At 54.1% G+C, this 57,671-nt stretch carries 53 protein-coding genes, 1 tRNA gene and 3 pseudogenes (1 of these 57 running past the window's edge); 26 read left to right on the top strand and 31 right to left on the bottom strand.

Annotated elements, in window-relative coordinates; genetic code table 11:
* From rbsK to PSH78_RS17170, 3 genes and pseudogenes are all read left to right on the top strand, one after another.
* Positions 1-192 carry the final stretch of a ribokinase gene (rbsK, locus tag PSH78_RS17180; RefSeq protein ID WP_305495670.1) on the top strand. It extends 723 nt beyond the left edge of the window, so the window shows 192 of its 915 coding nt (coding positions 724-915); its start codon lies beyond the left edge, outside the window; its stop codon occupies positions 190-192.
* Positions 189-597: pseudogene (gene rbsD / locus PSH78_RS17175) on the top strand (D-ribose pyranase). The gene rbsK and the pseudogene rbsD overlap by 4 nt, the downstream one beginning before the upstream one ends.
* Positions 598-625: 28 nt before the next feature.
* The gene (locus PSH78_RS17170; protein WP_305495668.1) at positions 626-1,654 is read left to right on the top strand and encodes a nucleoside hydrolase; all 1,029 of its coding nucleotides are present in this window, start codon (positions 626-628) and stop codon (positions 1,652-1,654) included.
* A 41-nt stretch (positions 1,655-1,695) separates the two neighbouring features.
* On the opposite strand, the gene PSH78_RS17165 is transcribed toward PSH78_RS17170, so the two are convergent.
* Positions 1,696-1,893 carry a hypothetical protein gene (locus PSH78_RS17165; protein ID WP_305495666.1) on the bottom strand — a complete coding sequence of 66 codons (198 nt, stop codon included), beginning with the start codon at positions 1,891-1,893 and terminating at the stop codon, positions 1,696-1,698.
* Between the two features lie 130 nt (positions 1,894-2,023).
* Between PSH78_RS17165 and PSH78_RS17160 the strand changes: the two genes are divergently transcribed.
* Positions 2,024-2,329 carry a hypothetical protein gene (locus PSH78_RS17160; protein WP_305495664.1) on the top strand — a complete coding sequence of 102 codons (306 nt, stop codon included), beginning with the start codon at positions 2,024-2,026 and terminating at the stop codon, positions 2,327-2,329.
* A 162-nt stretch (positions 2,330-2,491) separates the two neighbouring features.
* On the top strand, positions 2,492-2,806 hold the full coding sequence (locus PSH78_RS17155) for an I78 family peptidase inhibitor (protein WP_305495663.1): 315 nt from the start codon (positions 2,492-2,494) through the stop codon (positions 2,804-2,806).
* A gap of 68 nt (positions 2,807-2,874) precedes the next feature.
* Here the strand turns inward: PSH78_RS17155 and PSH78_RS17150 are convergent, their stop codons facing one another.
* Both PSH78_RS17150 and PSH78_RS17145 read right to left on the bottom strand, forming a co-directional pair.
* Positions 2,875-3,087, bottom strand: coding sequence for a cold-shock protein (locus PSH78_RS17150; protein WP_003179963.1), 213 nt, complete (start codon positions 3,085-3,087; stop codon positions 2,875-2,877).
* A 289-nt stretch (positions 3,088-3,376) separates the two neighbouring features.
* Entirely contained in the window at positions 3,377-3,679 is a 303-nt protein-coding gene (locus PSH78_RS17145) for a hypothetical protein (RefSeq protein ID WP_305495662.1), read from the bottom strand.
* 374 nt (positions 3,680-4,053) lie between these two features.
* Here PSH78_RS17145 and thrS point away from each other — a divergent pair, with 374 nt between their 5' ends.
* From thrS to PSH78_RS17100, 9 genes are all read left to right on the top strand, one after another.
* Positions 4,054-5,976 (top strand): threonine--tRNA ligase, encoded by a 1,923-nt coding sequence (gene thrS / locus PSH78_RS17140; RefSeq protein ID WP_305495660.1) that lies wholly within the window; start codon positions 4,054-4,056, stop codon positions 5,974-5,976.
* Positions 5,976-6,527 (top strand): translation initiation factor IF-3, encoded by a 552-nt coding sequence (infC, locus tag PSH78_RS17135; protein ID WP_169432615.1) that lies wholly within the window; start codon positions 5,976-5,978, stop codon positions 6,525-6,527. The genes thrS and infC overlap by 1 nt, the downstream gene beginning before the upstream one ends.
* A 60-nt stretch (positions 6,528-6,587) precedes the next feature.
* Positions 6,588-6,782: a 50S ribosomal protein L35 gene (gene rpmI, locus PSH78_RS17130; protein WP_002553160.1), complete on the top strand. Its 195-nt coding sequence runs from the start codon at positions 6,588-6,590 to the stop codon at positions 6,780-6,782.
* 30 nt (positions 6,783-6,812) lie between these two features.
* Entirely contained in the window at positions 6,813-7,169 is a 357-nt protein-coding gene (rplT, locus tag PSH78_RS17125) for a 50S ribosomal protein L20 (protein WP_002553161.1), read from the top strand.
* Between the two features lie 109 nt (positions 7,170-7,278).
* On the top strand, positions 7,279-8,295 hold the full coding sequence (gene pheS / locus PSH78_RS17120; protein WP_058546392.1) for a phenylalanine--tRNA ligase subunit alpha: 1,017 nt from the start codon (positions 7,279-7,281) through the stop codon (positions 8,293-8,295).
* A 36-nt stretch (positions 8,296-8,331) separates the two neighbouring features.
* The gene (gene pheT, locus PSH78_RS17115; protein ID WP_305495657.1) at positions 8,332-10,710 is read left to right on the top strand and encodes a phenylalanine--tRNA ligase subunit beta; all 2,379 of its coding nucleotides are present in this window, start codon (positions 8,332-8,334) and stop codon (positions 10,708-10,710) included.
* Positions 10,711-10,713: 3 nt separating this feature from the next.
* On the top strand, positions 10,714-11,016 hold the full coding sequence (gene ihfA / locus PSH78_RS17110) for an integration host factor subunit alpha (protein ID WP_002553164.1): 303 nt from the start codon (positions 10,714-10,716) through the stop codon (positions 11,014-11,016).
* The gene (locus PSH78_RS17105; RefSeq protein WP_003179985.1) at positions 10,997-11,353 is read left to right on the top strand and encodes a MerR family transcriptional regulator; all 357 of its coding nucleotides are present in this window, start codon (positions 10,997-10,999) and stop codon (positions 11,351-11,353) included. The genes ihfA and PSH78_RS17105 overlap by 20 nt, the downstream gene beginning before the upstream one ends.
* A 90-nt stretch (positions 11,354-11,443) precedes the next feature.
* Positions 11,444-11,520 (top strand) — tRNA-Pro (locus tag PSH78_RS17100).
* Positions 11,521-12,027: 507 nt separating this feature from the next.
* Here PSH78_RS17100 and PSH78_RS17095 read toward each other — a convergent pair.
* Positions 12,028-12,196, bottom strand: a pseudogene (locus PSH78_RS17095) (DDE-type integrase/transposase/recombinase); the annotation flags it as partial.
* A 250-nt stretch (positions 12,197-12,446) separates the two neighbouring features.
* Here PSH78_RS17095 and PSH78_RS17090 point away from each other — a divergent pair.
* The 9 genes from PSH78_RS17090 (at position 12,447) to PSH78_RS17050 (ending at position 26,703) form a co-directional block, all read left to right on the top strand.
* Positions 12,447-17,852, top strand: a complete 5,406-nt coding sequence (locus tag PSH78_RS17090) for an ATP-binding protein (RefSeq protein WP_305495656.1) — start codon at positions 12,447-12,449, stop codon at positions 17,850-17,852.
* Between the two features lie 203 nt (positions 17,853-18,055).
* Complete coding sequence (locus PSH78_RS17085; RefSeq protein WP_305495654.1) at positions 18,056-19,174, top strand: HNH endonuclease; 1,119 nt, start codon at positions 18,056-18,058, stop codon at positions 19,172-19,174.
* A gap of 227 nt (positions 19,175-19,401) precedes the next feature.
* A complete protein-coding gene (locus tag PSH78_RS17080) occupies positions 19,402-20,472 on the top strand; it encodes a hypothetical protein (protein ID WP_305495652.1) in 1,071 nt (356 codons plus the stop codon).
* The gene (locus tag PSH78_RS17075; protein ID WP_305495650.1) at positions 20,469-21,005 is read left to right on the top strand and encodes a hypothetical protein; all 537 of its coding nucleotides are present in this window, start codon (positions 20,469-20,471) and stop codon (positions 21,003-21,005) included. The genes PSH78_RS17080 and PSH78_RS17075 overlap by 4 nt, the downstream gene beginning before the upstream one ends.
* Positions 21,002-21,439 (top strand): hypothetical protein, encoded by a 438-nt coding sequence (locus tag PSH78_RS17070; protein ID WP_305495648.1) that lies wholly within the window; start codon positions 21,002-21,004, stop codon positions 21,437-21,439. The genes PSH78_RS17075 and PSH78_RS17070 overlap by 4 nt, the downstream gene beginning before the upstream one ends.
* Positions 21,440-21,443: 4 nt before the next feature.
* On the top strand, positions 21,444-23,234 hold the full coding sequence (locus PSH78_RS17065) for a hypothetical protein (RefSeq protein ID WP_305495646.1): 1,791 nt from the start codon (positions 21,444-21,446) through the stop codon (positions 23,232-23,234).
* Positions 23,174-24,772: a DEAD/DEAH box helicase gene (locus PSH78_RS17060; protein WP_305495644.1), complete on the top strand. Its 1,599-nt coding sequence runs from the start codon at positions 23,174-23,176 to the stop codon at positions 24,770-24,772. The genes PSH78_RS17065 and PSH78_RS17060 overlap by 61 nt, the downstream gene beginning before the upstream one ends.
* Before the next feature lie 231 nt (positions 24,773-25,003).
* Complete coding sequence (locus PSH78_RS17055; protein ID WP_305495642.1) at positions 25,004-25,375, top strand: hypothetical protein; 372 nt, start codon at positions 25,004-25,006, stop codon at positions 25,373-25,375.
* A gap of 362 nt (positions 25,376-25,737) precedes the next feature.
* Positions 25,738-26,703, top strand: a complete 966-nt coding sequence (locus tag PSH78_RS17050) for a DGQHR domain-containing protein (RefSeq protein WP_305495639.1) — start codon at positions 25,738-25,740, stop codon at positions 26,701-26,703.
* Between the two features lie 382 nt (positions 26,704-27,085).
* Here PSH78_RS17050 and PSH78_RS17045 read toward each other — a convergent pair whose 3' ends face one another.
* The 14 genes and pseudogenes from PSH78_RS17045 to PSH78_RS16980 all read right to left on the bottom strand — a co-directional run.
* Positions 27,086-27,832 (bottom strand): hypothetical protein, encoded by a 747-nt coding sequence (locus tag PSH78_RS17045; RefSeq protein WP_305495637.1) that lies wholly within the window; start codon positions 27,830-27,832, stop codon positions 27,086-27,088.
* Positions 27,833-28,019: 187 nt separating this feature from the next.
* The gene (locus PSH78_RS17040) at positions 28,020-28,616 is read right to left on the bottom strand and encodes a class I SAM-dependent methyltransferase (RefSeq protein WP_240961756.1); all 597 of its coding nucleotides are present in this window, start codon (positions 28,614-28,616) and stop codon (positions 28,020-28,022) included.
* An 11-nt stretch (positions 28,617-28,627) separates the two neighbouring features.
* Positions 28,628-29,683 (bottom strand): hypothetical protein, encoded by a 1,056-nt coding sequence (locus PSH78_RS17035; RefSeq protein ID WP_305495634.1) that lies wholly within the window; start codon positions 29,681-29,683, stop codon positions 28,628-28,630.
* A gap of 315 nt (positions 29,684-29,998) precedes the next feature.
* Positions 29,999-30,364, bottom strand: coding sequence for a DndE family protein (locus tag PSH78_RS17030; RefSeq protein WP_168224081.1), 366 nt, complete (start codon positions 30,362-30,364; stop codon positions 29,999-30,001).
* Positions 30,361-31,914, bottom strand: a complete 1,554-nt coding sequence (gene dndD / locus PSH78_RS17025) for a DNA sulfur modification protein DndD (RefSeq protein ID WP_305501309.1) — start codon at positions 31,912-31,914, stop codon at positions 30,361-30,363. The genes PSH78_RS17030 and dndD overlap by 4 nt, the downstream gene beginning before the upstream one ends.
* A 5-nt stretch (positions 31,915-31,919) precedes the next feature.
* A complete protein-coding gene (locus PSH78_RS17020) occupies positions 31,920-32,375 on the bottom strand; it encodes an AAA family ATPase (protein ID WP_305495632.1) in 456 nt (151 codons plus the stop codon).
* A complete protein-coding gene (gene dndC / locus PSH78_RS17015; protein WP_168224083.1) occupies positions 32,372-33,898 on the bottom strand; it encodes a DNA phosphorothioation system sulfurtransferase DndC in 1,527 nt (508 codons plus the stop codon). The genes PSH78_RS17020 and dndC overlap by 4 nt, the downstream gene beginning before the upstream one ends.
* On the bottom strand, positions 33,895-34,977 hold the full coding sequence (gene dndB, locus PSH78_RS17010; RefSeq protein WP_168224084.1) for a DNA sulfur modification protein DndB: 1,083 nt from the start codon (positions 34,975-34,977) through the stop codon (positions 33,895-33,897). The genes dndC and dndB overlap by 4 nt, the downstream gene beginning before the upstream one ends.
* 224 nt (positions 34,978-35,201) lie before the next feature.
* The gene (locus PSH78_RS17005; RefSeq protein WP_168224085.1) at positions 35,202-36,809 is read right to left on the bottom strand and encodes an ATP-dependent endonuclease; all 1,608 of its coding nucleotides are present in this window, start codon (positions 36,807-36,809) and stop codon (positions 35,202-35,204) included.
* Complete coding sequence (locus PSH78_RS17000; protein ID WP_219431539.1) at positions 36,809-38,002, bottom strand: DUF262 domain-containing protein; 1,194 nt, start codon at positions 38,000-38,002, stop codon at positions 36,809-36,811. Before PSH78_RS17000 ends, PSH78_RS17005 begins: the two co-directional genes overlap by 1 nt.
* Positions 38,003-38,608: 606 nt before the next feature.
* Complete coding sequence (locus PSH78_RS16995; RefSeq protein ID WP_057005999.1) at positions 38,609-38,818, bottom strand: hypothetical protein; 210 nt, start codon at positions 38,816-38,818, stop codon at positions 38,609-38,611.
* A 118-nt stretch (positions 38,819-38,936) separates the two neighbouring features.
* Entirely contained in the window at positions 38,937-40,127 is a 1,191-nt protein-coding gene (locus tag PSH78_RS16990) for a hypothetical protein (RefSeq protein ID WP_305495629.1), read from the bottom strand.
* A 109-nt stretch (positions 40,128-40,236) separates the two neighbouring features.
* A complete protein-coding gene (locus tag PSH78_RS16985) occupies positions 40,237-41,673 on the bottom strand; it encodes a site-specific integrase (protein ID WP_219431541.1) in 1,437 nt (478 codons plus the stop codon).
* A 283-nt stretch (positions 41,674-41,956) separates the two neighbouring features.
* Positions 41,957-42,453: pseudogene (locus tag PSH78_RS16980) on the bottom strand (site-specific integrase); the annotation flags it as partial.
* An 83-nt stretch (positions 42,454-42,536) separates the two neighbouring features.
* Here PSH78_RS16980 and PSH78_RS16975 point away from each other — a divergent pair.
* A complete protein-coding gene (locus PSH78_RS16975; RefSeq protein ID WP_305495627.1) occupies positions 42,537-42,815 on the top strand; it encodes a hypothetical protein in 279 nt (92 codons plus the stop codon).
* Positions 42,816-42,833: 18 nt separating this feature from the next.
* On the opposite strand, the gene PSH78_RS16970 is transcribed toward PSH78_RS16975, so the two are convergent.
* The 6 genes from PSH78_RS16970 to PSH78_RS16945 form a co-directional block, all read right to left on the bottom strand.
* Positions 42,834-42,986 (bottom strand): hypothetical protein, encoded by a 153-nt coding sequence (locus PSH78_RS16970; RefSeq protein ID WP_305495626.1) that lies wholly within the window; start codon positions 42,984-42,986, stop codon positions 42,834-42,836.
* A 467-nt stretch (positions 42,987-43,453) separates the two neighbouring features.
* Entirely contained in the window at positions 43,454-44,215 is a 762-nt protein-coding gene (locus tag PSH78_RS16965; protein WP_305495624.1) for an SDR family oxidoreductase, read from the bottom strand.
* Positions 44,216-44,246: 31 nt separating this feature from the next.
* Complete coding sequence (locus PSH78_RS16960; RefSeq protein ID WP_305495622.1) at positions 44,247-45,074, bottom strand: EamA family transporter; 828 nt, start codon at positions 45,072-45,074, stop codon at positions 44,247-44,249.
* Between the two features lie 67 nt (positions 45,075-45,141).
* Positions 45,142-46,053, bottom strand: a complete 912-nt coding sequence (gene gcvA, locus PSH78_RS16955; RefSeq protein ID WP_305495621.1) for a transcriptional regulator GcvA — start codon at positions 46,051-46,053, stop codon at positions 45,142-45,144.
* A gap of 69 nt (positions 46,054-46,122) precedes the next feature.
* Entirely contained in the window at positions 46,123-48,141 is a 2,019-nt protein-coding gene (locus PSH78_RS16950) for a DKNYY domain-containing protein (protein ID WP_305495620.1), read from the bottom strand.
* Positions 48,142-48,208: 67 nt separating this feature from the next.
* Complete coding sequence (locus PSH78_RS16945; protein WP_305501307.1) at positions 48,209-48,817, bottom strand: LysE family translocator; 609 nt, start codon at positions 48,815-48,817, stop codon at positions 48,209-48,211.
* 110 nt (positions 48,818-48,927) lie between these two features.
* On the opposite strand from PSH78_RS16945, the gene PSH78_RS16940 reads away from it, so the two are divergent.
* Positions 48,928-49,791, top strand: a complete 864-nt coding sequence (locus PSH78_RS16940) for a LysR family transcriptional regulator (protein WP_305495619.1) — start codon at positions 48,928-48,930, stop codon at positions 49,789-49,791.
* Positions 49,792-49,866: 75 nt separating this feature from the next.
* Here PSH78_RS16940 and PSH78_RS16935 read toward each other — a convergent pair whose 3' ends face one another.
* On the bottom strand, positions 49,867-50,649 hold the full coding sequence (locus PSH78_RS16935; RefSeq protein ID WP_305495617.1) for an SDR family oxidoreductase: 783 nt from the start codon (positions 50,647-50,649) through the stop codon (positions 49,867-49,869).
* 196 nt (positions 50,650-50,845) lie between these two features.
* On the opposite strand from PSH78_RS16935, the gene PSH78_RS16930 reads away from it, so the two are divergent.
* Positions 50,846-51,412, top strand: coding sequence for a TetR/AcrR family transcriptional regulator (locus PSH78_RS16930; protein WP_305501305.1), 567 nt, complete (start codon positions 50,846-50,848; stop codon positions 51,410-51,412).
* Positions 51,413-51,629: 217 nt separating this feature from the next.
* Here the strand turns inward: PSH78_RS16930 and PSH78_RS16925 are convergent, their stop codons facing one another.
* From PSH78_RS16925 to choW, 6 genes are all read right to left on the bottom strand, one after another.
* The gene (locus PSH78_RS16925) at positions 51,630-51,893 is read right to left on the bottom strand and encodes a hypothetical protein (protein WP_305495615.1); all 264 of its coding nucleotides are present in this window, start codon (positions 51,891-51,893) and stop codon (positions 51,630-51,632) included.
* 117 nt (positions 51,894-52,010) lie between these two features.
* Entirely contained in the window at positions 52,011-52,925 is a 915-nt protein-coding gene (locus PSH78_RS16920; protein ID WP_305495613.1) for a LysR substrate-binding domain-containing protein, read from the bottom strand.
* Positions 52,926-53,013: 88 nt separating this feature from the next.
* Positions 53,014-54,132: a hybrid-cluster NAD(P)-dependent oxidoreductase gene (locus PSH78_RS16915; protein ID WP_305495611.1), complete on the bottom strand. Its 1,119-nt coding sequence runs from the start codon at positions 54,130-54,132 to the stop codon at positions 53,014-53,016.
* 9 nt (positions 54,133-54,141) lie between these two features.
* On the bottom strand, positions 54,142-55,395 hold the full coding sequence (locus PSH78_RS16910; RefSeq protein ID WP_305495609.1) for an aromatic ring-hydroxylating dioxygenase subunit alpha: 1,254 nt from the start codon (positions 55,393-55,395) through the stop codon (positions 54,142-54,144).
* A gap of 75 nt (positions 55,396-55,470) precedes the next feature.
* Positions 55,471-56,694 carry a choline ABC transporter ATP-binding protein gene (gene choV / locus PSH78_RS16905; RefSeq protein WP_305495607.1) on the bottom strand — a complete coding sequence of 408 codons (1,224 nt, stop codon included), beginning with the start codon at positions 56,692-56,694 and terminating at the stop codon, positions 55,471-55,473.
* A complete protein-coding gene (gene choW / locus PSH78_RS16900) occupies positions 56,691-57,539 on the bottom strand; it encodes a choline ABC transporter permease subunit (protein ID WP_305495605.1) in 849 nt (282 codons plus the stop codon). Before choW ends, choV begins: the two co-directional genes overlap by 4 nt.
* Between the last annotated feature and the right edge of the window lie 132 nt (positions 57,540-57,671).

The following is a 57,671-nucleotide window of genomic DNA, read 5'->3' as shown; positions in this document are numbered from 1 at the left end:
CGGGTCAAGGCGGTGGACACCACGGCGGCGGGTGACACGTTTGTCGGCGGGTTTGCCGCAGCCCTGGCCAGCGGCAAGAATGAGGTCGAGGCTATTCGTTTCGGCCAGGTCGCCGCTGCACTGTCGGTCACCCGCGCGGGCGCTCAGCCTTCCATTCCAACCCTGCAGGAAGTACAGGCGTTCGAAGCATGAAAAAAACTCCTCTGTTGAACATCGCCCTGTCGCGATTGATCGCCTCCCTCGGTCATGGCGACAAGGTGGTCATCGGTGACGCCGGCCTGCCGGTGCCGCCCCACGTCGAGTTGATCGACCTGGCGCTGACCCATGGGGTTCCGGATTTCGTCAGTACCTTGAAAGTGGTGCTCAGCGAAATGCAGGTCGAGCGCCATGTGCTGGCTCAGGAAAATCCTCGATAAACAACCGTCGGCCCTGGCCACGTTGCAAGCGCTGCATGCCGAAGGCGCGCTGGGCACGCGAGAGCTGGTCAGCCACGAGCAATTCAAGACGCTCAGCCGCGAGGCGAGGGCGATCATTCGCACAGGAGAATGTTCTCCATACTGCAACGTGGTGCTGATCGCCGCCGGCGTCACGTTCTAGGTTTTCCCACCAGCACAAGGAGTGCGCCATGCACCGCTATGCTCAGAAAATGCATCAACTGTTGCGGAGTCTGCTGCTTTTGTCATTGCTCACGGCTACAAGCGCCCAGGCGGCGGAAAAAATCGATCTGATCATCGACACCGATCCGGGCGCCGATGACGTGGTTGCGTTGTTGTTCGCCCTGGCATCCCCCGAAGAGCTGCATATTCGGGCGTTGACCACCGTCGCCGGCAACGTGCGCCTGGACAAGACATCCCGCAACGCGCGCCTGGCTCGCGAGTGGGCTGGGCGTGAAGAGGTTCCGGTGTACGCCGGTGCCCCGAAGCCATTGATGCGCACGCCGATCTACGCCGAAAACATCCATGGCAAGGAAGGTTTGTCCGGTGTCGAGGTGCATGAGCCGAAGAAAGGACTGGCCGAGGGCAATGCCGTCAACTACCTGATCGACACGCTCAAGGCCGCCAAGCCACACAGCATCACCATTGCGATGCTGGGCCCGCAGACGAACCTGGCCCTGGCGCTCGTCCAGGAGCCCGACATCGTCCAGGGCATCAAGGAAGTGGTGATCATGGGCGGCGCGCATTTCAACGGCGGCAATATCACGCCGGTGGCGGAGTTCAACCTTTACGCCGATCCCCAGGCGGCAGAGATAGTCGCCAAAAGCGGGCTGAAGCTGACGTATCTGCCACTGGACGTGACCCACAAGATCCTCACCAGCGAGGCACGCCTCAAGCAGATCGCCGCGCTGAACAACAACGCCAGCAAGCTGGTCGGCAATATTCTCAATGAGTACGTCAAGGGCGATATGGAGCACTACGGCATGACCGGCGGGCCGGTGCATGATGCGACCGTGATCGCCTATCTGCTCAAGCCGCGGTTGTTTACCGGGCGTTCGGTCAATCTGGTGGTGGACAGTCGTGAAGGCCCGACGTTCGGGCAGACGGTCGTCGATTGGTACGACGGCCTCAAGGCGCCCAAGAATGCCTTCTGGGTGAAGGACGGCGATGCCCAGGGGTTCTTCGACCTGTTGACCGAGCGGCTGGCCCGCCTCAAGTAGGCTCTCTCGCAACGACCCCGCAGGCGCCGGCCTGCGGTGGTCTAGTCAACCGTCTCGATAATGCTCGGGTAGCGTTCGAACGCCTGCTGGATGAAGTTCTGAGCGCCTTGCGTCCCGAGCTCTTTCACCAACAACTCGATGCCGATGATTGCCAGTTCCTCAGGGCTGCCCGGGCTGTATGAGCTGTGGCCCTGGGCCCATTTGGCATTGATGGTGGCTTCGATGCTGACGGTGCTCATGGTCGGGCTCGCAGGTTGGGAGATCAGTAGGCTGAGTTAAGCATTTTTGCTTCGGGTTTGGCAGTGCGACTTAGGCATCAGAAGTGCGGTATGCGACACTTGGCTTTTGATTTTTTCGAGGAGCCCTGGCATGCAGATCGACCTGAAGAAACCAGATGGACTTACCCTCGACTCGGTTCGCCAATTGCTGGCTTCTGCCAGTGATGACGAGCATACCCAACTGCGAGTGACCAAGGACGGCATCGCCTATCTGTCCTCGGGCATTGTGGGTGGTGCTGAAATCGATGGCCTGCGGTTCCGGCTCGAGACATGGGCGAAAGGGTCAGGCTACGTTGGCCGGGTCGCGGCCAGTGACGAGGTCTGGGTCATGCAGATCTATAACGCGCTGAAGGACAACTGGCCGAACCCAGCCTTCGATTACATCGATATCTATTGAGCACCGTTCATATTCAGTCACGATTCAGCTCTGGACTGGCGGTCGTGCTCGGGCAAACTGCCGGTTTTTCCAGTGAGGGCGCAATGATAGCGCCGGTGTTGAAACCAAGCGTCATCCCGGCTGTCGCACGCTCACTACTATCCATCGAAAAAAGGAGGCTTCATGCCTTGGAAGCTCGTGTCATTGAATATTCTGTTGGCCGCCACGTTCTTGAGCGGATGCAGTAGCACGTCGGAGTCGACGCCTGATCCTGTGGCAGCCGAGGCCGGCCATACCCGCTGCGATGCCAAGGCCGCCGAGTTTGCCGTCGGCAAGCAGGCTTCGCCGCAATTGCTGGAGCAAGCGCGCACTCGATCCGGCGCGCAGAATGCCCGGATTCTCAAACCCAACGACATGATCACGCTTGAGTACCGCTCCGATCGCCTCAACCTCAACACCGATGCCAAGCTGGTGGTCAATCGGGTGAACTGCGGCTGACGGGCGGTTTCCAGCAGCCCATAAAAAACCCCGTCACATGGACGGGGTTTTTTTAGCGCGCCGGGAAATTACTCTGGGCGAACTTGTGCAGCTTGCATACCCTTTTGGCCTTTCTCAGCCACGAAGGAAACGGTCTGGCCTTCTTTCAGGCTTTTGAAACCGTCGCTTTCGATAGCTTTGAAGTGTACGAACAGGTCGTCACCGCCACCTTGAGGAGTGATGAAGCCGAAGCCTTTTTCATCGTTGAACCATTTAACGGTGCCGGTTTGGCGATTAGACATGGTGTATCTCCAAGAAACATATATTTTCAGTGTACTGTGCTGCTCAGGCCAACTGGGCACACCCGGGTATCATAGTCGAAATGTTCGATTTGGGAGCCCCCCGGACGAGCTGTTTGCCAATCAGTCGTGTTTCCTTTACCCCCTGAACCGGCTGGAAGGCCCGGTTTCAAAGGCTTTCAGCCGAACGTAAAGACGATAAAAAAAGCTGTAAAACCTGAATAAATCCTGAAAAAAGCCGCTTATCCAAGCCTTTTCAGCTGTTCCGAGCCGTCTCTGGGGGCTCGATCACTCATTTTTTCGCGGGTGGATTGGCCTTGCATTTGGCGATCTGACCGAGCGCTTTCTGCTGCAGTTCAGGGGTGGCCTTATTGTCCATCAGCGCCTGGATATCGCTCGCCGGGTAGGATTTGATCGCGTCCGCGCCACAGGCGCAGTGGGCCTTGGCCGCCGCTGCGCCAATCTGCGGGGTCGCCGCTTGAGTGCACTGCGCCATGTATTTCTCACGCTCGCCCTTGGGCCATTCGGCGTGGGCACTCAGCGGAAGCAGCAGGGCGAGGGGGGCGACTACTGCCAATAGGGTGTTCAGACGCATGCGGGGATGCTCCTTTTCTGGGTCGATGTCTTGTTATCTGAGGCGTAGCAGACGCTTCGGTTCAGCACTCTGGCATAAAAATCGTCAGTTTACGCCGGCTTCGATCCAGGCGCGGCGATGACCATTCATCTGTGCTAGGATGCCGGGCTCGGGTATTTCTCAGGCTCCGGAGGCAACAGGCCCCGGCGGCGGTAAATGTTCGATCAACCCTGATTTGAATCCCAGTCACTCTGGTTCGGTTTCCCGGTTGGCCGCAAGGCTCCTGCCGCTGTAAGGCAGGCGTTCTTCATTGAACGGCCTGGACTGGATCTTGTACTGGCTCATCCCAACCCACGTGACCTTTGGTAGGGGTCACCACTAGGAGAGGAGGCGCCATGCCAACTATTACTCTTCCCGACGGCAGTCAACGTTCATTCGACCACCCGGTTTCCGTAGCCGAGGTCGCCGCATCCATCGGCGCGGGCCTGGCCAAGGCCACCCTGGCCGGCAAGGTCAACGGCAAGCTGGTCGACGCCAGCGATGTCATCGACAGCGATGCCACGCTGCAAATCATCACGCCCAAGGACGAAGAGGGGCTGGAGATCATTCGCCACTCTTGCGCGCACCTGGTTGGCCATGCGGTCAAGCAGCTGTATCCGAGCGCGAAAATGGTCATCGGTCCGGTCATCGACGAAGGCTTTTATTACGACATCGCCTTCGAGCGTCCTTTTACCCCGGACGACATGGCCGCCATCGAACAGCGCATGCAGCAGCTGATCGAGAAAGACTACGACGTCATCAAGAAGGTCACCCCGCGCGCCGAAGTCATTGAGGTCTTCAAGGCCCGTGGCGAGGACTACAAGCTGCGTCTGGTGGAAGACATGCCGGACGAACAGGCCATGGGCCTGTACTACCACGAAGAATACGTCGACATGTGCCGCGGCCCGCACGTGCCGAACACCCGTTTCCTGAAGTCCTTCAAGCTGACCAAGCTGTCCGGCGCCTACTGGCGTGGCGATGCGAAGAACGAACAGTTGCAGCGCGTCTACGGCACCGCCTGGGCCGACAAGAAGCAACTGGCGGCCTACATCCAGCGTATCGAAGAGGCTGAAAAGCGCGACCACCGCAAGATCGGCAAGCGCCTCGGCCTGTTCCATACCCAGGAAGAATCCCCGGGCATGGTGTTCTGGCACCCGAATGGCTGGACGCTGTATCAGGTGCTCGAGCAATACATGCGCCAGGTCCAGCGCGAAAACGGCTACCTGGAGATCAAGACGCCGCAAGTGGTTGACCGCAGCCTGTGGGAGAAATCCGGGCACTGGGCCAACTACGCCGACAACATGTTCACCACCCAGTCGGAAAACCGCGACTACGCCATCAAGCCGATGAACTGCCCGTGCCACGTGCAGGTGTTCAACCAGGGCCTGAAAAGCTACCGTGAGTTGCCGATGCGCCTGGCCGAGTTCGGTGCCTGCCACCGCAACGAGCCATCGGGTGCGCTGCACGGCATCATGCGCGTGCGGGCCTTTACCCAGGACGACGCCCACATTTTCTGCACCGAAGAGCAGATGCAGGCCGAATCCGCCGCGTTCATCAAGCTGACCATGGACGTCTACCGGGACTTCGGCTTCACCGAAGTCGAGATGAAGCTGTCCACTCGTCCGGAAAAACGCGTCGGCTCCGACGAACTGTGGGATCGCGCCGAAGCAGCCCTGGCCGCTGCGCTCGACAGCGCGGGCCTTGCGTACGATCTGCAGCCGGGCGAGGGCGCTTTCTACGGTCCGAAGATCGAATTCTCGCTGAAAGATTGCCTTGGTCGCGTCTGGCAGTGTGGTACCCTGCAGCTCGATTTTAACCTGCCGATCCGTCTGGGCGCTGAATATGTGTCCGAAGACAACAGCCGCAAGCACCCGGTCATGCTTCACCGCGCGATCCTCGGTTCCTTCGAGCGTTTCGTCGGTATCCTGATCGAACACTACGAGGGTGCGTTCCCCGCGTGGCTGGCGCCGACCCAGGCAGTGATCATGAATATCACTGATAAACAGGCAGATTTTGCCGCTGAAGTCGAAAAAACTCTCAACCAAAGCGGATTTCGTGCCAAGTCCGACTTGAGAAATGAAAAGATCGGCTTTAAAATCCGCGAGCATACTTTGCTCAAGGTTCCCTTTCTCTTGGTTATTGGAGATCGGGAGGTCGAGATGCAGACTGTCGCTGTGCGTACTCGTGAAGGTGCTGACCTGGGCTCGATGCCCGTCGCCGAATTCGCTGAGTTTCTCGCGCAAGCGGTTTCCCGGCGTGGTCGCCCAGATTCGGAGTAATTATTATTAAGCGTGAAATGAGACAAGATAAACGAGCTGCACCGAAAGCCCCGATCAACGAGAATATCTCGGCACGCGAGGTTCGGTTAATTGGCGCTGATGGCGAGCAGATTGGCATCGTCTCGATTGATGAAGCGCTTCGTATTGCTGAAGAAGCCAAGCTTGATCTGGTGGAAATTTCCGCGGACGCAGTCCCACCCGTTTGCCGGGTGATGGACTACGGCAAGTCGATCTTCGAAAAGAAGAAGCAGATTGCCGCGGCGAAGAAAAACCAGAAGCAGATTCAGGTAAAAGAAATCAAGTTTCGTCCAGGGACGGAGGAAGGGGATTACCAGGTAAAACTGCGCAACCTGGTACGTTTCCTGAGTGACGGGGACAGGGCCAAGGTATCCTTGCGATTCCGCGGCCGTGAGATGGCCCACCAGGAGCTGGGGATGGAACTCCTCAAGCGGGTTGAACAAGACCTGCTCGAGTACGGTTCGGTCGAACAGCATCCTAAGATGGAAGGACGCCAGCTGATCATGGTCATCGCCCCGAAAAAGAAGAAGTAATCAACAGGGCACGGCAGGCCTTGCGATTATGTTTATCAACTGAATGCGGAGTATCCGAACATGCCAAAGATGAAGACTAAAAGTGGTGCTGCTAAGCGGTTTCTGAAAACTGCTAACGGTATCAAGCACAAGCACGCTTTCAAGAGCCACATCCTGACCAAAATGTCGACCAAGCGTAAGCGTCAACTGCGCGGTAGCAGCTTGCTGCATCCGTCTGACGTGGCAAAAGTCGAGCGCATGCTGCGCCTTCGTTAATTTTTGGATCAAGAATAGAGGAAGTAACTCATGGCTCGTGTAAAGCGTGGCGTCATTGCCCGTAAGCGTCACAAAAAAATTCTGAAACTTGCTAAAGGCTACTACGGCGCGCGTTCCCGCGTATTCCGTGTTGCCAAGCAAGCGGTAATCAAGGCAGGCCAATACGCCTACCGTGACCGTCGTCAGAAAAAACGTCAGTTCCGCGCTCTGTGGATCGCTCGTATCAATGCTGGTGCTCGTGTTAACGGTCTGTCCTACAGCCGTTTCATCGCTGGCCTGAAAAAAGCGTCCATCGAGATCGACCGCAAGGTTCTGGCTGATCTGGCAGTGAACGAAAAAGCGGCGTTTGCTGCGATTGTCGAGAAAGCTAAAGCCACCTTGGCTTAAGTACCCCCGGCAGTCACCGGGGCTCACCTCTGTGGGCCCTGGTGTCAAACGTCTTAAATAGGGGAAGAGCCTTAAAGCTCTTCCCCTATTTTGTATCTGGAGTCTGTACATGGAAAACCTGGACGCGCTGGTCGCTCAAGCACTAGAGGCTGTGCAAAGCGCTGAAGATATCAATGCCCTGGAGCAAATCCGGGTTCACTACCTCGGCAAGAAAGGCGAGTTGACTCAGGTGATGAAGACCCTGGGGAACCTGCCGGCTGAAGAGCGTCCGCAGGTCGGTGCGCTGATCAACGTCGCCAAGGAGCGTGTTACAGAGGTCCTCAATGCGCGCAAGGCGTTGTTCGAGGAGGCGGATCTGGCTGCCAAGCTCGCTGCCGAGTCCATCGACGTGACCCTGCCTGGCCGTGGCCAGACTTCCGGTGGCCTGCATCCGGTGACCCGCACCCTGGAGCGCATCGAGCAGTTCTTCACCCATATCGGCTACGGCATCGCCGAAGGCCCTGAGGTCGAAGACGACTACCACAACTTCGAGGCGCTCAACATCCCAGGCCATCACCCGGCCCGGTCGATGCATGACACCTTCTATTTCAATGCGAACATGTTGTTGCGCACCCATACCTCGCCGGTACAGGTCCGCACCATGGAATCGCAGCAGCCGCCGATCCGCATCGTCTGCCCAGGCCGTGTGTACCGCAGCGACTCCGATATCACCCACTCGCCGATGTTCCACCAGGTCGAAGGCCTGCTGGTGGATCGCGACATCAATTTCGCCGACCTGAAAGGCACTATCGAAGAGTTCCTGCGGGTGTTCTTCGAAAAAGAACTGGCCGTGCGTTTCCGCCCCTCGTATTTTCCGTTCACCGAGCCATCGGCGGAAGTCGACATGGAATGCGTGATGTGCAGCGGCAAAGGCTGCCGCGTCTGCAAACAGACCGGCTGGCTGGAAGTCATGGGCTGCGGCATGGTTCATCCGAACGTGCTGCGCATGTCCGGGATCGATCCGGAAGAGTTCTCCGGCTTTGCCTTCGGCATGGGCGCCGAGCGCCTGGCCATGCTGCGTTACGGTGTGAATGACTTGCGCCTGTTCTTCGACAACGACTTGCGATTCCTTGCGCAATTTCGCTAGGTCGCAGTCGGTAACGAATTTATTAAGGGGAGCAGGATGAAATTCAGTGAACAATGGCTGCGCGGCTGGGTAAGCCCGCAGGTAAGCCGGGACGAGCTGGTTGCTCGCCTGTCGATGGCCGGCCTTGAGGTCGATAGCGTGACCCCGGCCGCCGGTGAGTTCAGCGGTGTGGTCGTGGGCGAGGTGCTGAGCACCGAGCAGCACCCGGACGCTGACAAGCTGCGGGTTTGCCAGGTCAACAATGGCACGGAGACTTTCCAGGTCGTCTGCGGCGCGCCCAACGTGCGCCCGGGCCTGAAGATCCCGTTCGCCATGATCGGCGCCGAACTGCCGGGCGACTTCAAGATCAAGAAAGCCAAGCTGCGCGGCGTCGAATCCAACGGCATGTTGTGCTCCCAGGCCGAACTGCAGATCGGCGAAGGCAATGACGGCCTGATGGAACTGCCGGCCGACGCACCGGTTGGCCAGGACATTCGTGAATACCTGGGCCTGGACGATGCAAGCATCGAAGTCGACCTGACGCCGAACCGTGGCGACTGCCTGTCCCTTGCTGGTCTGGCGCGCGAAGTGGGCGCCTTGTATGACGCTCCGGTAACCCGCCCTGCGGTCGCGGTCGTTCCGGCGGTGCATGATGAAGTGCGCCCGGTTGAAGTTCTCGCGCCGGCCGCATGCCCGCGTTACCTGGGGCGTGTGATCCGCAACGTCGACCTGTCGAAGCCGACCCCGCTGTGGATGGTCGAGCGCCTGCGGCGCGCCGACGTGCGCAGCATCGACGCGGCCGTCGATATCACCAACTATGTGATGCTCGAACTGGGCCAGCCGCTGCACGCGTTCGACCTGGCTGAAATCAACGGCGGCATCCGCGTGCGCATGGCCGACGAAGGCGAGAAGCTGGTACTGCTCGACGGCCAGGAAGTGACCCTGCGCAGCGACACACTGGTGATTGCCGACCACACCCGCGCCCTGGCGATTGCCGGCGTGATGGGCGGCGAGCACAGTGGCGTCTCCAAGACGACCCGTGATGTGTTCCTCGAGAGCGCGTTCTTCGACCAGATCGCTGTCGCTGGCAAGGCTCGTTCCTACGGCCTGCACACCGACGCCTCGCACCGCTACGAGCGTGGCGTGGACTGGCAACTGGCCCGTGAAGCCATGGAGCGCGCCACTGGCCTGCTGCTGGAAATCACCGGTGGCGAAGCCGGCCCGATCATCGAGACGGTCAGCGAGCAGCATTTGCCGAAGATCGCACCGGTGACCCTGCGTGCCCAGCGCATCACCCAGATGCTGGGCATGGAAATGGACTCGGCCGAAGTCGAGCGCCTGCTTAGCGCCCTGGGCCTGGGCATCCGCGCCGATGGGCAAGGGCAGTGGCAGGTTGAAGTGCCAAGCCATCGCTTCGATATCAGCCTGGAAGTCGACCTGATCGAAGAGCTGGCCCGCCTGTACGGCTACAACCGTCTGCCGGTTCGCTACCCGCAAGCCCGCCTGGCCCCACAGGCCAAGGCTGAAGCGCGCAGCGAGCTGCCGGAGCTGCGCCGCCTGCTGGTGGCGCGTGGTTATCAGGAAGCGATCACCTACAGCTTCATCGATCCGCGTCAGTTCGAGCTGTTCAGCCCGGGTGTCGAGCCGCTGCTGCTGGCCAACCCGATCTCCAACGACATGGCGGCCATGCGTTCGTCCTTGTGGCCGGGCCTGGTCAAGTCGTTGCAGCACAACCTGAACCGCCAGCAGGACCGCGTGCGTCTGTTCGAAAGTGGCCTGCGCTTCGTGGGGCAGTTGGACGGCTTGAAGCAAGAGCCGATGCTGGCCGGTGTCGTCTGTGGCAGCCGCCTGCCGGAAGGCTGGGCGCAAGGTCGCGACGTCGTCGACTTCTTCGACGTCAAGGCTGACGTGGAAGCGGTGCTGGGCTTCGCCGGCGCGCTTGACGCGTTCACCTTCGTGCCGGGCAAGCATCCGGCGCTGCACCCGGGCCAAACCGCCCGCATCGAGCGAGACGGGCGCGAAGTCGGTTATGTCGGGGCGATTCACCCTGAATTGTCGAAGACCCTGGGCCTCGACCGTCCGGTCTTCGTTTTCGAGCTGGTGCTGGCCGAAGTCGCTCAAGGAAAAATGCCGAAATTCCAGGAGTTGTCGCGCTTTCCTGAAGTGCGTCGTGACCTTGCCCTGGTGGCCGATGTCAGCGTTGCGTCCAGCGACGTACTGGCAGTAATCCGTGAAAATGCAGGCGAATGGCTGACGGACCTCAGGCTATTTGACGTGTATCAGGGTAAAGGCATTGATCCGCATAGAAAAAGCCTTGCAGTCGGCTTGACCTGGCAGCATCCATCGCGCACTCTTAACGACGATGAGGTGAATACCGCAACGCAGAATATCCTCACCTCGCTCGAACACAGGTTGAACGCCACGTTAAGGAAGTGACGTATGGGGGCTCTGACGAAAGCTGAGATGGCGGAACGTCTGTATGAGGAGTTGGGCCTGAATAAACGGGAGGCCAAAGAATTGGTCGAACTGTTTTTCGAAGAAATCAGGCACGCTCTCGAAGACAACGAACAGGTCAAATTGTCCGGTTTCGGCAATTTCGACCTTCGGGACAAACGCCAGCGGCCTGGCCGCAATCCGAAAACGGGAGAAGAAATCCCGATCACGGCTCGCCGTGTGGTCACCTTTCGTCCAGGGCAGAAGTTGAAGGCCCGAGTTGAGGCTTATGCTGGAACCAAGTCATAACGACGAGCTACCCGTCATCCCGGGCAAACGCTACTTCACCATCGGTGAAGTCAGCGAGTTGTGTGCGGTAAAACCGCACGTGCTGCGCTATTGGGAGCAGGAGTTTCCTCAACTCAACCCGGTCAAGCGCCGCGGAAACCGCCGGTATTATCAGCGCCAGGACGTGCTGATGATCCGCCAGATCCGCGCGCTGCTGTACGACCAGGGGTTCACCATCGGCGGCGCGCGCCTGCGCCTCTCCGGTGATGAGGCCAAGGACGACACAACCCAGTACAAACAGATGATCCGCCAGATGATCGCCGAGCTTGAAGATGTGCTGGTGGTGCTCAAGAAATAAATTTCTGCTTTTAAATACTTCCAGTTTTCAAAAGCTTGCGATATATTCCTGAGCGTTCCGTTGAGAAGCGGAACAAGATTCACGCCTAGTCGGGGCGTAGCGCAGTCCGGTAGCGCACTAGCATGGGGTGCTAGGGGTCGAGTGTTCGAATCACTCCGTCCCGACCATATAATTCAAAGGGTTGCGAGATTTTATCTCGCGACCCTTTTTTATTTTTTGTCGTTTTTACCCCTACAAAACGACTGGCTCTCAATGGAATTTCCCCCTTTTTCGAGCGCTTGAACATTGTGTTTTGAGCTAATCACGCTTCATATTTGCTACAGGAAAGCACTATCCGGTCGAGCGGATAGTTGAGGTGGATAATGCAGACTCGACACGTATAAACCTGACCTAGATATTGTGTCGATCTCGTATAGGGCGTTGATAGCGCACAATAAAAAACCGACACAAGGGTCGGGCTGCCTGTTTTTTCCGGGTCAGCCCCCAAATGAGAGGGAGTGGAGAGTTGCCCGGAAAAAGCAGAATGGCATCACGCCAAAGGTGGCTAATGGACCTCAAAAAAAATGGGGTGTAGTGGTCAACTAATTCCGGAGACAATGTTAAGTTTTCTCACTCTGAGCGCGCGTCAGCCTGCCGTATTGCGAGCCCTGATTTGAGTCAAACAGCAGCCCTTAAGGCCTAGAACGTTGCTCGTAAGCCATGTCCAACGCCTTGATGACTAGATCCGCATCCGGCTGTTTGACAGTGCCCTACCCACAATTCAGCGTGCGTAAAGATCCAGAACGACAGCTAGGTAATGCCATTTCCCTCGGCCCAGATGGTGATGTCGCCACAACTTGTTTGGGTGCCGACATATTAAACTCTCAATTCAAGATGTTCGGAATAGGCCAACTGACGCCGCCAGATGCGGATTGCTGAATCTCATATGCTGCCCTTTGCGTACAGGTCCAAACATCACATTAATTGAGGATTCTGTACTGGCTGAAATAAAGACCTAAAAATCTGCTAGGGCTACTAAACTGGCGAACGACTGGTACAGACGTTGGGCCCAACAAACCTGTGTGCGGTGCCATAACAAGGAGGTATACGTTGAATGTCGGGAAGTATTGAAATGCCGTTAGTAGATCAAGAACTCGGCCCTGCGGAATCAATCGCGAAGCTGATGAATCAACGTATCTCGAATTACCTCGCTGCTCGCAACGATCCCAGCCTCTATCAGAGCGTACGGAATATGTCGCAGTTCGTCTCCGATGACTACGGCAACCGTTTTCTCGTAGAACTTATCCAGAATGCTCATGATGCTCACGATCCAACGCGTACAGATGGTGAAATTGCCCTAGTTCTAGACATTACTGAGGGCCATGGTTGTCTGTATGTTGCTAATCGTGGTGCTGGTTTTACTGGTAAAAACTTGCAAGCTATCACCAACATTGCGCTGAGTAGCAAACCCGTCAATGCCGGTATCGGAAATAAGGGACTGGGATTTCGAAGTGTGCTTCAGGTGTGCAGTTGGCCCGAAATCTATTCGGTTCGTGGCGAAGGGGGAGGAGCTACCTTCGACGGATTGTGCTTCCGGTTTGCGACCATTGATGATCTGCGTGCACACAAGGACGTGCACTCGGCCGATGCCGCTCAAGAGATGGCCAGCAACCTACCTTGTTGGCATATACCAGTTCTCACTGAGCCCGATGACAAGGTCACACGATTTGCCGAGGCAGGCTTTGCCACCGTTGTCCGCTTACCTTTGAAATCGCTAGAAGCGCTTCAATCCGTAAGGGCGCAAATTGACGTACTGATGAGCTTGTCCACACCGCTTCAGTTATTTTTGGATCGGGTTGGACGTATTTCTATCGATTCTGGAATGAACGAGCCTTTCGTGCTGGAACGGTCGGTAGAGGAGACCTGGCCTGTAATACCCAAGGGCTTGAAGGTGGACTCGCCAATCACTGTGGCCAAGCTCTGCCTCGGCAATGCGAGGTTTGTCGCGGCTCATTGGGACATCGATGACCAGCTGTTCAGGCAGGCGTTGCACGCAAGCCTTGAAAGGGAAGAGATACCGGAAAGTTGGAGGGATTGGGACGGTATCGCGAGGATCAGCATCGCGGTCCCGCTGGATGCCCCCTTGGAGATGGGAAGGCTGTATTGCTTCCTACCGCTTGGTGCGGAAGGCAAAGCACCGTTCTGCGGCTACATCAATGCCAACTTCTACACGAAGATGGACCGAAGAACTGTCGACGTATCGATTGGCCTCAACGAATTCTTTATGCGCACGGCCGCCTGGTTAAGCTGCCAACTGATCGACTTTATGGTCAATAGTGGGTGGGCGCAGGCGCCGAGTGCGGTCGTCAGCCTTCTATGTTGGGACGAAGCGTATCAACCCGCGTTGAAGCTCGGCATGGGCGACGACGGCCAAGGCATCTTCAATCGGGAGTTTCTCCCTGTACGTGGAGATGATGAAACGATTTCTTGGGCATCGCCCAAGGAAACGTATTCATGGATAGCTCCCGGCAATGCCTGTCTATCCACTAAGGCAATTTGCGAGATTGGAGGCGGAAAGGTATTAGTCGATTCGCTCACGCTGTCGCAGAGAGCAGCATTGGATCGATTGTATATACGACTTAGACAGTCTGACTTTAAACCTCCCGCCAAAGTGATCGCGGGCTGGATTGAGGCAATCGCCGTAAAAATGCATGAGCAGATCGCCGCCCCGGAGCGGTGGGCTGATTTTTATGATGAAGTGTCTACCGTGATGGCGGACCATGCTTCGTATCTTTCCGGCAAAAAGTTTCTGCTGAGCGTCAGTGGCGACTTAATCAGCAGTGAGTTACCTGCGAACACTAACTCCGGCCGCAGCCGGCGGGCAGCGGATGTCTATTTCGCGCCAGTACTGTCTGTCGACGCAGACGTCGACGATGAAGCTAGCAAGCGAGCTTTACCTTTGGATCAACTCCCCGCAACGCTGCGTAAGGGATTCGCCTTGTTGAGCCGAGATATACCCTGGTTGAAGGACGATGGCGGCCATCGACCTGGCCGTTCCTTCCTCATTGCCGGTAAGCTGGCCCGCGAGTACGACACCCGAGACGTACTTCGCACCCTTGCCGGAGTGACTCGCTCATCCGTTCCTGACCGTACACGAGAACAGGCCCTCGAATGGGCCTTTAGATTATGGAGCAGTGGTCGGTCGCTTTCCGACAAGGAGACGCGCTCGGCTGATTTCTTTGTACCGACCGCCAACGACTGGGTTGATGCGAAGACAGCTATGTTTGGCGCCGGTTGGGAGGTTCCGAATGGCAGCAAGTTGCAAGCGTTGCTACGGATCACTGCCGATGACTCTGACGATATGAAGGTCTCTTTGGCACGCTTGGTGCCGGAATTCGTTGCGTGGCCAATTCGTTATGGAACCCAATCCGAATGGGTTCGCTTTCTCAATGCCAGTGGCGTGGTTGATTGCCTGCGCCCCATTGGCGGTGAAAGCATCACCGCCAATCCTATTGGCTTTCCCGCACTTTTGCCATTAATCGTCACACGCGATTTGCCAGGAATCACCGAAACGTTGCGCTCCCACTGGAAAGCACAAATTACGCAAGACTGTTCCCAAATGTATTTTACACGCAACTACCGGGCAGAAATGCGGCCTTGGCGTATTCCAGGTCAGGGTGAATGCGAGTCCTTTCCGCCAGATGTCAGGAGAGACTTTGCAGTACAGGTTGCACTGGCTATGCGATCGTTTAGTGACGAACACCGTACATTCCGCGCCGTACGGACGGAGATCGGCAATGGAGAGGTACACCGGCTATCAACTCCCCTACTCGCCTTTCTAACCGGTGCTCAGTGGTTACCGGTGATTCACCCGGGAGGTAAGTTACGGTTCGTTAAACCCTCAGATGCATGGTATTTCAACAGCGAAGAGGAGCGCCCCCCGCGCTTCGTAGAGTTCGTGGCCCACCAAGTGGCAGTAGCGATTGACTCCCAATCGCTCGAATGGCTTCAACGCGAAGCGAAGTTTGGATTGTTCAATAATGAGTTGCATGCTGGGCGTGCGTTGCTCGCACTCATCGAATCAGCTTCTGGGGGAATCTCCGATATTCGGGACGTGCGGCGGTTTCAGGAGTGGTTTAGACGCCTATGGATCCACGCACGTAAGAAAGGTACACCTGAGGCTGGCACTTCTGTGCCAGTACGTATAGGCAATGAAATTCGAGTGCTCACCAGAACGATCGAAGAAGATACCGAGCCATACTTCGATGATGAGCGTGATGGGGTAAAGAAGCAGTTGTTGGAGGAGGTCGGAGAACCTATTTTCGACTTCGTGCCGGGAGACACCGCAGCTGCGTGGGGTTGGGTGAACAACAGTGTTCCGCAAAGGTTTCGACTCATCTCTGACGAGCCAGCTGAGGTCTACGTCGACGGCATCAGATTTGATGACCGTACGCCAAGTCGTCTTCTGAGCGATGTCATAGGGTCATGGTTTGTCGAGTTCCTTGTGTGTGTTGCAGAACACAAAAGCAGTGTATTCATGCAGTCAACCCAAAGAACACTTGGGCGAATTCGACGTGCGGCATTGTCGTTGGAGGTGGTTAGCGGGCAAAAAATTCAAATCGCCCACGGCAACAAATGGGTACCCATGCCTTTGTCACTGCGTGGTTCACTTGTTCTCAATCGTGCGGCTGGTCCCGTACTGATAATCCAAGCAGAGCAGGAACCTTTGACACTAGAGCATGTTGCAGGAGCATCAGCCCAGTTGGCTGTTGCTCTGGGGGCGCGAGATTTGGCGCATGGTCTTGATGCTGCTTTGTTGCGCCTTGCCTCCACAATGCGGAATGGGGGCGAAGAAACTCCCGATGATACGATTTTGGCATCTGCTCTGGGGGTGGAACCGGAAGCAATCCGGCAAACACGGCTTCTCGTAAGTGGTGATTTGATTGGAATGCTCCATCTCGCGATACCGCTTTCAGCCTGTAAAGCGTCACCGCAAACCACGGCACGCCTCCAAGAGCTTTCGACACAGAGCGAACCTCAGGATGAAGATCTGCGTGCGGTATTTGAAGCGTTGGCATTCGAGGTTGGCATACCGCTTGCGAACCTTGAGGCTCGGATGATTCATCTGGCCGATTTGTCCGACCTCAAGGTGGAGTTCTTACTTCCGATCGCCCAACTCAATGAGGCCATTGCTGTTCTTGGCGACCAATACGAGCTCGCCAGCAATGAGCATATGCATCGAGAGGCCTGGATGCGCCATTTGCGCCTACAGCAGACAAACATAATCGAACGCTTGCGAGAGCGTAGCGTTGGTTTATTCGACAAGAAGCTGAGGTTGGATGCATACATTGCCGCTAGGGAAGGGGTACTTGCTATCGCTCCACAGCCAACTTGGTTCACAACGTATGACGAATTACCCGCAGCAGTGATGGATACCCAAATCGATAGCTGGATTGATGGAGCGATGCCTGCTAGCGCTTCGGATTCGTCAATGGACCTAACTCTGACTGAATGTCGAGCGTCCAACGGCGCAAAACTTCGTAATTTTTTGACTCATTACGCACCGATACTGTCGGCCTGGGTTCGCGCTGGCGGAATCACTGAAACCCTCTTGGTACGCCAGTCATGGAGTACCCCAGAAGCGGCGCGTGATACCTGCACCGCCCATGCGCGTGATTGTGGCTGGCTGGACTTCCGTTTATTGGATGATGGTGAAATCGTGCAGTGGTTGTCCCAAGCTGGTATCTGGCCTGTTGGAAAAGCCGCAAGCAAGGATTTGACGTATTGGGGGTTATCCGCGGAGAGCATGGTTAGCAATGAGGAGCGGGCAAAGAATATTCGGTTGGAACAGCAACGTCGGCGCATGCAGGTAGAGTTTGACGGTGTATCCATGTCCGCGATCACGGCGGGGTACATCGACATCGCCGCTGCAGTTGTTGCGGCGGCAGCCCAAGCACCCGCGTTAAATCATGTTTCATCGAAAGAGGCTACGCTACAAACGATAGACTTTTATAAGACAAGCGGGACTTCCGGCGGCGGTGGGAATGGAAGTATGCCCAAGCTTTCCGAGACGAGCATGTCTGATGAGCAGAAGCTCGCGGTAGGTTTAATGGGAGAGCTATGGGCCCGCGAATGGCTTCGCCGCCGACACAAGCTAGAGTCAGTTGACGAAAGCATATGGGTATCCCGCTATCGCGATGCAGTATTAAACACGAGCGGCGGTTCGGACAGTTTGGGATATGACTTCATTGTCGCGACCAAGAGCCGTACTTACTACTACGAGGTTAAGGCGAGTTCTGGAAATCCATTGAGATTCGAGCTGGGTCCTACCGAAATCTTTGCGGCACAACGCTATCGTGGCGATAGCGAGCATAAGTACCGAATCCTATATCTCGCCAATGTTGGAGACCCCGCTCGGATGACTCCTACACTCCTTGCCAATCCTTTCTCGAGTAAAGGTGCTGGAACGTTTCGGGCGGTTGGGAAGGGAAGCGTCGTGTACGAGTTCAATCCAAAATGAAACACGGTCGCGGAAACGGTCTGCTAGGACTTAAGGACGACGACACAGCAGTCAGGGATGCGTGAGATTACGTAGACATTTTCGTCCTTAATGCTGAAGTTCGTGAGGTGTGTTCCCGGTACGCCCTGAGGATGTGCTGCAAAACGCCTTAAGATAAACCTAAACGATCCATTGATACCAATTGAACAAGGACGAGCAAGAAGATGGCGCTGTTCATTCAGAAACCTATCTTTTGGAACACAAACCAGTACCTTGCGCCCTCCGGGGTCCTTGGAACAAGTGGCTTCCCTGCAGCAAACGGATACGGCCATGAGGAGTGGAATAACTCTTCAAAAATGGTCCTTTCGCGTGGAAAGAATCGTTTTCGAGTGTTTCATACAGAGGGGGTGGGCGCGGCACCAATTGACCAAAACGCGGGGCAGACATTCGTGTTTTTGACGACGTCGCATGACAGCATTCAACAGCTAGTGGGCATCGCAGGGAATGCAGTCGGTCTGTTCGATGACCACCATCTTGCTCAGCGCGAAGAAATTGTTCGCGAGTTATCGCTGGGCGACTTTTGGGAGGACGCCTGGAATGTTGAAAATGTCCGAAAGCGGTTCGCTGGTAACCAAAAGAAATTCCTGAAGGCTTGGGAGAAGGACCTGCACTGGATTCCAAACTGGATCTGCCCAGAGGATTATTTCTGGTGGTTTGAAAAGCCAATTACTCTGGACCCAAGGATGATCACGGGAAAGGAGAGGTTGCTTGGAATGTACAGTACCTACACCGATCTGGATCTTCCGACGGTAGGGCGAATTCTGGACGCCATACCTGCAGCCCAGCGACATGAAAAATGGGATCGCCTGATTGACGCTATTCAATGTGCTCCTTCCGAGCCATTGCCTGCCGAGGACATCACCGAGGGAAGTGAGCCCATCACAGAGGTGCTTACTCGAGTTAATGCCCGACGCGGACAGGGTAAGTTTCGTGAGGACCTGATGCAGATTTGGGGCGGCGCTTGCTCGGTAACGGGGTTGGCATGCAGGGAAATTCTTCGAGCTTCACATGTGAAGCCTTGGATCGACTCTACTGCTAAACAACGCCTTGACCGCCACAACGGCCTTCTATTGTCTGCGAATTTAGACGCTTTGTTTGATAAAGGGCTAATTACATTCGATAGCTTGGGCCAAATGCACGTTTCGAAACGTCTTGATGGAAAACACAGGGAGGCTTTAGGACTGCCTATACCGCTTCGTTTTGTCCCGAAGGAGCTTGTGCCTTACCTTAAATATCATGAGAAAGAAGTCTTTCAAGATAGCAGAAGCGGGATCACCTACTGATCAACGCGGTTCTTCGTGGCGGGCTGAACGCGGAGATGGCTACTCGACTTCGCCCGATCCAGCGAAGTGCCTCCCTCGACTCGATCGTGTTCGAGAACTGTAGTGATCTGCAGCTAATCTGGCTGATAGCGCAAATTTGATCGCTGTTGGGGCTGCAAAGAACGCCAACCGGCGTTACCATGATGTCAAAATGTCATTGTTCTCATGAGCATAGTCAGGTACGACGGTTGACGATCCATAGCCAATACACGTGCGCCATTGAAGGCAGTCTACGTGTGCATGTCCCAGTTCGGCTTTATGAGCTAACACTCAAGCACCGCCTACTTGACCAGTTGGGTGGTTTTTCGCATTTGATTTTAGAAGCGCTCGATGTGATGCCTGACAGGGGTATCGAGTGGGTTTTAGAACGGACAGCCCTCAATCCCCAGCAACTGCATCCTATTATTCGCCGACTCGAAGGGCTTGGGTTGGTGGAGAATTTCAATCTGACCGCTCGCGCCAAGCCTCTTCTCAAGGCTAAGCGGTTGCTGCATGCGCAAACAAAATACCTGTGGCTCGACGGAGACTACAGGCGCCACTCGTTTTGCGGAGTACACACGCTGCAGACGTTAGAGCTTAATGACGAAACTGAGTTTGTGATCCGGCCATGGCATCGTGGGGAAGGTAAGCCACGTTTATGGCCGAGTAGTGACTGGGGGGAGGATTGTGAACGGCAGAAAAACCGAATCTGGGATGTTCCAGAGCAGTATCTGCCAGTGGCTTTCGAGAGTTTCAACGAATGTTTTCGAGACCAGAAATTTGTCAGGTCGGATTGGGCTCTGTCCGTATGGGTTGCAGCGGAAATATCACGCGACGTCCGTGCTATTGAAGTTGAGCTCAAAACTGATTCTTTGCGTCATGCGAGACCCAACGATTTCACGTTTGCTAGCCCAGTCCTTTGCCTTTCGACTCGATTCAATATGCCCGAAGGCGCGCCCGAACATCTGAGCAGTTTGCTCCCCGCTAACCATTGCAGGTTCACCACGTTTGTTGAACACGATGATGAGTCAGTAGGAGAGCTTGAGCTTACTGATGATCCTAAAGCTTCCTGGGTGTGGCCAGTCGTCGAGCGAGCGACCAAAGATCAAGTCATTGAGCATCTCTTCCAAGAGTTGGCGCTGGCTGAGGAAAACGTTTCATCGGTTTTCAATCGTCACCATGCCATAGAGGAACGTTGGCAGCATCTAGGCTTCAACTGGGCAATGATTCAAGAAAGCCTGGACTTAGATGGCGTGTATCCAATTGAGGATGATCAATGAAGGTCGTTGATGTGTTCGCCAATATGGCTGAGCAAATGGTGGATGACGCCCAGGTTCGCCGTTACGGAACCATTTTGCTCACGCAAGGCGCAAGAGGACTGGGGAAGCTGAATCCCACTGCCGTGTGGGTTGACGCTGCAATCGCCGTCCTCGAAGCGACAGCCAGCTACCTGCGTTTCTGCGCGGCTCGTGAGGTCACAGCACAGCTGAGGGAATTCAACAAAACACTCGAGGCAACGCTCGCACAAGACCTGCGCATTGGGGAAAAACAACTCCAACAGCTGCAGCGCGAAAGTTCTGGGCGTAAGGAACAAATAGCTCAGGTGTTGAAGCATTCCAATCAACAAAAATTGTTGACCCTCAAGAAAGTTCGCCAGCAACTCGATACCTTGAAACGAGTGCATGTGCTGCTTCAAAAGGAACGACAGGACCTAGGTAATTTCCAGCAGTTGATCGGCCTACAGGTATGCCTTGATCAGTGCATTGACGCGACGTTGGCACTACTGCTCACCCCAACCGGAGAGAACGCATGAAAGCACCTCGCAAACCTACGCCCCCCAAGCCCAGTCCGGGCAAATCCGCTCCTAAAAAAGGTGGAGGTGGATTCAATGTGAATCAAGCGATGCAGATGGCCAACACATCGATTGATGCATTTAAGTCGTTTGTTGATTACAAGAAAGAAGAAGAAGTCACCAAACGGACCGTGATTGAAGGGCAGCGACAAATTCTACTTGGGGAGCAGCAGCTGAAAGAAGCCGAGTTCGAGGATGATCAACACAAGCGCGATCATTGGGCAAGAATGCAAGAGCTTTCAAACCAGAGCCGAGAGGCCGATCAGCAGTACGACATAGCAATGACCACGCTCGAGACTAAGGCTGATAGAGAGGACCGGGTACTCAAGCAGCTCGAGTCTGGAAAAATCACGGCAGAGGACGCTGCCATGTTGCTAGGTGGCGGACAGGAATAAGTTTATGGCAGCTCCTCTCGTTGTCGGTATTGGCGTTGCGATTTTTGCGGTTGCTAAAGTCTTCAGCTGGCTAGCTAACAGCATGACTGAGGAAGAAGAGCGAAAACATGCGCAGGAGCACGCCCGTACGGACGAGATTCGACGCCGGGCAGCTGCCGCTCAGGCACGTCAAGAGCAAAGGGCGTGGGAAGAATATCGGGAGATGGTTCTTGAGCACGTTCAACTTTTACGTAGAGTGATCCGGGAAAACCGCGAGGCGATAGTTGGAATTCCAGAGGAGCTGAATAAGCTCGAGCAGATGGTTGCCCGGGAAATTTCTGATAAGACCTCCAGCCCCTACCGTAAGTCAGCACTTCGTCGAGAGTACGCACGTGTCGAAGATGCTGTAGTACGCATGAAAGAGTACGAGCGCTATCTGACATTCGCGGAGAATGAAGTCGACACCTTGCTTGTGGGTGAACATTACGCGCTGCTGCTAGCGCTTGACCCGGCAGACAAGCTTCTTCCTCTGGAATGGCTTTACCCAGGAAAGCTCGTATTGGTGGCGATGGAAGAAATTAGCAGGCCACTCCCACGCTTCGGGCATCGAATCTCGTTCGGTACTGACGACGTGTCTCAAAAGGCGTTAGCACTGCCGTTCAACGATGAGATACCCGTACTGATCAAGTCTGCTACCAAGTGGGACAATGGATCCTTCTATGGCTGTGTCGCCCGAGGCGCGCTCTACTATAACCACATCATCACCGGTGAACCCGTACCTTTCATTGTTGAACGAAAGCAGAAGCAATCGATGATTGGGACGTTGTTTGATGGACTGATCCGCGCCACGCTTCCTGTCAGCCAGCTAAAGCATCCTGGCGTACGACTGCTCTCTGGCCAAAAGATCTTGGTGCATCCGACGCAGTTCGATCTGTGTTTGCTACGTAATCCCTTTGAGCAAGGACGCACCAATATAGAGGTCAGCGAGTTTAACTATCGCGCTCGTGGGGTTCAGTCCTATCAGCAGCTTTATTTGACCGTAGATGAGAAGTATCTAGAGGGTGTGACCGACCAACAGTTTTTCGAAGAGGACGAGCCTTGGACACTGCTCGGCTACTCTGGTGCGACGGGAATGATTTCTCTGGGCAAAGCCTCAGTGAGGGTGGAGTGCGCGCCGACGACCAGTTTTAGCTTGCTCGAAGTCCATCAGGTTGTTCAGGCGGGGACTCTGCAGATTGGTCTCGATACCCCATTTCGGTTCACGCTTCTTAATCAGAAGCTGGCGGCGATGTCGCAGGTTGGATGGCGAAGCGGTGTAGAAGAGTTCCTTCGCTTCTGCTCTCAAACTGCAATGGATATGAAAGACTCACCTGAGCGCTTGGCTCACAGTCGTTTCTATCAGCGCTGGGAGCAGGTCATCGCGTATCAACGCAGCCAGGAAGAAGTTTCTGTACTGGATTTTTCAGCAAGCATGCTCCTTGTTCAAGAAGACGATGTGCTTGTACTCCAACGAGACAGTCTCCCGTCGTCAGATCACGAGGCTTTCGAAGGCCTAGTCGAGAGCTTCGCGAGGTGCTGTCAGACAAAAACTTCCTTAATCCTGACCACTGTGTCCGACTCTTGCTATGGGATGCGGACCGTTGTGAGTTTGTGCCTGTTGTCTCCCGCGATCGCCGCCGGCGTCCTTTGTACATTTGCACTAAGAGCAGTATTAGCATCGAGAGCGCTTTCTCGTTGCCAGAAGAGCCAAATGCAATGCTGCGTTTGGTTGTCACTGTACCCAGTGCTGCACTCAAGCGTCAGGCGCAAGCGTTAGAAGACTTTTTCAACGATCAACTGGTTAACCCGGCGCTCAAGAGCATCCTGCTTGCGCCAGAGCATTATCTCGCCGAGCCGGCAGTGCGGAGTAGGGACATAGCGTGGTCCGGGGCTCTGGATGAGAGTCAGAAACGAGTGGTGGAGTTAGCGCTGAGTGAGCGAAATATCGCGTTGATTCAGGGGCCACCTGGCGCTGGTAAGACAACGGCTATTGTTGAGATTTTGTATCAGCTTTACCGTCAGCGCTCTGATCTCCGAATTCTAGTGGTGTCGCAACAAAACTCTGCGGTGGACAACGCCCTGGAGAAGTTTCTAGTCGAGCATGCCGATGGCTTCGACCACGCGATTCGCACTATTCGGATAGGTAATCCTGAGAAGATGAGTAGCGTCATCAAACCGCTAGGGTTCGACAGCCAATTCAGTGAATACCTTACGGATCTCGAAGATCTCGCAATTGCCGGCGCCGTCAGCCTACCGGATAATGAAGCCGCGTTGTGTCACATGTGGCTTTCCTCGATCAAGCAAGCCTCACAGTCGCGCGCCAACCAGGACGAATTTTTTATTACGCTCTTGGCCGACCGCAACCTGGTCGGTGCCACCTGTGTGGGCTTGGCTACGAACAAGGGAGGTATAGATCAACTCCAGTTCGACGTAGCAATCATTGATGAGGCGGGCAGGGCCACCATCCCGGAAATCCTCATTCCCATCTTGCGATCAAACAAGGTGATTCTTGTAGGCGATCACTACCAGCTTCCACCAAGCATCGCTCCGTTGCTCCGAGAGGATGAAGCCGTAGAAGAACTTGGGTTCCTACGTGAAAATTTCTTGGATACCAGCTTCTTTGAATTGATGTTCGAGCGCCTTCCGCCACAGTGCCGCGAGACTTTGAGTTTGCAGTATCGAATGGCGCCGGCGATCGGGGATTTGGTGGCAGAACTTTTCTACATGCGTGAAGGTAAACGTGTGCTTCACAATGGCCGAGATGACGCGTATTTCGAAGAGCGATATTTGCTCGAAAAATCGATTTACTGGGTCGACGTGAAAGGGCGTCAATCGCAGCCGAAAGTTTCGCAAAGCAAAGAAAATCGGGAGGAGGCGAAGGAGATAACTCAGTTTTTGGCTAATCTTGCGGACAGTACAACGAAGCCTATTTCGGTGGCTGTCATTACGCCGTATGGAGCGCAGAAAGAATGTGTGCGTGCGAGCTTGCGTAAGATTGGATGGGTGGAAGGGAAGCTTGGTCAATTATCGATAGCTGTTGATACAGTGGATGCGTTTCAGGGGAGTGAGGCGGACATCGTTTGTTATTCTACTGTTCGCACCGAGGGGAATCTTAACTTTATCCTCGACCGGAAACGTCTCAACGTGGCTTGCTCTAGAGCGAAGCTTCACCTTCTATTTTTTGGTCATCGTGACTTTCTTCGACGTTGGAATTCAAAGAAAGGTTCTGAAGAGAACCTGTTTCCGAGGTTAATGCAGCATGCTTGGAATGTACCAGTATCATTAAAAGTTAATGATTTTGAAATGATGAAATGAAAGTCTAATTGACGCAGGAAAAGGGCTAGCGGTCCTGCCTAATAAATCGGAATATGGCTCGCTTAATTCATAGGTAGAGTAAATTTTGTTCGCATTAAGTCGGCCCGGTCCAGGGCCTGCCATTCATAGACAGATTGAAGGACTATTAGGGGGCGGTTATCTTGGGTTTTGCTTAGTGCAACATGGCTGCAGCGTTGGTGAATAAGTTTTCCTCTGGTATGGAGTTGCGCGGTGGTTAGCATATATGAGGCTTTAGATGAGGGTATGGCAAGTTTTGATGAGAATGAAAAAAGAGAGGCATATTTAGGTTTTTTTAAAAATACTTTCCCATTCCTGTTATGCCCCGCACTGTTCAAGCGAAATGATGATTTGCCTTCTTTGAATTGGGTGAGAGTTAAGTATGACGACCATGCAGGGCATGATTTTCCTGAACAGCAAGGGGTGTATATGTTCATGGTTAGTGTTGAAAGTCAAAAGCTACCCATGAACTCCTACGTGATGTATGTTGGCAAGGCTGGGGATACGGATTCGTCAAATACAATTGCCAAAAGATTTATGGATTATGTGAATGTCTCTGGCTATAAAAAAAAGACCGAAAGTTAAGAAGCTATTAAAATACTTCTCCGAACATCTTTTTTATTATTATTCTGTGGTGCCGGATGGTGATGCGACCTCAGTAGTAGAGCGGGCGTTGGCTGATATTTTTGTCCCACCCTGTTGCCAGATGGATTTTTCAGGTGAAGTCAGGAGTCTGTTGCGTGGAGTGCGGATCATATGAGTAAGCGATTGGTTTTGCCGTGTTTGCGAGGGTACATGGGATCATGGGACACCTATAGTTGCATGATGAGGCTTTCGGATGCCGCAGATCTGATCGGCTTTGCTGAAGAGCTGCATCAGATTGGCAAGCTGTCGGATAAAATACAGCGAGAATTGAATGAGGAAAGGGGAAAGAAATATCTGATTACTTGTTAAGCAATGAAGACAGGTTTTTTAATTCGCTAGTTGTGGCGATTTATGACGGCGATCCAAACTGGCACGATGTAGAAAGTTTGCGACCTAATACCGAAGAGGCTTCACTTCTAGAAATTCCAGAGTATGCTGAAAATTGCCTGGGTTTTTTGTCAATAACCAGAGGTGAAAAGCTTTTTGCTCTAGACGGGCAACATCGCTTGGCAGGTATCAAATCTGCAGTAGAAAGCAATAAGCAGTTAGGCGCTGATTTGATTAACGTCATAATTGTAGCTCATTCGAATACCCCAAGTGGGAAAGTTAGATCTAGGAGGCTTTTTACAACCCTAAACAAGAAGGCAAAGCTAGTGAGTAAGGATGCGATAATCGCATTGGATGAAGATGATATTTCTGCGTGTGTAACCAGAGCATTGATCGAGTCAGATGAGTATCCTTGGTTTAATGAAAGCAATGTTTCATTCAACTCGGGGCCTGTCAGGGATGGCACCAGCATTACTTCAATTGTTAATATATATGACAACATACAGAAGCTCGCAGCGTACAATCTCGGCGTAAAGGTCTCGGACCTAGATCGCTATCGCTTCAAGGGTAATGAGCAAATACTGAAGCAGGTGGTGGATTTTTTTAAGTATACGTTTGAATATTGTTCAGAGTTAAGCACGGTTATTAATAAGGGGGCAGAGGTTTCTGATTACAGAGGGGGCGATGATGGTGGGCACCTTCTGTTTAGACCTGTGGGTTGGGACTTATATACGGATATTGTGATATCTGGATTAAAATCAAATAAAGGTGATGTGGAGTCAGTAATAAAAAATATCCTATCAAAGGATTTGTGCTTGGGTGGATCGATTTTGAAAGATAAGATATGGTCACAGAAGCGAGAAGTCATTATTAAGTTGAACGCGAAGAACCAGAAGATAATATCTCGAGAGTTTCTTTCGAAGTTGTCGGAAAAACAATGAGTCCTTGGCTTCCACAGGGTGACGGATGATTAAGTTTTACCCTTTCTATGCGTGTATAGGAGGACGTCCTATTATTTAGCCGCTTACGGTGCCCGAACATCAGGTAAACGATGGATCTTTCTGCCTTGATGAATGGCTTCGTTGGAATCCTAGGCCCAGTTGCAGGTATTTCTTGGACTACCTGGGCTCTAGATGGTTTGGTGTGACGCTTCGTTGTCGGATGAAAATGCTTGTGGTAGGGCGATCGCGTTTGTTTAAAAAAACGCGGACAACATCACCCGAAATACTGGAGTTCGATAGGTGACTTGGCCGTGCGCTTGCGTACTTCGCGCAGAAGTGACTCCTTGATACATCCTTTAGGTAATTACACATCTCAATTGGATCATAATAAATTTACGATCTCATTCACCTCCGCTGAATCAGCACAGCATCTCCGCCAAGAGTCTTTGTACTCTGTAAAACTTAAATTCTCATGGCAGTTCCATTGATTCAGCATGCCTACACACGCCCATCCCGTTGACTGGGTGCTGAATCTATTATTGAAAAGATATCTAGCCACCACCCCATTAAGTACCCGATTTTCAGAATTTCTTTCAAGCTCTTCGATATTGATAGCGAGCCACGAAATAAATGCATCTTGACTTTTAGGCACATAACCGGTCATCGAGTTAAGTGACTCAGCGTATTCTTTTATGCTGGCAGCATAATTATATCTATGCATACTGGTTTTTTTCCACTGCTCACTCAACTCAATCAAAACTACAATCGAGCACATCTCACACAAGCTTTCTTCAAACCATTTATGTTTGTGACCTTTCGAGTCAGCGTAGTTACTGTGGAGATGGCATAATTCATGTGCGAGCTGATAAACGATCTGGCACCAGCTCAGACCAGATTTGACGCAGAGATGCACTTGATAGCATCCATCCTTCATATCATAACAAGCAAGTGGGTTTTTGGCGTCTGGGTAATTGGTAATCAATACTGGACTACGAAGCTTTTTACCAAATAATTCCTCTACTATATCAAAAACAATATTCATCAATTCCTTCGTGATTTCGACATCTGCACCCGGCCATAGGCCTAAAAGATCAAATCGCACCACCGGTTTTGTTTTTTTAGTATTCATGCTCAATTCTCCCCGATGCTCATAATATCTTACGTTGTAACTCATAAACTTTTAAATGCAAAATATAGAGTCATGGTTGATTTTTTTCGATGGCTAAATAAGAGTATCACCATTTTAGCTACGGCAATAGAAGCTGCCAAGAGCTCGTATGCTCCCGGTGGCGGGGTGTAATAACATAATAGAGCTATTAGTTTTTCTGTATAATCATATTTATCCAGCTAATATCACCGCGACCTGCTGAATCTGACGTTGCCCATGATTTGATGATACTGGCATTTGTCAAGGTCGAGACGATTTCATGAAGATCTGACTTCGTAAAATAACTAAACAACCTTCCGTCATTAAGTCGAGTTTGACCTTCACCTTCCTTGAGCGAAATGTATAGGTAGCCTCCCGATTTTAGAGCCTTGAGGATTGCTTTCAAAGTTTTAACGAATAACGCCTTTTGGATATGTACTAAAGACGCGCATGCCCATATCCCATCGTAGCTATCGATGAAGTTAATGTCTTCAGCCGCCATGTTGAAGATAGTGGCGTTAGTTTTGGATCTGGCGATTGCGGCCATTTTTCTTGAAGGCTCAATGCCATCAACTAAAAAACCTAGGTTCTGGAAATGTTTGATATCCCGCCCTGTACCACAGCCGACATCAAGAATTTTTGCACCTACATTTAACATGCTTGCGAAGCTATTCCACTGATCTGTAAGTTCAAGTTGAAATGTTTTTAAATCATAGGATTTTGCGAAGCTGTCATAGTACTCTATGGTTTGAGGGTCTGCTTTCATCGAGTTCAAAATTATCCCCTCTCAATAGGTTTAGCTTGATTTTCCCATACTTCAATCTGAGTATTTATCTCGTCATAGTCCTTCTTTGCTAAATCGTAGATTTGGCGGGGGAATACGGCGGTATACAATCTAGTCGGCTCAGATTGTCTCGGTTTCTTGGCCTGGGCATAAGCATCCTTCAAAGCTCGCAAGTGGGCCAAGTAAGTACCGAGACATCCACTTAACTCTAAGTTTTTAGGGTTTGCAAGGCCGGATGAGCGCTCAATTAGCGCAGAGAGCTGCTCGCCTACCTCAATGATTACCAAGACTTGGGGGAGTGAAGCTCTTATATGCTTACCTAAGTAAGGTAGGTCTTCTATTAATCTAAAGGGGGTGGCAGTACCTTCTGTAAAAATATGGAGTGCTTTCTTTGGCCGGGGCTCCATTAAGTTTGTTCTGTACCTATAGCGAGAGCCGTCAAATTTCTGAAGCTGATCATGTAACTGGGAGCTAAGCTCTTTGCTTTGGGCTAAAAGAACTAATAGTGGGCCATAGAAATCATTATTTTGCTTGTTTCTATATTCAAATATTTTTTGTTTTACTTCAAATGAGAACTTTTCTTTGCGCTCCTTAAGATTATGAGAAAGTTGACTTCTGTGAAGAAAAAAATTGATACCTCCGCCAATCAAAATACCTAGAAAACCGAATATTGCCGGATACAATTTTTCAAGTGTAGTTTGTTTTAGTGTCTCAATTCTTTTTACTATTTCGTCATTAGTACGTGAAATCGAATCCAATTTATCCACAAGGATGTGCTGAGGTTGGATAGAGAACTCTTTAGCTTTAAATTCTTCAGTTGAAGAAGGGGCTTCAAGCGGCTGGGGTGATGCAGATGGTTGCTGTGACTCAGCGTTTTGAAACTGAGTGCTCAAGGGCTTTGATTCAGTTAACTGAATCGCAGTAGGTAACGGTTTTGATTCTGCTGACTGGGCACCGGGAGGGCTATTAACCGAAAGCGAAAGCTCGTCAGCTAGCAATGGGGTGCTCATGATCGAGAGAGAGAAGAATATCCGACAGTAAAATTTCATGGTGACCGGCTCAATTTGCACAAGCAGATATTAAGCCATGACTAAAAAAATTTGGCTACTGAAGATAGATGCTCGAGCATTCGGTAATGATGCGGTTTTTTATGAAACTAGAGAATTATTATATGCATGATGAACGGGGGGGCAGGCGGAGATGGATGCTTATTTCTATGGGAGGGGATACTTTAATATGTGTCCTAGCAAGTGGTCCAATGTCCTGCTGGCGGAGTGTTCCGCAACTATTATGCCAGAGATTTATTAATCCAAACTCAAAAACTTGAGTTTGGATTAGTTCTAACTAGTTAAAATGGCATTTTTTTAGTCATTTGCAATAAGGCGCGCTACATCCTTTATTGATCGAACATGTCCAATTTTATGTAGGCCCACTTCAATCAGCGACGCCACGTGCCTGACGGGATCCCAATTCAGATTGTTTTGATGTGTAAATTGTCGGAGCAGCGCCTCATAGATATCCAGGTGCTCTCCAAACAAAGTAGGAGCATTGAACTCCTGACCATCTAGGTCCGATACGCTGGCATTGCCTAAGCCACTGTCATCCGCAAGGGCGAGGGCAATGGCGTATCGACTTAAGATGTTAGGTGTAAGGCCCGTTTTTGATTTTAGATACTTCAGTTTCGCAGTAGAAGAAGCTGAAATTTTAAATTTGTGCGGAAATACGTTCATGCGTGTTGTGCCCACCGCCAGAAATAGCCTTCCTCTGCTTGAGTGGAACGAGTTTCTGGATTGTATACCAGGTGATAAGAGTGAGAAATGCTTCCTTGTAAGCCTTCGTAGAATGCATAATCAATTTCAGTATCTGTCGACAGGATAATCACTTGATGGCTAGTTTTGGGGAAGTAATTTTCCACGAGTTTTTTGCGATGAATAGAGTCGAGTCGGCCAAGCGGTGTATCAATGACGACTGGCAGGCTTCGCCCAGAGGTACGGGCTAAGGCCTCCAGAATAGAAATTGCAAAAATTTGTTTTTCACCCGCTGACAGTTCATCCTTACGAAGTGTTAAACCCTCATCATCAATAAGGACAACCTCGAAGGAAGTCGGATCTATCTGAATGCTCAGATTTCGACCTTCTTTCCGAGCGAGACCATTGAAAGATGTGTAAAACTGTGACTCAAGTTCCTTCAGCTTTTCGATCCGTGCGCGAGTAGAAAATTCTTTTAGAACCTCTCTGGCACTTTGAGCGAGCTCGGACAGCCTCTCTTCTTCTTGCGACTCGGAAATCTCTGTATATAACTGATCTAGATGACGCGCTGCTGACGATAATTGATTAAGAATCGTCTTTGCTTCTTCAACAAGTACAGATTTTTGTTCCTCCAGAACGGACAAGCGCCCCTGTAGTTGCCCTTGTTCGTTGAACAGGGGCGTCAGCACTTTTTCTTCTGGGGCTCTCCCGATATTTTCTTTTGCAGATTCGATCCCTGTGTCCGTGTCCTGAAGCGTCATCGCTAGGGCAGATGCGCGTTGCTGGAGTGAGCTCACATCGTTCGTCAGCCGATGAGCAATACTGGATCTCTGAGTATCAGAGAGTTCATGTACTGGCGGTTGGTTTCGATCGCTACTACCGAGTTCTGAACCGAATGTCCTAAGGAAAATTTCTTGAAGGGCAGGGCGCTGCTGGTTGCTAATTTTTAGCGTCGATTCAAGCTCAGCCAGAAAATTGCTTTGCTGACGTTCCAGATACTCAGAAAGTACCTGTGCTTTTTCCGTGCGCTGCTCAGCGTCCAATTGCGCAAGAAGTTTTTCGTTGAGTTTACAAGTAATAGAAAAGGGCAATAAACCACTCAGCATCTCATGCAAGGTATGTTCTATCGCCTTTTTCTCACTAAGCAATGAGTCGAGACTAGCAGCTTCTTGCTCTCTTGTGGCGCTCCAAGCACCACCTCGCGCATTAATCTTCGCCTCAATATTGGCTAGATTCTTATTAGCCTCTACGGTACTTACGCGCATATGGACAAGCTTTTCGCGTGTCTCTGCGAGTTGCTTTTTTAGATCCTCGTACGTGCGCTCGGCCGTAGCTATCTTCTGCTTGCGATCATCGGAGGCTTTTTTTACTGAGCGCCCTCTGATAATCACCGATAGATCGGAATGCAGTCTGTCGATCAGATCCAAACCTAGAAGCTTGTTGATAGAGTCTCGCAAGGCATCTCCGGATGTTTCTTCTGCGAGGCTCGCGATTTTTTCGCCGTCGAAGAAGAACAACTCGGAAACACCAATTGGGATCAGCTCGTTGAGGAAAGCCTGGGCTTGCTCATAGGAGAGAGTTCGGTCAGATGCTGACCGTCCTTTGAAATAATAAGACCTTCCTTGATCTTGCCGCCATGATCAACAAACCAATCTCGAGTCAATTGATAGCTCGAAATCACTCCGTATTGCGCATAGCGAAATGTTAGATCGACGGACGCTCGTGTAGGTTTGGCAATGCTATTGTGTGCTCTATGAATGCAATCACGAAGATATTGGTGATAGTCCGCGATCGTAGCGCCAGACCCGAGCACGCCTTTGCCATACAAGGCAAGCTTCAGTGCGCTCAGAATGGTTGTCTTGCCGCCGCCATTTAAGCCACCAAACAAAACGATAGGAGCGTTTTTGCCTCTTTTGATCTTGGGTACCAAGTCAAAGTTGTGTGCGCCGCTAAACACACGGAAATCTAGTACTGAAAGGGAGTCAATAATCATTGCAGCAAGCCATCTATTTCTGCTTTCAGGGATTCGAAAGAGGTTTTATATGTGTCGTTAACTTTAGGAACGGCGCGCCGCTCCATAGCCTCATCAAGCCCACCCCAGTCCTGCTCCAGGATCTTCTGCAATTCCTCCAGAATCCCTTTGCGGCGTGATAGGCCGGAGAACGACAGCTCTGTATCTATCAGCTTCATGATCAATACAGCTGGCACGCCATGTTCCGCTTCCAGTGCATTGAGGATGGCGGCATCAGGCTCAGTGAACGCGCCGGCATCATTCTTGATCCACTCCACCGTATCCGCGGGATAGACCTCGGCATAAATTTTTGGGAGCGAATCAATCCAGTCTGGCTCATTCGGATCTTTCAGCCATTGTTGGCGGATCACCTGCAGCTCATCCCGGCCAATCAGCTCAATATCACGATCGGTCTCACGGATGCCTTTTTCAATTTCCAAAAGCAGCTTGAGCCACTCTTTGCGATATTTCATCCAATACGGGCCAGGAACGTGCTTGGTTGCTGCATTTGTGTCGTCGTCGATTGCGCCTCTTGCGAAGGTGACTTTCCCTGTACGGCGTTTGTAGTTGCGGTACTCAGTTTTGTTCTCAGGAAGCGAGCTGGCATGCAACTGATTGCGGAACTGGAGCAACGGTAGCATCCAATCTTCACCGCTGTTTACGAGACCTTCAATCGCCTTGTCATGAGTCACCACGGTGCACGTCCAGCATCCGAAGCGGGAGTTACCGCAGGATGGGGTATTGGTGTCGATCACCAGTGGACACTCGCCAGCGTTGGAGTCCTTGTACAGCTCAAACAACACTCTATTTGAGCCACCCCATGGCCTGGCAGCACTCATGAGGTATTCCCACACATCATCGGCGTGCCATAGCTCAATTGGCATGTAGGTATAGGCATTTGGCAGGGTGGTGTGCCGGCCCAAAGCTGATCCATCGATTTTATGGCGCGTGATCACCTGCGCACGCGTGTTGCTTTCCTCACGTCTCGAGCCGAGCACCACCACGACTTCGCCGAACCGGGCTACCTTGTCTTTTATAAACTCGCTAACCGGATCGATTTTCATCCGCTCTGTGCACCAACGAAACGCCTTGGTCGGCGCGGGGTAGCCCTTACCTAGGAGGTTGGCCCAGAAGGTCTCGCCTACTTTGGGAGTGACAGAGTGGGCTGTCATCGGAATCTGATCTTTAACTGCTTGAGAGTTCACCGAATCAAGCACTTGGCGGATCATGTCCACTACAACGGGTGTTTCCACTCGAGTATCGGAGGAGACGACGTATACGTGCTTGTGGCGCTCCTTAGGCGGTAACATCTTTAAGGCGTAGTAAGTAAGCGAAAGGATGACGGTTGAGTCCTTTCCGCCGCTGAACCCCACTACCCAAGGACGATTATCGGCCTTGTAGATGCTTTGAAGTTCGCGGACAGCGTCCGCTAGCGGTCTTCCAGAAATGATCGCTTCTTGAACGAAATCATCGTGCGATGGGTAGAGGAATTGGTCATTGCTCATTGTTGAGGAAACCTGTTTTCTAACTCTCGTTCAGCCGTGGACAGCGGGACGCCAAGTTTTTTCTTGATAAGACTAGCGGTGAGCGCCACGTTCGTTGTGGCTTTAGAAATCCGCCCGTGGACCATGGCGCGACCTTCCCATTCAGGGTTAGCCCGTGACCAATCAATCTGGCGGAGCTGGCCGAGTGTTGTTTTCCACTCAGTCTCCTTACGGATAATCAGTTCAGCTCCAACGAGTCCCATTGCTTGCAGCATCACGCCGTGGGCATGAATGTAATTGTCTCGTAATTCGGACGTCGACAACTCCTTGTTTTTGGCCCTGATCCAGTCGGGCATCTGCAAGGACACTTCCCCCCAGAATGATTTTGCGAGCTCCCGTTCATTCTGCGCGATGAGATCGCCTTTCCCTTTTTTCAATAAGACGCGTGACGCGTTTTTTATGGCGCTGAGGGTAAAGAGCTTGGAGCTACGAGGGGAGAGACTCGATTTCTCTAGTTCCGTCATCCTTGAGAAAACATCTACGTTTTTGGCCAGATAACGGGCTAGATCGGAAATCAGGTCCCGATGATCGTAAAGGGTGCTGATGGAGCTGCTTGGCCTCACGGCATGCTTGTTGAGGTCCGCGAACATTTGCTGGCTACGAGTGAGGCCCTCATCAATGAAGAACAATACGGGAATACTATCGTAGCCGAGCTCTGGATTTTCACGAATTGCTTGCTCAATCGCAGCGCGGCGATGCTGACCGTCGTTGATGAGTATCTGGGCTTCCATCGGGATGGTGAGGGTACCGATGCTTTGCTCTAGGCCAGTGTCAGAAGCTGGATTGAATTGGACAACTCCATCAACAGAGGCGGTGATGGCGGACAGAGTGTAGTCATCGCGATTGTCAAGCAAATATGCAGAGATCTCAGGGACTCTAGCAAGGTTTAATGTTCGCTGCGCGCGCAAGTCAGCCGGGACATTATCCTCGTTGAAAATGAAGATTTTAGGCACGAGGCGCATGGGGCACATAGCTATATAGCATGGCCTACCAGCTTGGATGCCTCTGACACAAGGGAAGGAGTGGACGTAGGTATTCATGAGACTGCACGTGTTTTCTCTGTCGGTACGTCATTTTGCATATTTTTAACGTACACGCAAGATTAACTGCTCAGTCGGGCATCATGCGCCACGAAAATGCTAAGCCGTCACACCGTTAGGCGAGGCAGGATCGCTGTATAAAGGCTCCAGAGAGTGTAAATGGCAAGCCGTAGGGCAGGTAGATCGGCACTCCTCACAAATAAGGAGTGCCGAGTTAGAAAAGGTCATGCAAAAAAGTCTGAGCCATCAAAGCCAATTTTTGCCTCAATGTATGGCCTTGAGTGATTGCAATTGACAGTACACTGAGAAGTCTCCAAGTGATCTGTAAAGTCAGTTGCAACAACTTTCATTTCCACCGATTCAACGAGGCGCTGTACTGCTAGCTTTTCTTTTCTAAGCTTTATTGCTAGATAGAATTTTTTTGCAAGTGCTTCGTTTTCTGGAAGTTGATACCATTTTCTTAATATGGCATCTACGAGATCGCGTTTACTTTTCCTGCAAACGTTTGAAATTTTCGCATACCTATCATGATGATCGCCATGACGAACTTCCTCAACTGCATCCTTTAACCGTTCTGCTCCAATATCTAAAAATTGCGCAATTTCATCTAAGTTTAGATCTAAGACTGACCACAGCTCAAGTTCCGGGGTTAATTTTCGTGCCGACGGAAGGGCGGTAACATAAATGTGCTTTCCGGATAGTGGCTTTATTATCGCTGACTGATCTGCATCTAATACAGCAAGAATTTCAAATGGGGGATTGGGGGTTGGCTCAAAATGCTTTACAATTTTCTCGATATTAGAATCGCAGCGCATTTGAATTATAGGAAAGTCTGTTAGCATATCAGGATCGGATTTATCCAGAATATACTCAAGGAAGAATCTAGCCAGCTCGTCTTCCACAATATAGATACCCAAGATATTGCTAGATAGGCCTAGTGCGGAAAGATACTTTCTAACATGTTTTGGGTTGGATATCGCTGAGCGACTTTCTAAGCAGTATTGTGACAAAATCCTTATATTTTCAATTCCAACTTTAGAGAGGATGTGCTCCGAATGAGTTGAAAGGATGACCCAAAGCTTTTGCGAGAACGAGCGATCCGCGATCAAATCCATTAAGCGTAACTGGCTATATGCAGAAATAAAGTTTTCCGGCTCCTCAATGAATAGCAAGCTCTGAGGCTCTATATAGTGATAAATAAACCACGTTACGTATAGGCATGAAAGCTCCCCCATTCCCATGTCTGTATTTGTATAGCTTGACCCATTGGGTAGGGTAACTTCGAAGTACGGAAATGGAAAGCCATACTCATGCGGCATTGCGTCAGCAATCTCATAAAAAATTATGGATTGGTAGCTTTTTCCTACAATATTCTCAATTATTGACTTGAATTTCTGTTCGTTGAATGAACGATTATCATCCACGCCCTCAAGAAGCTCGTCCACATTATCGGTACTCCTCAGGTATTCTATAATTCGAGTGCACTCTCTCGAGGGTTCTAGGTAGTAAGCGCTGAATCCGCCTATGGCTGAAGCTTCAGGGGCGACCAGTTTATGATTTTTGTAAATGGTTGCATCAAACGTAGTGCCCGCAAATTTGCTGTGTGCAGCACTGACGTTGCCATCTATGAACGCAGAGTAAAGAAACTTTATAAGTGTTGTCTTTCCTACTCCATTTTTCCCACATATAGCAGTTATGGCAGACTTAAAGTTCAAGTCGACTTCGCTTTTAAATCCTGCGACACCTCTAACCCTAACATCTATAAGTCGGCATGGGTACTTATCGATTTTCAATACATCGCGCCATGCATCGTCAATAGCGGCTAGTCTCATTATTCAGACCTCCATTTCACTGCAGCATCCTCGATTAATGTTTTAATATCATCGCTGCTATTTCTGATTGACTCGATTATGCTTGCAACAACCTCATCTTCTGCGGTGTATAATGATCGGTTACTGTAACCAGACAAGGCCAGGCTTATATTTATTACTAAGTCGCGTATTAGTATAGAGCTGGTAGAGGTTACACGGGATGACGAGCGCTCAATGTATAGGAGCAGAAGCTCACGCAGCGCTCCACGATCGAAGCCAAAATATTCTGCGAGATCCTTATCAATCTGCAAGTTGTTCTTAACTTTGTTTTTTGCAAGCTCTAGATAGATAAAGCCTTTAAAAAAGCGTTCATCACCTAAGTCTCCCCCATCAATTAACTCGCTTGCCAGAACATATAGCCAGTTAAAGGAGGAGGCTTTGGTTAGGTTTATATCGTCCTCACTTGAAATCAGATTTTCTTTTACTTGCACTAGAAAGTCTATAGCGCCTTTAACTGCGTTGATGATTTCCTGAGAAAATCCGTCTTTATTTCTGAATCTAGCAGTTAGGGAGCGGTCGCTAATTGGCGTTCTCAATCCCGAGTTTTCTAGAATAAAACAAACTCTCGTTAGAAGGTCGTTATACGCCATTCGCGAGTTCGAGAACCCTAGAACCGTTTTATCAATGCCTTTTTTTGCCATATATGAAACCAGCGAAGAAACCTGATCTCTTATGCTTCCAAAAAATGCATTTCTTTGTTCGGCCGACGTAAGCTTTACCGACTGATTTAGGCGATGGAACAGCTCTCCCGGTTCGCCGTGATTGTAGTGAGTGATCTCATATATTTTCAAAAGATATCTTTGGAATTCGATCTTTTTATCTTCGGGTAAAGATGAGTACTTCAATCCTCCCAATTCAACGATATCGTCGTCTAGCGGTTCGATAGCTCCATCTATGGCGAATTTATTTTGCATAAAATCTCGAATGGCAGTTAGGCGTTGTTGACCATCCAAGACTTCAGCTTTATGTCCATCAATGCGAACTAGATGAATTGGAGGGACTTGCCACCCCCTAAAAATAGAGTCAATTAATAGTTTCTTTTTATTTGAGTCCCATACCTCGCCCCTTTGGAAGTCGGGTCTTAAATCAATGTTGTCGGCGATAATGTCGTCAAATACGCTTTTAATCTTTTCGTCTCGAGGTGTAACGTTCATTCGTTCTCCTTGTGCTTACTATTCAAGGTGCGGCCTTTAACTTGGTGGAGTTAGTTGGAGAGGGGTGGGCACGTGTCACTTATATAAAATATAAGCTGCCTTGCTTGAGGCTTTGCTTGAGCAAAATCTGAAGGGGAGAAATAGATTTCTTTTTTAACATGACGTCCCTGTCCTGATTTGTCATCGTCAAAGGTCGATGAGCCGAGTTTCTTGATTGTTAGGCTTAGAAGAACTGAGCTGTACCCAGACCTTGATCGCCACGTGAAAGCAATGATGGCATTTTAGCTCATCATGTCGAATTTCGCATTATCTGGCCGACGGATTGCCTCAAGCGCTGGTCTGCTGAACTTAAGCCCGCCAGGATGCTAGAAAGTTTTTTCTCGAGCGGCGCAGTCTTGCTGTTCTTTCAGTTTTTCCGTTCTCCGTAATCCATCCGCGCTTCGATCTGAAACGTCAATTCGTCCGTTGAGATCCATTCAAACTGTGGGCTTTGCAGGGACATGAAATTTGGCTCCATGGAGAACCTGGGCGGCGTTTTGGGGGCGGTGGCGGTGAGATCGGGTGTTGCCCGCGGAGGCGTTAAGCGGGGCGCGCCTCCAGACGACGTCACTCCGGCGCCATCAGCACCGCGAGTGTCATCTTGATAAACTCTTCGTTTTTGCTGATTGTGTCTAGCGCACCGCGAACATTCTCGGCGACATCAGCAGACCCGCGATGCTCGACCCAAAGTGTTAGCTCCATGATGGCAGCTTCGAGGGCGAGTTGGTTTTGATTGATCTTGAAAAGCAAGGAAGGGAGTAGATCTGAATTGGTCATTGGTTATCCTCCGTGTCAGGACAGCGTAGCAGCAGGAAAATTGAGAAGATCAATTGTCTAAACGTTACGATGAGAGCCCATTCAAAGTCGTATTTCCTGAGCTCTAGATCGTCGCCGACTACTCAGACCACCAACCTTTCTCTGCCTGTCCGTAATATGAGCCACTGAACCAGCTTTCTAACTCTACGTCCAAATTGGTAATTAATGCCAGATTCCCCTGCAAAGGATCCAAGAGATTAGCCTGCTTGCGAGCCCAGTCGATCCAAGGCTTTGCAATTTCTTGATCTGCAATCGGAGCAATTTTCAGGCGATCTTCCACCGCTTTTATGAAGGCTCGTAAGCGCTCGGCTCGCTCCCATCGCTCTGTATGTCTAACGACGTTTAGTCTGAGGCGGCGTTGAGTCTCTGTTGTACGGGCTCGTTCAAGACGTCGTCTTTCATCTTCAGCCCATTCACGATTTCTTGTCTCCTCTTTCTCTCTGAGGACTTTGATAGAAACTGATGCGGAACTTAAGCCCGTCAGGATGCTAGAAAGTTTTTTCTCGAGCGGAGCGGTCTTGGTGTCCTTCCAGTTTTTCCGTTCTCCGTAATCCATCCGCGCTTCGATCTGAAACGTCAATTCGCCAGTTGAGGTCCATTCAAACTGTGGGCGTCGCAGGGACATGAAATTAGGCTCCCATGGAGCACCTGGGCGGCGTTTTGGGGGCGGTGGCGGTGGGATCGGGTGTTTGTCTAATCGCTCTATGAGTCGCACGGCCATGGTCTCGCCCTTAACAATGGCAATGGTTTTTCCTTCAGCGTTGATCTTCCATGAACAACCTTCAGCTTCACCCTCTTTGATCAATGCATCAAAAAGGATTGCGCAGCGTTCTATCAATGTCGATGAAATCATCACATTCAATACACGCTTGCCTGCGTAGTCGAGGTAGCCGTCCTTGACCTTCGACGTTTTTGCGCGCTTTAGCCATTGACTCACTAGCGCGTGAGGCTCGGATAATTGATAGGGGGCTTCAATCTTCCGCCGGACTATAGGTGAGTTCAAATCAGTGCCAGTCGCGACGAGCGAGTTGTCACGGTCGAGCACTTGGAATCGGACATTGCCTTCGACCTGAGGAGGTTTGGGTTTGCGTTGTCGCTGCTTTTCCGATTTGGCCCAGTGGCCACGCCCAGGGAGAGGGATGCCGGCTTTGCGACAAGCTTTGGCGACGGCGACGTCGGAAACACCAATTTCGTGGGCCAGTTTGACCATGGATGTTTGCCACACTTTTTCGAACAGTTCCGCAACGGTGAAGCTCACGAATGTATACATGCAGTCGGTCACCTTTGCTCATCGCGAATTTAAGGTCACAACGCCGGTTGTCGCGGATGTTAAGTTCCTGAGAGCGCTGGGTGCAACAACCCTATGAGGGTGTTCGCGTCTATGTCGCCGCGTACGCTGGAAAAGACAACTTCGACTCGTTTGGCGTGTGCTCGTAGGTCGAGGACAGCACCGCACTGAGTCGATCGCCCAGCAGGTTCCAGGCGTTTTTCTTCTCGTCGGCATAGTCGTGATGCAAGTAGTGGCGTCTCACCCGAGAGCCGGCCAGTACATGATTTTGGCAGCGATCAATGACGTCCAGGCTAACGCCTAAGGCTTGCATCATGGTCGCCCCCGTACGGCGCAAGTCATGCGGCGTCCAGTCGCCGTTTTGGCCGTCGGCAAGGACCAGGGTATCGTCATGGCACCGTCTGGAGAGGGCCTTGCGGTTTTTGAACCGGGCTTGACGGTCACCCACCTGCTTGCTCACCACTTTCACGTCCACATGCCCATCATCCTGCTTGTTCGGAAAGCACCACAGGGAGTCTCCCGTCAGGGTCTTGAGTTCCTGAAAGAAATGCAAGGCGAAGGAGGAGAGGAAGACATGGTGGTCCTGTTTCTTGCCGCGGGTGCCTTTGACGTTTTCGCTGGGGAGGAACCAGGTTTGCTGGTCCAGATCGACATTTTTCCATTCGGCCTGCAGCAATTCACCAATTCGGCACAGCGTGCCCAGGCTAATCCAGAGCGCGAGCTGCGTTTCCTTCTTTAGCGGACGAATGCCGTCGTATTTTTGGCCCGCGGGGAGGGCGTCGTAATCGGCGGTCATTTGCTGGAAACGGTTGTGCAGTTCCAACAGCTCCGCCGGGGAAAGGATACGGCTTCTTTCCGCCTCGTAGTCGGCGGGGATCAGAGGGGAAATGTCGACCAACTCAGTCGGATCGCCCTCGATCAATAAGGTCCGCCAGGGCTGACGCTTTCTAGCCCAGCTAAACATCTGGGTGAGGTCGGCGAAGAAACTGATGGCTTGCCGGTGAGCGCCGCGGTTGACCACGGCCCGGATTAGCGCCCGAACATCGTGTTCGGAAACATTGTTCACCGCTGTCCTACCGAGTGCTGGCAAAAGGTCCTTGTTAAAGCGCCGTTGCAACTCGGCATTGCCGTCTTTACGCGCGACGCCATCCAGCAGCCAGGCCTTGGCCAGATCCTGGACGGTCAGAGTTTGGACCTTCGTCGATTTTTCCTGATCGGCTTTTGCGTTCGTCGCGGCATGAGCCTGTGCCTTGGCGGTTTTCTTGTGCTCGTTGGGATTGATCTGCTCATCGATGAGCGCACGGGCCTGGTTGCGCGCCTTGCGGATGTCCGTCAGGGATTTGCGCGGCCAGGACCCGCAGGAGTACTCTTTATTCTGCTCGCCCCAGCGATAGCGATAGAAAAAGCTGACCGACACACCGTCCTTACGGACTGAGATTCGACCGGCCAGATTGCCATCCTCCCTAAGGATTCGGCCGGCATCGTTGGCGGTCAGCGACTCGAGTTCTTTGATGGTGATTTTGGCCATGAAACGGACTCCCCCTACTTTTACCCCCACAAAAACGTCGGCTCTTGATGGACGTTGCTGGACTCTCGTAGAGCAGAACACCGCTGGAGCTCAAGTAAATACTAGCTTATAAAAATCCAGAGTAAAATTTTGGAAGCTTTCAAGAAGTATGAAAAAGGAGATGGGGTGCTAGCGGTCGAGTGTTCGAATCACTCCGTCCCGACCATATTTTTCAGTGACTTAGCCCAACTCTAACCAGTTGGGCTTTTTCATGGGCGGGAGTTTTGCGGGACTCCTCGATTTTTCACGCATGCTTCCTCTTCAAGATTGTCAGCACCGGTCCACGCGAATCGGTTGCTGATACCTTATTTGCCGCCGCAATGAGCTGATCCAATTCCGCCGCCGAGTAGTGGTAGATGATGCTGTTCCTGTGGCCGAGCAGCGCTTTGCGATCCTCTTCAGTACACCTGCAGCACGCAGCCTTCTCCCAAAGGTGTGCTTCAAGTCGTGAATTCGGATTCTGGCAAAGCCGTCATGTGCCGGCCGCAAAAATTTCTCCTACCACTTCTTCGCCGCTCGGATGCGCGCGTTCTTCCAGGCCGAGTCATTCATGCGGTGAACGGTCGTTTCATTCCCCTCGCCATCTGGCTTGCCAAACGGGAACACATAGAGCGGATGCTTGCCGCGCTGCTTCTCGATCACTGACTTGGCAACGTCATTCATCACGACCAGACGTTCGTCTCGGTTCTTCACGCCAGCCCTGGCGCTTCTTCCCCCAAATCCTGCCGGTATTAGGAACAGCGGCTGACTTTGAAGGGGGAGGGAGTAGAGGTTTTTGGAGCTACGGCTACTCTCGAAGGGAGTCGGTTATAGCGGTGGCTCAGATGCTCAACGAAACGGATACGGTCGGACAAACGTTTAAGCGGGCTTTTTTCCGGGTAGATGGCGTGACGATGTATTTCTTTTGGGCTGTTTGGCTCGGGCTCACGACTTGGGCGCTGTTTGATCCTGGTCCTTTAAGAACACCTGCTTGGTTACTTTTCATCATCGGCCTGCTGAGTCCTTTTCTCTACATCCTGTTTGGTCTGATGCGCTTACCCGGGTTGTTGACGGCGCTTATCATCATTTTTTTCAATGCTAAATTCCTCTCGGTCTTCGTCTGACTTCTGAAGGCGAGGGAGTTACTGGATCGCGGCGGCTTCTAGCGCTTCGTCGATCTCTGGATATTCCGGGCGTGCAGGCGGATAGGCCGGAGCAGTCATCGCTTGGTCGATGGCTGCCCGGAGGTTCTCGCTGTAGTTCTCACTGACACCCCGCTCGTTTGGCTTGTCCATCCATGGCGCCTGGGACTGCTGGCAGTGGAGGTGGGCCGGACGGTCCATTCGAACCACGCTGGGATTTTCTGAAACAGAGGAAGTTGGTGCATTCCAGGTTTTAGCGATCCTTTTTCTTGGCCCGATCTATCTGTTTTTTGCGCAACTCTGGTTCCATCTATTGATCTGGGTAACTGCGATTGGCTTGGGGGTCATAGCGGGCCCACCTTGGATGGGTATACCCGTTATCTGCCTCCCCATTGGATACTGCTTTTTTATCCGGAAAATTGTCGCTGATGTCTATTTGAAGAAGGGCTGGGAAGAAGTACCGGACGCGCCCTGATCTGCCGAGCGCGGAGCATCAGACACACCGCACCCGCTGGTTTTACGACTGCTTCGCAGCCGAGCGGGAGCAAGCTCCCTCGCCACAGGTCTGCGTTTCTCTAGAGTGAACAGCGTTAGGCTCTCAGCCTTGCACCGCGAAAAACTCATTTCCCCCCAGTCACATCAAGAAACGTCCCCGTCACAAACGACGCCTCTCCACCCGCCAGCCATAAAATCGCCCGTGCCACTTCCTCCGGTTGGCCTCCTCGACCCATGGGGATCGAATCCTTCACCCGATCAACCCGTCCCGGCTCGCCGCCGCTGGCGTGCATTTCGGTGTAGATGTGTCCGGGGCGAATGCAGTTGACGCGTATGCCTTCCCGGGCCACTTCTTTGGCGAGGCCGATGGTGAAGGTCTCCAAGGCGCCCTTTGAGGCCGCGTAGTCGACGTATTCATTGGGACTGCCCAGGCGCGCGGATGCCGAAGAGATGTTGATGATCGCGCCGCCCGGGCCGTTATGCCGGTACGCCATGCGCTTCACTGCCTGCTGGGCGCAGAGAATCGGGCCGATGGAGTTGACCGCGAAGATGCGCTGCATGCGCTCGAAGCCAAGGTCTTCCAGGCGTGACTGAGCCGATAGGATGCCCGCGTTATTGACCAGGACGTCGATGCGCCCGAACGAGCGGTCGATGGCCGCGAACAGATCGGCGACCTGTTCGGGGTCGGCACTGTCGGCGCGCATGGCCAGCGCGCGGCGTCCGAGTGATTCCACATCCGCCGCCACTGCCAGCGCTGCGGGCTCGTTGGCAACGTAGCTGATCGCGACGTCGTAGCCTTGTGCGGCGGCCAGCCGCGCGGTGGCGGCGCCCACTCCGCGACTTCCTCCGGTTATCAGGACCAGCGGTGCCTGCGAGTCATTGACCATGGTGAATAGCCCTCCTGAGCAGTTGGCTGTGTCAGCCGATGATAATGGTGCCGCAGACGATCACTGCGCACGCCAGGATCCGGCGGGCGGTGAGTGTCTCGCCGAGGAAGATGGCGCCGATCAGCGCTGCAAACAGCACGCTGGTTTCGCGCAATGCCGATACCGCCCCCAGGGGCGCTTCGTTCATGGCGTAGATGACGATTCCATAGGCCAGCAAGGAGACGAGCCCGCCGGCCGCGGCGCTGAATATTCCCGGGCGGACGGAGAACAGGCTGCGTGCGTCGCGCAGGCCGATGTAGACCATCGGCATCAGCACGCCCCACAACGCGCACATCCAGACGGTGTAGGCGAGCGGCGCGCCGGAGAGCCTGGCGCCGATGCCGTCGACGACGCTATAGGCGGCGATGAAACAGCCGGTGCCCAGCGCGTAGGGCAGGCTGGGCACCGACAGTTGGCGGCCCCTGAAGGCCAGGGAAATGATCCCGCCGGACACCAGCGCAATCCCCAGCAGGACGCCGGGGGCGATGCTTTCTCCGGCGAAGACGGCGGCGCCCAGGGCGATCAGCGCCGGTGATGAACCACGGGAAATCGGGTAGACCTGTCCCAGGTCGCCGACCCGGTAGCTGCGCACCAGGAACAGGTTGTAGCCGACGTGCAGTACGGCTGAAAGCACCGCATAACCCCAACTGGCGGCAGCCGGTGGCACCATGAATGCTGCGGCGACGACGCAGGTCACGGCGATGGCGATGCACATGATCGTCATTGACCACAGCCGATCGGCACCGCGGCGCAGCAAGGCGTTCCAGCCGGCATGCAGGAGCGCGGCGAAAAGAACCAGTGAGATGATATGGATAGGCATGCGCCATTCTAGGCAGCGCTGATGCCGTACTACAGCGAAGTCTCCTCATCGTTTCATGAGTAAAACCTCATGCATTTTCATAAGCGCGTTGGACGGTCGACGCTTCGCCGATCAACCATTGGCGGAAGCTGACGATATGCGGCTGCGATTCGATGCCCTTGGGGCAGACAAAATAGTAGGCCAGCGGTGACGGGAATGGCACGTCGAACAGCCGCACCAGGCGGCCATCGCTGATTTCGCTTTCAACATGCCCGCTGCGCACCAAGGCAACGCCCTGGCCGAGCAGGGCTGCCTCGACCGTCATGTTGGTGTCGCCGAACCTGACGCTTTCCTTGAGTGGCAAGAATTCCAGGCCGACCTTCTCAAACCACATCTCCCATTTCGGCACCAGCTCGGCGCCATCCCGGGTCAGCAACGGGTAGTGCAACAGTTCGGCTGGGCTGCGTGGCGTCCCGAAGCGCTGCAGCAAGTCAGGACTGGCCACCGGAAAAACCTGCTCGCCGAACAGGAATTCCGAATACAGGCCCGGGTAATTGCCCTTGCCGAGCCGGATCGCCACGTCGGCCTGGGCACTGGAAAAGTGGATGATCTTGTCGGTGGTGTCCAGCGAGACCAATAACTCCGGGTGCAGGCGGGAGAGATTCGGCAAGCGGGGCAGCAGCCATTTCAGCGCGAAGGAATAGGTGGTGCTGACTTCGAGTCGAACCCTGCCTTTCTGCTCGCGCAGATCGCCCAGGGTGGCTTCAAGGCTCATGAAAAACTCGCGCACGATGGGCGCCAGCGTGGCCCCCGCTGCGGTGAGGCGCAATGACTTGCCACGTTCGAACAATTGCAATCCCCAAAGGGACTCCAGGTGCTTGAGCTGGTGGCTGACCGCGCTTTGGGTGACGTGCAGCTCTTGCGCGGCTGCGGTAAAGGTCGCATGGCGGGTGGCGACTTCAAAGGCGCGTAATGTAGCGGTCGGCGGCAAGTCTCTCATGTGAAGGGTATCCGGCGTTTTAAGGATGTGCGTCATGAGCGCTGGCTCATGATAGAACATCGCCGGCGGCTATGAAGGGGACGGCTCACGGAGGGATTGCTGATAATGCGCTTCATCGACCTCGGTCAGGCTCGCATGGCCGTCGTAGTGGTAGATTCGGTGCTTGTCTCGGGCATAACGCTCCGTCAGGAATTCCAAGGTGCCCAGGTCGATACGCATGGCACTCAACGGCCGCCGATGGCAGAACAGTTTGCGTGTACCCAATTGCAGGAAATCGGGATGCGGCACGCGGACTTCATCAGGCTCGAACGCCACATCCAGCCACTTGCCTTCCGAGAAGATCAGCGTGGGGCTGATGGCATAGGTTCCGAGAATGCGAGTGTCGCAAGGTTGCAGCTTTTTTTTCGCCTCGCCGTAGTAATAAACCGAGTCCCGATCCTTGGCCCAACCATGCCCGCAAGACTCGAAACTGGCTACCTGAGCCTTACGGATCGGTTCGGGGGGATGATAGAAGACCCGGTGGCAGAACACGGTTTTGCCGTCGGTGAGATAGGGCCCGCCGAGTGAGCGGAAGTGCTCAACCGGCTCTTGGGAAAACCGTTCCGGCACTTGCGTCTCGGCGTTATGAAACGGAATCAGATAAAGGCCCCGGGCGTCGCCGCACAGGTGCGTGTCGAGCAATTGGAAACTTGCAGCGTCCAGCCCGTTGATAACGCGGCCATGGAAGTACACCTGGCGGCCTACTTCGAAACCGAGGCCGATGGCTTCTAGCGGCGGCGTTTCTGTTTGCGTTTCTGCGGCGTCAGGCGGTACTTGCAAACGGTGCCACCAGTAATCCTGCAGGTGCGGATGAGCCTCGAAGTAGGGCGCCCACGCCTGTTGCATGGCCGCATCGATGATGCCGCCAGAACCCAGCGGACCCTTCCTGTCGCCTGCGAGTACCGGCGAGTAATCCAGCTCATCGCCACAGAGCTGGGTCACGACGAAGCTTTCCACGTCGACATCCAGGCGTTTCTGGCGTTTGTAGACGTGCTGTTGATCACGGTAATAGTCGAATCCCAAGTGGCGGAAACTCGGGCCATGGGCATCACGCAGGCGCGTCCCGGCGGCGTAGACGTACAGGTCGTCCACGGCGAAATACTCATCCTCGCTTTCGCTGCTACCAACCACGCGACCGCACTCGTCGAACGCCGGGTGGCAGTTCTTCAGCAGCCGAAAATCGCCAACGTAGCGCAGGGTCTTGCCGGTCAGGTAATAGGCGCGTTGCCGGTCCTTGGCGTAACGTTCGTTAAGCACGGTGAAGGTCGCCAGGTCGGCATTGTCGATGCGATAGAAGTACTCATAGGCAATGCTCGAACCTTGCTGCGCCTGCACGATGATCGACTGTCCATCGGTTCCCCAGCGTTCGGCGAGCATCCGGAAGTCGTCTGGATTGCTGATCGGTAACGGGGTGCCGTCCTTCTGATGCAGGGGTTTGAAACCCTTGTAGACCTGGCCGTCGATCACCCGATAGGAAGGATGGTTGCAATAACGCACCCGCGCCGTCGCGCTGGCGATGAATTTGCCTTGAAGAAAGATATTTACCCCGTCGCTGAACAGGGCAGAGGCTGCAGTCACCGAGGCTGGCGACGATGCCACCAGGGCCAGGCTGTCGGGCTTTGCCTGAAGGATTTCGGTAATTGTGTATTCACCGAACCAATAGGCGCCGGACGCATCGCGCCAATACTGGTGGCCAAGGTCTTCCAGGGCCTGGTCGAACCGAAACGCCAGGGCCTGGAGCGCGTGATAGCCGTAGCGCTGTGGGTAGGCGGGAAGCAGGTAATAGTCGCGCAAGGCGTCACGCAAAATCCAGGGGTTGCGTCGATGCCGCCAGACCGGCTGGCCGACAACCAGGGGCGACGGCGGATAACGCCCGTCACTGGCAGCTTGCGCTATCGCGTCGGGGTGTGCGCCTTCAGGGTTGAGCAGGATGTACACGTCCGGCACTTGTCCGTCGCCCAGCAGCACGCCTTCCAGGAAGGCGAAACCCTGATGCCATTCGAGATCAAGCGGCTCCCACTCAGCAATAGCCGTCTCTACGTCTGTCATGTTGTTGCGACCTGAGCGTCCGATGGTGGGCCAATGATCAAGGTTTTACATGCCAGAAGCACACCGTTCAGTTATGAATCGGCAGGCTCACCCCGAAAAGTACGAAAAAACCGCCACAGACTTTATTGAACCGGCGCCCGGTTCGGGCGAGCCAGGGTCTGACCCGGTGCGCTGCGCTGGCTACACCGAACTCAACGATAAACTCGACGACCGCGTAAGTCAGCGCGATGGCCAACGTCTGCGCGATGATGTTCCGGTGCGGATCCAGAAACGGCGGAATGAATGCGGTAAACAGCAGCAGCGCCTTGGGATTGGAAATGGCCGATACCAACCCCTGGCGGAACAGCGACCCACCACGGAAGCTGTCTGTAGCGGGCGCCTCAAGACTGACGGGAGGCGATCGCCACAGATTGAAGCCCAGCCAGATCAGATAGAGCCCGCCGATGATTTTCAACGCCGTGAACCAGGTAACTGAAGCCTGGATCAGCGCACCCAGGCCCAGGGCGCAAAGCGTCAGCACGAGGGCAAAGCCGAGGACGCCGCCGGTGATGGTGAACAGCGTTTTCCGGCTGCCGTGAATGGCGCCGTGGGTCAGCGCCAACAAGGCATTGGGACCTGGCACTACCGCTATGCCGCAGCAAGTAACCAGATAGAGCAACCAGGTATCAAACGGCATGATCCGATCCAGATGGGTTGATTGACTTGCATCCTGCGAGTGAACGACGATCATGGAAAGCGCATAATTCACGTCGTAGCCATTCGATTAACGAATAGAGGATAACCGCGATGCCGGCCAGCGATTTGCAGACCGATTGGCTCAAGTGCTTCGTGGCGGTGGTGGATGCGGGTTCGCTGTCGGGGGCCGCCCACGAGGTCAACAGATCCCAGTCCGCCGTCAGCATGCAGATAAAAAAACTCGAGGCCGCGCTCGGGCGGCAGTTATTGAGTCGTGGCCCGCGACATCTTCACCTGACCGCCGACGGCCAGACGCTACTGGGCTATGCCCGTCGTATTCTCGCGCTGCATGCGGAAACCCAGGCGGCTTTTCATGGGGAAGAGTTGACCGGACGAATCCGTCTGGGGGTCGCCGAGGACTACGCAGCGAAGTACCTCACACCCGTTCTGAAACGCTTTTCGCCGCGCTACGCCGGGGTGGAAATCGAACTGAATTGCGAACAGTCCACTGCGCTTATCCCACGCGTACGCAGCGGCGATCTTGATCTGGCGCTGGTGTCGAGGGACTCGCCTCAAAGCGGTACCTTTCTGTTCAAGGAGCCCATGGTCTGGGTGGGCTCACCCCAGTTCGAACTGTGGAGGCGCGACCCGGTGCCTATCGCCGTCTACGAAAGCGAAAGCCTGGCCCGGCGATACGCGGTGGATTCGCTGACCCAGCAGGGACGCCGATTCAAAGTGGTCTACAACAGCTCCAGCCTGGCCGGACAGGTCGCCGCCGTTGAGGGGGGCCTTGCGATTGCCGCGATCACGCAGTGCACGGTGCAGCCATCGCTTCACGTCCTGAGTGGCGAGCACGGCTTGGGGAACATCGAATCCATGGAGGTTTCGATACTCCGTAGCCGGGCTTCTCGCGGGTCCAAGGCGGTCAACAGTCTTCATGCTTTTATCATCAGAGCGCTCAGAGCCCAGACGTAGTCATGGGGGCGAGGTTGATAGCCATTCCAGTCAGCCACAAACCGTCCAGCACCGGAGCATTTTCGCTGTGAAGCGTCAGGCTTTGTAGCGCTCGGCAACCGTCGATTGCTTGATCTCCGACAGCAGTCCCTGCCGCGCCGCCTGCAACGCATCCCAGCGCGCGCCGTCCTGCAAGGGTGGGATGGTCACGCCTTCGCGGCGATCGAAGCCGACCAGCGCGGCATCCACCAGGTCGCTCACTTCCATGATTTCAGTCAGCGTATTGATGTCGATACCGGCGCGTTCCCAGATTTCGGTACGGGTGGCTGCCGGCAGCACGGCTTGGACGTAGACGCCTTTGGGCGAAAGCTCGACGCTCAGCCCTTGGGAGAGGAACAGCACGAAGGCCTTGGTTGCGCCGTAGACCGACATGCCGAATTCCGGTGCCAGGCCGACTACCGAGCCGATGTTGATGATTGCGCCTTCGCCAGCGTTTGCCAGGCGCGGGGCGATGGCGCTGGCGAGTCGAACCAGCGCGGTGGTGTTGAGCGCAACGAGGTGCGCGACGCTGTCGGTGGTCTGTTCGATGAAACTGCCGGACTGGGCGGCGCCGGCGTTGTTGATCAGGATGCCGATGCTGTCGTCATCGCGCAGGCGGGCCTCGACCTTGTGCAGGTCGCCGGTTTGGGTGAGGTCGGCCTGGAGCACATCGACGCTGACGTTGTGTTCATTGCGCAGTTCGCTTGCCAGCGCTTCCAGCCGCGCGTTGTCGCGGGCGACCAGCACCAGATCGTGGCCGCGTTGGGCGAAGCGCTTGGCATAGACCGCGCCGATGCCGGTGGAGGCGCCAGTGATGAGGACGGTTTTGCGAGTGGTCATGGTGTCGGTCTCTTGAGAGGGTTGGAATGTGCGGTCACTTCAACTACGGGGCTGGGCTCGGCAACCGTCGGGTAGTCAGTTTCGTACCGCTTGTTTCTAGGATGATGATCGAAATCTAAACTGTCAACGAATTTGATTATGCTCGGCATCTATGTATGATGAGGGCTTGATTCGAGCGGCCACGAGGCATACGCAAATGAGAGTGACCAAGGCCCAGGCACAGGCAAACCGCGAGCACATCGTCGAGACGGCGTCGGTGTTGTTTCGCGAGCGCGGTTTTGACGGAATAGGCGTGGCGGACCTGATGGCCGCTGCGGGTTTTACCCATGGCGGCTTCTACAAACACTTCGGGTCGAAGGCCGACCTGATGGCTGAGGCTTCCGCGAACAGCCTTTCGCAGTCGCTGGCCAGTACCGGCGAGTTGGATGTAGGCGGATTTTTTGCGATGTATCTATCCAGGGAACACCGCGATGCGCGGGGTCACGGTTGCACGATGGCAGCTTTGTGCGGCGATGCGGCGCGTCAGTCGGACGAGTTGAAAGCGACTTTCGCCAGCGGCGTCGAAAGCACCCTGGCTTCGCTTGAAAAAAAGCTTGAGACACAAGAGGAGAGGGGCCGGGCGAAGATGCTTGGCCTGCTCGCCCAGGCTATCGGCGCGATCATGCTCTCGCGCGCGTGCCCGGACGATGCTCCGCTGGCTGGCGAGATACTTGAGGTCTGCCGTGCACAGATCCTGGCGTCCCTGCCAGCATCGGAGCCATGAAAAATCAGCGGTAGCGCAGCACGTGCTACCGCTGTCCGGATCAGAAAATGAACTTGAACAGGGCAATGACCACGATCAGGCCGATCAGGAAAATGATCCCGACGGTACCACCAAGAAATTTCAACATGAGGACGCTCTCTTCAGATGGGCTTAGTGTTCTAGACCCCTGGCGAGCGCGCGCGGTTCGTTAAATTTTCGAATGATCGGCCGCAGGCTTTCAGTGAACCGCCAGGGACCTCGGGACGGAAACGTATTCGAACTTCGAAACGGTCTTGATCCAGTACCGCCGATACTCGGTCTTGTCCGGCGCCAGCGGTTTATGGCTTGACCAACGGTTTTCCGCCTTCAGGCTGGCGCGATAAGCCTCCCATTCTTTCTGCTCGGCCACTTCCCTGGCTTTGTTCCTGTCATCGAACCAACCGAGGACGTACGCATCGCTCTGGTCCGTGCCGCTCGCTATCAGCAGATATATGTCTGTCATCACCGGTTCCCGCCGCAATCCAGCCACCCAGTCACTGGGCTCTTGTGAGGGTTATCGGCCGCGGTGGCGGTTTTTTAAGCTGTTTGATAAACGGCCCTGGGTTCGACGCGCCACTGCTCAGGCACCCTCCGTCTGCGCAAGATAAGTCATCAGCCATTCGCGGAAGCGATTGACACTTTGCCGGTTCGGCACCCGCCCCAAGGGTTCCAGCAGGCAAAACTGCGCATCGGTGCGCAAGAGGCTGGAGGTCGGGCGAACAAGGTGGCCGGTCTGCAAGTGGTCGCCGAGTAACCTCGACCAGGCCAGGGCCACACCTTGCCCGGCCAGCGCCGACTGGATCAGCATCGAGTAGCTGTTGATGTTGATCCGCCGACGAGGCTCTGGCGCCTGGTGGCCTAGGCGTCGGAACCATTCTTTCCAGCCGATCCAGTCCCGATGCTGGTCCTCCAGCCATAACCAGGTGCAGGCGCCGAGCTGTTCGAGCCTGCCGGCCTCGGGATGCTGCGCCAGGTACGCGGGGCTGCATACCGGGAAAATCTCTTCGCTGAACAGCGCGGTGACCTTCATGTTGTTGGGCGGTGTGCTGCAGTAATACAGCGCCAGATCGCAATCGAGCCGGGAAAAGTCCTCGACCTGGTCGGTGGCGATGATGCGCAGGTCGATCTCTTCGTGCTGGCGCTGAAACTCCGAAACAAGCGGGAGCAGCCACAGGGATGCCATCGCCGTACTGGTGACCACGGTGACTTGCTGCGCGCCTTGCCAATGCCGAACGCCAGCCGTGGCGCGGGCGATCTGCTGCAACGTATCGCGAATGCTTTCGTGGTACTGGCTGCCTGTCGCAGTGAGGTTGATTTCACGGGTCGTGCGGATGAACAGCGCCGTGCCCAGATAATCTTCGAGCAGGCGTATCTGGCGGCTGATGGCGCCCTGGGTGACGTTCAGTTCACGAGCCGCCACGGTGAAACTCCGGTGGCGAGCAGCGGCCTCGAACGCCACCAGGCTGTTGAGCGGCGGCAACGGTTGCAGTTTCATCGGCCTGGGTCACTGTCTTGTTTGGGGTCAGGCGCAGGGTGATTGTGCAGAAGCCTGCGCGCAGTGACTAGCAGATCAGGCGTGACGGCTAGAGATCGATGACCAGATTGGAGGTCGGCTTGCTGCAGCAGAGCAAGCGCAGGCCTTTGTCGATCTCCCGTTGGCGGATGCCGCCGTTGTGGTTCATGTCCACCGTGCCTTCCAGCAGGGCGGTCTTGCAGGTGCCACAGATGCCCTGGCTGCACGAGGAGGGCACGATCGCCCCGGCTTTTTTCGCCGCGCTCAGCACGGTCTGGTTGCCGGACATGCTGAAGGTCTTGCCCGAACGCGACAGGGTGACGGTGAACATCTGTTGCGGGTCGGGTGAAGGGGCCTGCTCGATCAGCGGTTCCTCATTCAGCACCGCGATATCGAAGCTTTCCTGATGATAGTGGCGAAAATCGAACGCCGCTTCCCTGAGCAGCGCCTTGACCGCTTCCATGTAGCCTTGGGGCCCACAGGTGAAGATTTCCCGCTCGTGGTAGTCCGGCACTTGCTGGCTCAACAGAGGCAGATCGAGCCGACCGATCGGCTGCTGCCACTGGCTGGCAGCGCCAAGCCCTTCGCAAATACCGATGACCCGCAGGCCGGGCATATCGGCCTGCATTCGCGTCAGTTCGTCATGGAAAATGATGTCCGCCGGCGTGCGGGCGCTGTGCAGGAACACGATGTCGAGATTGGCCGCCATGTCGCAGGCGGCGCGGGTCATCGACATCAAGGGCGTCACGCCGGAACCGGCCGACAGGTACAGCAGTTTTGTCGCCGGATGGCCCACCGGTGTGAAACTGCCCGCCGGGCCGGATGCCCTGAGGTTGTCTCCCGGTTCGAGATGGTCATGCAGCCAGTTCGAGACCACGCCACCCGGCACGCGCTTGACCGTAATCGAAAAGGTGAACGGGCGCGTGGGGGAGGACGACAGCGTGTAGCAGCGCGCGATGGTTTGCCCACCGATGACCGGCGACAGCGTGATGAATTGCCCCGGTTCGAAGCTCAACGCAGTGAAGTCCGCGCACTGGAAGACGAACGTCTTCACGTCATGGGTTTCCTGGCGCACGGCGCAACATGACAAGGTTTTCTGCTCGCCGCTGTGCCATTGCGAGCCATAGGCGGCCCAGGTCGTCGGGTCGGTAAAACGTTGGAGGCGCGTCAGCTTTTCGTAGGTCGTCATGTCCATCCCTCACACGCCATGGGCGGCCAGACGCGCCGCGTACCAGCGAGAAAACTGGTCGACATAGGTTTCGGTAAACGCCGAGAACGGTCCGGGCGAATAGGCCGGGTCCTGGGTGCCGCTGTGGGTGATGCCGACCAGGTTGGCGTCTTGAAGATTGGTTGCAGCCCAGACCTCGATCAGTCTGTCCACCTGGTAGTCCACGCCCTCGATGGCATCGGCGTGCACCAGCCATTTGGTCCGCACCAGGGTTTTATCGGGCGCCAGCGGGATGATGTAGGAGACCACCGCGTGGTCGCTCATGATGTGGGTCCATGAGTTGTGGGTCCACAAGTGTATGTCGCCCAGGTCGCGCCGGGTGAGGTCGCCAAACAAGCGCGTGCAGGCGACGCGGGTATCGAGGGTCTGGGATTCGCCGTTGCCGGCGATGGCCAGGCGCTGGGTGCGGAACTGAGTCACCGCGTCCTCGCCCAGGTGCTCGACGGCCTCACAGAGGTAGCCTTGGTTTTCCCAGTCTTGCCTGGTATCGGCGTTGCGCTGGTGATATTCCTTGAGTGCCAGGAGCGAGTCCTCGCCCAGTCCGTCGGTGCAGAAGCCGAAGTCCTCCGGCAGGAACGACGCGGTCAATTCGGGGTGAGTGGCGGCGCAGTGATAACACTCGCGATTGTTCTCGATCACCAGTTTCCAGTTGCCGTTCTCGATGATTTCCGACTCGTAGGCGATCTTCGAATGGCTGAGATCGTACTGAGCGAAACGCGGGGTCATGACCTGGTCGAGGTACAGGATGTCTTCCGGCGGCTCGTCACTCAGGCAGACGAATACGTGGGCACCCACCACGCGGGTGTGGACCGGGATCAGGCTCTTGCACCCCGGGTCGAAATCCTTGCCCATGTGCGCGGCATGTTTCAGGCTGCCGTCCAGGTCGTACGTCCATTGGTGATAGGGGCAGACCAGCATGCCCACCGTCGATTTGCCGGCCTGTTTCAAGCGCGCCCCACGGTGACGGCAGACATTGCGGAACGCCTGCACATGCTCGTCATCGTCGCGGACCAGGATGATCGAGGATTTGCCGATATCGATCGTCGAGACATCGCCGGGTTCGGCAACGTCGCTGGTGACCCCCACCAGAATCCAGTGTCTGGTAAAAAACACATCGACGTCGGTTGCAAAAACATCCTCGCGGCCGAACAGACCGCCAGGCATGCCATGGCCCGGGGTGCGGTCGGCCAGCAGTTCACGATGGGTTTTCAGGGTTGGGTTCATCGTCGATCTCACTCAAGGCAAATGATCGGTGGTTGGCGGACAAGCAGTGCTGCAGGGAAAACGGGTTTCGTCTGTTCAGGCCACCGCAGGCTCTGACAATGGCTCGGACAAAACCGGGCGCGACAGGTCATGCCCGAGCAGTGCGCGGTACAGTTCCGTATCGCCCAGTACACCGACGACGGTCTGGTCTTTATCGAGCACGATCAATGGATGTCCTGTTTCGTAGCGGATACGCAGCGCCTCGCGCATGCCGGTATCCGCCGGCACCGAGGTGACCAGGCGGCGCAAGGGCGCGCTGGCCTCGTTGCGGTTCCAGTGTTGCAGCGCTTGGGCCGCAGCGCCGCGGCGCACGCTGGCCAGTTCTTTCGATGCGTTCAGCGCAGCCCAGAGGTTCTGCACCGTATCCAGGCAATATTCGCCCTGGGCGGATATGCACTGGTCCAACGGGGTCATCAGGCTTCCCGCGCAGAGCACATTCAATGGGTTGGTGTGGGCGACGAAGTTGCGCACGTAGTCGTCGGCCGGCTTCAGCACGATCTCCTCGGGTCTGCTGTACTGGATGATCTTGCCGTCTTTCATGATGGCGATCCGTGTTCCCAGCTTGAGGGCTTCGTCCAGGTCATGACTGACGAAGACGATGGTCTTGTGCAACTTGCGCTGCAGATCGAGCAGTTCGTCCTGCAGGCCTTGGCGGATCAGCGGGTCGAGGGCCGAGAAGGGTTCGTCCATCAGCAGGATATCGGCGTCCATCGCCAGGGCGCGGGCCAGGCCGACCCGCTGCTGCATGCCGCCGGACAACTCGTCGGGCTTCTTGTTGCGCCATTGGGTCAAGCCCACCAGTTCGAGCTTTTCGTCGACCAGCTTGCGCCGCTCCTTCTCGGGACGGCCTTGCATTTCGAGGCCGAAACCGATGTTCTCGCGCACGGTCAGCCAGGGCATCAGGGCGAATTTCTGGAAGACCATGGCGATGCGTCGGGTGCGCATCATTTTCAGCTCGGCCGGCGTGCAGGCGGCGATGTCGATCTGTCGGCCCTCGTGCTCGACGAACAACTTGCCGCGACTCACCGTGTTCAAGCCATTGACGCAGCGCAACAGGCTCGATTTGCCGGAGCCGGACAGGCCCATCAGCACGCAGATTTCACCTTTGTTGATGTCTAGATTGGCCTTCTCCACGCCGACGATCAGGCCGGTTTGCTGCAGAATCTCCGGGCGCGAAAAACCCTGGTCGAGCAGCTCCAGCGCCGGCTTCGGGCGGTTGGCGAAGATGACGTCGACGTCTTCAAAACGAATGATGCTCATGCGTCACCTCTTTTCACGGTTTCGCGCTGCTTGCAGATGCGGTCGAGGATGATCGCCAACAACACGATCGCCAGGCCTGCTTCGAAGCCCATGGCGATATCGGCGGTATTCAAGGCGTTGACGACAGGCTTGCCCAGGCCATCCGCGCCGACCAGCGCGGCGATGACCACCATCGACAGCGACAGCATGATGCACTGGGTAATCCCGGCGGCGATGCTCGGCATCGCATGGGGCAGCTCGATGCGTGCCAGCAGCTGGCGACGTGAGCAGCCGAAGGCTTTGCCGGCGTCCATCAGTTCTTGAGGCACATCGCGCACGCCCAGGTAGGTCAGGCGGATTGGCGCGGCAATGGCGAAGACCACCGTGGAAATCAATCCCGGAACCACGCCGAGGCCGAACAGCGTCAAGGTCGGGATCAGGTAGACGAAAGTCGGGACGGTCTGCATCAGGTCGAGCACCGGTCGCAGGGTTGCGTAGAACCAGGGACGATGCGCCGCGACGATGCCCAGCGGCACGCCGATGATGACGCACACCAGCGTGGCGAATGTCACCTGGGCCAGGGTTTCCATGGTTTCCTGCCAGTAGCCCAGGTTGAAGATCAACAGGAACGACAGGGCGACGAAAAGCGTCAGGCTTACCTTGCGTTGAATGTAATAAGCGAAGAGGGCCAGCAGTCCGATCAGGGCCAGCGGGTTGAACCAGAGCAGGGCGCTGGTAAAGACCGAGATGACCTCGGAAAGCGACAGCGAAATGGCGTCGAAGACATCGGCGCCATGTTGGGTCAGCCATTCGACGTATCGGGCGATGTGCTCACCCAGCGGGAGTTTTTCTTGTGCAGTCCACATAAGGCGGCTCGTTTTTGTTCTGGTTTGCCTGGAGCAGATACTCATCCGGGCGTGCGGTGCTGACAAACCATTTAAAGTCAGTGGCTCATGAGTTTTGATCATCAATCCTGCGCTGGCTTCGAGCGCACCAGC

It is taken from the genome of Pseudomonas sp. FP198 (assembly GCF_030687895.1).
GTDB lineage: Bacteria > Pseudomonadota > Gammaproteobacteria > Pseudomonadales > Pseudomonadaceae > Aquipseudomonas.
This window is presented reverse-complemented; position numbering and strand designations above follow the sequence as displayed.

Coding starts and splice junctions, on each gene's coding strand:
- PSH78_RS16915 (WP_305495611.1), bottom strand. CDS start 54,132: ATGACGACCTACGAAAAGCTGACGCGCCTCCAACGTTTTACCGACCCG.
- dndC (WP_168224083.1), bottom strand. CDS start 33,898: ATGAGCAATGACCAATTCCTCTACCCATCGCACGATGATTTCGTTCAA.
- PSH78_RS16930 (WP_305501305.1), top strand. CDS start 50,846: ATGAGAGTGACCAAGGCCCAGGCACAGGCAAACCGCGAGCACATCGTC.
- dndB (WP_168224084.1), bottom strand. CDS start 34,977: ATGAATACCTACGTCCACTCCTTCCCTTGTGTCAGAGGCATCCAAGCT.
- rpmI (WP_002553160.1), top strand. CDS start 6,588: ATGCCAAAGATGAAGACTAAAAGTGGTGCTGCTAAGCGGTTTCTGAAA.
- PSH78_RS17145 (WP_305495662.1), bottom strand. CDS start 3,679: ATGCGTCTGAACACCCTATTGGCAGTAGTCGCCCCCCTCGCCCTGCTG.
- PSH78_RS17105 (WP_003179985.1), top strand. CDS start 10,997: ATGCTGGAACCAAGTCATAACGACGAGCTACCCGTCATCCCGGGCAAA.
- pheS (WP_058546392.1), top strand. CDS start 7,279: ATGGAAAACCTGGACGCGCTGGTCGCTCAAGCACTAGAGGCTGTGCAA.
- PSH78_RS17170 (WP_305495668.1), top strand. CDS start 626: ATGCACCGCTATGCTCAGAAAATGCATCAACTGTTGCGGAGTCTGCTG.
- PSH78_RS16925 (WP_305495615.1), bottom strand. CDS start 51,893: ATGACAGACATATATCTGCTGATAGCGAGCGGCACGGACCAGAGCGAT.
- PSH78_RS16910 (WP_305495609.1), bottom strand. CDS start 55,395: ATGAACCCAACCCTGAAAACCCATCGTGAACTGCTGGCCGACCGCACC.
- PSH78_RS16990 (WP_305495629.1), bottom strand. CDS start 40,127: ATGTATACATTCGTGAGCTTCACCGTTGCGGAACTGTTCGAAAAAGTG.
- PSH78_RS16965 (WP_305495624.1), bottom strand. CDS start 44,215: ATGGTCAATGACTCGCAGGCACCGCTGGTCCTGATAACCGGAGGAAGT.
- PSH78_RS17070 (WP_305495648.1), top strand. CDS start 21,002: ATGAAAGCACCTCGCAAACCTACGCCCCCCAAGCCCAGTCCGGGCAAA.
- PSH78_RS17035 (WP_305495634.1), bottom strand. CDS start 29,683: ATGAAATTTTACTGTCGGATATTCTTCTCTCTCTCGATCATGAGCACC.
- PSH78_RS17155 (WP_305495663.1), top strand. CDS start 2,492: ATGCCTTGGAAGCTCGTGTCATTGAATATTCTGTTGGCCGCCACGTTC.
- ihfA (WP_002553164.1), top strand. CDS start 10,714: ATGGGGGCTCTGACGAAAGCTGAGATGGCGGAACGTCTGTATGAGGAG.
- PSH78_RS16975 (WP_305495627.1), top strand. CDS start 42,537: ATGCTCAACGAAACGGATACGGTCGGACAAACGTTTAAGCGGGCTTTT.
- PSH78_RS17060 (WP_305495644.1), top strand. CDS start 23,174: ATGCTGCGTTTGGTTGTCACTGTACCCAGTGCTGCACTCAAGCGTCAG.
- rplT (WP_002553161.1), top strand. CDS start 6,813: ATGGCTCGTGTAAAGCGTGGCGTCATTGCCCGTAAGCGTCACAAAAAA.
- PSH78_RS17085 (WP_305495654.1), top strand. CDS start 18,056: ATGGCGCTGTTCATTCAGAAACCTATCTTTTGGAACACAAACCAGTAC.
- PSH78_RS16935 (WP_305495617.1), bottom strand. CDS start 50,649: ATGACCACTCGCAAAACCGTCCTCATCACTGGCGCCTCCACCGGCATC.
- PSH78_RS17000 (WP_219431539.1), bottom strand. CDS start 38,002: ATGAACGTTACACCTCGAGACGAAAAGATTAAAAGCGTATTTGACGAC.
- gcvA (WP_305495621.1), bottom strand. CDS start 46,053: ATGAGAGACTTGCCGCCGACCGCTACATTACGCGCCTTTGAAGTCGCC.
- PSH78_RS17005 (WP_168224085.1), bottom strand. CDS start 36,809: ATGAGACTAGCCGCTATTGACGATGCATGGCGCGATGTATTGAAAATC.
- PSH78_RS17160 (WP_305495664.1), top strand. CDS start 2,024: ATGCAGATCGACCTGAAGAAACCAGATGGACTTACCCTCGACTCGGTT.
- PSH78_RS17040 (WP_240961756.1), bottom strand. CDS start 28,616: ATGAAAGCAGACCCTCAAACCATAGAGTACTATGACAGCTTCGCAAAA.
- PSH78_RS16940 (WP_305495619.1), top strand. CDS start 48,928: ATGCCGGCCAGCGATTTGCAGACCGATTGGCTCAAGTGCTTCGTGGCG.
- choV (WP_305495607.1), bottom strand. CDS start 56,694: ATGAGCATCATTCGTTTTGAAGACGTCGACGTCATCTTCGCCAACCGC.
- PSH78_RS16920 (WP_305495613.1), bottom strand. CDS start 52,925: ATGAAACTGCAACCGTTGCCGCCGCTCAACAGCCTGGTGGCGTTCGAG.
- PSH78_RS17030 (WP_168224081.1), bottom strand. CDS start 30,364: ATGAACGTATTTCCGCACAAATTTAAAATTTCAGCTTCTTCTACTGCG.
- PSH78_RS16945 (WP_305501307.1), bottom strand. CDS start 48,817: ATGCCGTTTGATACCTGGTTGCTCTATCTGGTTACTTGCTGCGGCATA.
- pheT (WP_305495657.1), top strand. CDS start 8,332: ATGAAATTCAGTGAACAATGGCTGCGCGGCTGGGTAAGCCCGCAGGTA.
- PSH78_RS17150 (WP_003179963.1), bottom strand. CDS start 3,087: ATGTCTAATCGCCAAACCGGCACCGTTAAATGGTTCAACGATGAAAAA.
- PSH78_RS17020 (WP_305495632.1), bottom strand. CDS start 32,375: ATGATTATTGACTCCCTTTCAGTACTAGATTTCCGTGTGTTTAGCGGC.
- PSH78_RS16950 (WP_305495620.1), bottom strand. CDS start 48,141: ATGACAGACGTAGAGACGGCTATTGCTGAGTGGGAGCCGCTTGATCTC.
- PSH78_RS16985 (WP_219431541.1), bottom strand. CDS start 41,673: ATGGCCAAAATCACCATCAAAGAACTCGAGTCGCTGACCGCCAACGAT.
- thrS (WP_305495660.1), top strand. CDS start 4,054: ATGCCAACTATTACTCTTCCCGACGGCAGTCAACGTTCATTCGACCAC.
- PSH78_RS17045 (WP_305495637.1), bottom strand. CDS start 27,832: ATGAATACTAAAAAAACAAAACCGGTGGTGCGATTTGATCTTTTAGGC.
- PSH78_RS17165 (WP_305495666.1), bottom strand. CDS start 1,893: ATGAGCACCGTCAGCATCGAAGCCACCATCAATGCCAAATGGGCCCAG.
- PSH78_RS16995 (WP_057005999.1), bottom strand. CDS start 38,818: ATGACCAATTCAGATCTACTCCCTTCCTTGCTTTTCAAGATCAATCAA.
- PSH78_RS17075 (WP_305495650.1), top strand. CDS start 20,469: ATGAAGGTCGTTGATGTGTTCGCCAATATGGCTGAGCAAATGGTGGAT.
- PSH78_RS16960 (WP_305495622.1), bottom strand. CDS start 45,074: ATGCCTATCCATATCATCTCACTGGTTCTTTTCGCCGCGCTCCTGCAT.
- PSH78_RS16970 (WP_305495626.1), bottom strand. CDS start 42,986: ATGGACAAGCCAAACGAGCGGGGTGTCAGTGAGAACTACAGCGAGAAC.
- choW (WP_305495605.1), bottom strand. CDS start 57,539: ATGTGGACTGCACAAGAAAAACTCCCGCTGGGTGAGCACATCGCCCGA.
- PSH78_RS17090 (WP_305495656.1), top strand. CDS start 12,447: ATGTCGGGAAGTATTGAAATGCCGTTAGTAGATCAAGAACTCGGCCCT.
- PSH78_RS17065 (WP_305495646.1), top strand. CDS start 21,444: ATGGCAGCTCCTCTCGTTGTCGGTATTGGCGTTGCGATTTTTGCGGTT.